The organism is Photobacterium kishitanii (assembly GCF_003026355.1).
Lineage (GTDB): Bacteria > Pseudomonadota > Gammaproteobacteria > Enterobacterales > Vibrionaceae > Photobacterium > Photobacterium kishitanii.
Window position 1 is genome coordinate 1 of sequence record NZ_PYON01000012.1, and the last position, 57671, is coordinate 57671.

Genomic DNA, 57671 nt, shown 5'->3' on the forward strand with positions numbered 1-57671 from the left:
AATATATATAATATTAATTATTTGTTCTAAACTAGATGAATATTTGTAAATTAAATGAGCCATTAAATATAACTATTGTATTTAATTTATAAAATTGAAATATTAAATTCCGAATAAAAATAATAAAATAAGCAAATATTAGATGCTCTTTCCATTATTAATGGAATTGTATTACAAAATAAAAATCAAGATATATCATATTCCTGTAATAATTTTATTATGATCAGGTTATTTATGTATAAGAAAATCAAGTTTGTACCTATGGCTGTTGCTTTATCGCTATTACCTTTACCCACTTTGGTTCAAGCGACACCATTAAAAAATAACGAAAACACTCTTAATAATGTGCAGTCAAATATTATTAATATGTATTTAAAAGACAGTATAACTACCAATAATTTATACGACCAGATTAATAATGCAATAACAACATTAAATAAAGAAAGTGATAATACGAAACTTATTCTTCATTTACCTGGTGGCACTTATTACCTAGATAAGAATTCTCATGGAAGTAAACAGGGGATTATACAGATAGGTAGCGCTATTAATGGTACACGTATTTTAGAAATACAAGGAAGTACCAATAAACGTAACCCAACTAAATTATACGCAAATGAGAGTGCTTATTGGCAATCATTTATATTTGGCAGTTACCCAAAAAACATTACATTTAGTTACCTTTCATTTTATAGAACCGAAAAAACCATGTCAGAAGGCATAATTACTAATGTTGCCAAAGGTTATATTGATATCAAATTATTAGATGGTTTCCCTGAGATTGGTCGAATATACAATCAAGGGATGACAAGTGGACGTTATCTACGGTTAATTTCAAACGATATAAATAATCCGACTATTTTAAGCGTTGATAAGGGGCAAGAGCCTTGGGGAATAGATAAACAAGATAACCCTCTTCCACCAGAAGCTTTGGATGCACCGCAGAATAGAAACTGGCGTATATACACAAAGAATACTCAAGCAGATTTAAGCAGAGTCGGTTATAAAATAGGACTATGGGTAGCTGTGAAATCAAAATCTTATAATTATGCTTATAATTTCCAAGGTTTTTCATCAAATATAACCTTCAACAATATTGGCTTTTTTGATAGCACTATGGGCCAAATGCATGGTGGCGCAAAAAATATAACATTAAATCACGTTAAATTTGGTCGTGGCGATCGAGTAAACGGTGTTGTTCCTGCTTTTGCATCAAGTGCTGGAGGGCCACAGTTTATGGGTTACACTGATAGCAGCCCATATACTAATATTCTGCTTGATTATGTTTGGCTTGAATATACTGGCGATGATAATTTTTCAGCTCAACATGCATCACAGGGAAGCAGCTTTAAATTAGATCACGTTACATCGAAAGGTGCTTTTGCTCGTTTATTACTTGCAACTTATGATGCATATGGCGTCTGCCTAACTGATAATGTTATTCTTGATAACCAGCCAGCTGTAGTACATGGTGCAATAAATCAGGATATTGAACACTTTGAATTTAAAAAACAATTTTCTGTCTGCCAATATTAGAACATTATTCATCATGAGTTAATCATATCTAATATAAAGGCTGAGTTGGTCATTTTCAGCCTTTATTCATTTCATCATTCATATATAAATAATTACAGATGATTATCGTTTCCGATTGTAATACGCCTTGTATTTCATACTAATACAATGCTAAGTCTATAATTTATCTATTAGATAATTAAGCATGGCTTTACCTATAAACTCAATATCTTTCTTAGTGCGTTTATCTCTAGCTATTTCCTCATTAATTACTTGGTCGAATGACGTCTGTCTGGCATTATGCGCCAAAGAACGCCGTAGTCAGTAAACGGTACAAAAAGAGTGAAGGTCACCAGTGGTAGAAAACAGCCAGCAATTAAGTAACAGTTATAACGAACATGGTTACTTTGTTATCAGAAATTATTTCGATGAAGCTCAAATTTCCTTACTTAGAAAAGTGGTATTAAAATTCCATGAATTGTGGAAAGCAGACAATGAAGAATTCTATCAAGAAGAAGCATTTAACTCGTCTTTAATTACAGGAAGCGAATATTTACCTATCACCGATAGAACAATCCTGTTTAACTTCATTAGCTCAAAAAAAATCATGGAAGTGGTCGATGCAGTGATACCGAACAATCCTGCATTTATGAATACGCAACTGTTCTTCAACCCTGTGAACCCACAACAAAAAGACTTCTGGCATCGTGACTGTCAATATGACTACGACATTGAAGACCAAATGAAAGTCATACTAGAAACGCAAGTATTACACCTTCGCGTGCCCTTATTTGATGAGCCAGGCATGGAGATCATACCTGGGACGCACAAGCGATGGGACAATGAAGAAGAATACAATGTTCGCCAAGAAGTGAATGGTAAAGTAAGCAACGATAGCATCTCCGGCGGCAAACAGATTGCGTTAGCTGCAGGCGACTTGTTGGTTTTTTCAGCCGATATGATTCACCGAGGTCTATACGGATTAGATCGTTTAGCACTGGATATTTTAATTTTTGATTCAGCGGCTGATTATGTCGACTATGTCGATGACGATTGTTTACCCACTCAATCAATACTGAATAATATTGCCGACCCAAGATTATTCATGAACACACTGCACTTAAAGTCGATGGTATGTTCTTAATAACTGATTGAATGCACTAGCATACAGATGCGGTATTCATAGAACAGCAAGTTGGATAATGGGAGAAATATGAGTTAGCAGAATAGCTAACTCATTCGTAACAAAAACACCTTAGGCAATTTACGCCCAAAATTAGACAACGTTAATTTAAAAATTGATTAATTGCTGCGTTAACTTCTACTGGGTGAGTTAAGTTAACCGCATGGCATGCACCTTCAACAATGACCATTGTTGAGTTAGATAAAGCGTCATGGAGCATTTGAGCCGCTTGCAAAGGAATACCAACATCATCTTTACCATGAATAACTAAGCAAGGCTGTTCTATTTGACTAACATCAATCGCATTTCTTGTCGTCATCGCTGTCATTGGGTGGTAAATGTTTTCTTGCTGATAAGAAAGCCAAACTTTTTTCCAATTACTTTGCTCATATTCATCATCACCAATAATCACAGGTAATAACGTATTAACGATTTGCTCTCGAGCAATGACATTATTCCAATTATCTCTAAGTTGATGATACGACGATATTGTATCAGGATTATCACTCGCAGCTTGAGTCGCAATTAAAATTAAAGCATCGACTAAATTAGGCTTTATTAGTGCAATTCGTTGTGCAACATATCCCCCCATTGACATCCCAACCAATATAATTTTAGTAATACCTAGATGTGCTAATGTATTTATTACATCACAGACTAAATCATCTAATGTAAATGCTTTATTATCCCACTCAGTTTGCCCAAAACCTCTAAAATCGAAGCAAATTACTCTATATTGAGATTGGAAATGTTCAACTTGATGTTTAAACATTCGAGAGTCCATGAAGAAACCATGTAAAAAAACAATCGTCTTTTTATCGTTATCATCTGGTGCACTATCAGTATGGTAGATACCATTAAAATTACACATGCATCATTCCTATTTAACCTTAATTCATTCCATGTACGCATTTTTATACATAATATATATTAACTTAACAAGCAGTTAAATAATGAATATAAGTGTAATCACTAACAAATCCATGTTACTTGTATATCAACAAGAGTCACTGAGAAATTAATAGCGCGAAGTTAGTCTTAAAAATAAGAGTGTTCATGTCATTGACGTTGAACACTCAATTATTGAAAATAAATTAATATTTTATTGCCAGTTTGGGTTTTGGCTTAATGCTTGGGTAAATACACTTTTCACCTGCTGATCAGGCTGACCTATATATTGATAAGAGGCATAAATACTCGGTGTGTTAAGTGCATCTGGTACATCTTTAACATGCACAATCATGGAATATTTATGATTATCGTCTGATGTTAATGTAATCATAAAATCGCTAGCACAATCATGTGGCTTACAAAAAGAAACTGCATCATAAGTATGCCCACCCATAACAATCGCTTCTAATGGTGACGTTACTGTATCGTCTTTTATCCAATCAGGAAGTTGCTTTTCAACACTAGCTATCGATTGAACCGCATTCGAAGCGGCAGCATTGGCATTGCTACTCGTCTGAGATAACGCTGTATGGGAACTATTACATCCAACCAACATGACGCTGATCGCAGCCACTAACAACAATTTTTTCATTCTGATTCTTATACCCAAAAGTTAGGTTTATAATTAAAATATAAGTAATCAACATCATATAACCAAACAACATATAACAACTATTACTTTATACCTTAAAACATAAGCAAGATGCTATTGGTACATGTTTCATTCAGCTACAACACAAAATAGCGAATGTTTTCATCAAAAATAATCAAATAGCATACCTTATTAAGGTAATTTAGGTTATGGTGTTGATAATTCAATAAAAGAAGTGATGATATGCAACTAATTACAGAAAAACTGATTACTTTAAAAAACGCGTGGATGGCTAGCCATGTTACCGATGCTGAATTTCCAACCCCATTAAGTGAAAAAGGTTTATATCTGTATCAACTTGCACACTCAGAACTCTCTGCAAAAATTATTGACTCTATTACCTCTCCGACTGAATCATCGCTCACGTTTTACCCTGTAGATTGCCACCCTCTTACTATTCGCTATGCGTTAGTGTATTCAAGCTATTGGCAACAAGAAAAAGAACAACAGGCTATTGTAGAATACCTAACTCAAATTATGTTTGAAGTGGATGCAAATGCACAACTCTATGTGGGTTTTTACAACAGTAAACCTGCGGCAACGGGGATGATTTATACTGATATAAATGATGACAAAAAAGTGTCCTTAGTCAGTGATATACATGCACTCCCTCTGCCAAATCAAACTCAACTAATGCAGGATATGGAACAATATTTATTAAATGTTGCTCAACAAATATCCACAACAGTAATACTGCAAAAATAAGATTGATTATCGAGGTGTAATATTATTGCATCTCGACATTTTCAGTCCCTATATTTCAAAAACACAACCTCACTGCTGCTCCTTTTTGACGCCTTAATAAACTCTGCCATAATTACTAATATAATTTCATTTATAGCGGCACTCAATTGCAGTATAAATAAATTAATAGGATAAGGGTTGATATGAAAGGAATCATTTTTACCGAGTTTATTACAATTGTAGAATCGAAGTTCGGTTTAGACGTTAGTCAGCAAATGCTCGATGATGCTAACGATAGTGGTATTTACACTGCTGTTGGCAGCTATGATCACCGACAGCTTATTAAACTGATTATGGGCTTAAGCCGTATCACTAATATTCCTACGTCACAGCTTCAACAAACCTACGGACGTTTAGCCTTTCCTGCATTATTAAACTCACTGCCAATTTTAGACATTAAGACTGATAATACTTTTAGTTTTATAGAAAAAGTCGAACAACATATTCACCTTGAAGTTAAAAAACTCTACCCTGATGCAACGCCTCCTAAATTTATATTTAGTAATAAAACACAATCAACAATGACGATGGATTATCATTCGGCCCGCTGTATGGGCTATGTGTGTATGGGGCTATTGGAGGGCTGTGCTGATTATTTTAATCAATCACTAACAATCACAATGCAGCCAATGAATACAGCCCAGAGCCATGTCAGATTTTCATTAACACTTACTGGTGACTAACATGGATGCTAAGCGCCATATTATGTTATTAGAACATAAATTAGAGCGAGAACATGCTTCTCGTATTATGGCTGAGAAATTATTAGAAATTAAAAGTCGCGAACTTTTTACCACTAATAGCATATTAGAAACATCATTAAAAAAACTGCAATTACAGGCAGAATTAAATTCAGAACAGCTCACGTACCAAACCAAAATTGAAAATTTACTCTTAACATATGCGAGGCTATTTTTAAAACAGCCCCCTTCTCGCAGTAATATTCAACAGTTAATCGATAGTTTAGTTGATGGTGTCTATATTAGCGCATGCTATATCTCCATCATGCCAATTGAAAACATTACTATTAGTGGTGAGTATTGCAGCGGAAGACAACAAACATGGCAACCACCAGCAGATCTTCCAAATAAACTATCATTATGGGATTCCAGCACTAACCTTTATTGGATAGCACTCATCAATAGTCGTGGTATTGTTGGCTATTTTGCGGCAAAAATATCAAGTCCTAAAAAAAGTATTAATGTTATTCAGCAGCGTTTAGCTTTATTTTGTGAGTTATTTAGATCGGCAATTGGACGTCAAATTACGCTCAGCCAAGCAATTCACGCTCGCCAGCGCGCAGAAGATTCAGAACAATCAACCCGCGATTTTTTAGCCATGATTAACCATGAATTACGTACACCTCTCAACGGGTTATTAGGCTCCGCAGAGCTTTTACAAGATACGCCATTAAACCCTAATCAAACTAAATTACTCACGACCTTAAATCATTCAGGAGAACTACTTCGGGCAATAATAAATGACTTACTGGATTACAGTAAAATAAATGCTGGAATGTTAGAGTTAATAGAAAAACCATTTGATAGCCATTTATTAGTGATAAAACTAAGAGATATATTTTCTCACTGTGCGCTAGAAAAGCGATTGGATTTTAATATTGAATATAGTGCTGATATTCCACGTTCCATTCGTGCTGATGAAGATCGCCTCAAACAAATTTACGTCAATCTCATCGCTAATGCGATAAAATTCACTCAGCAAGGGTTTGTGCATGCTAAATTCAGTTGGGAAAACAATTGCCTTCTTTTTACTATAAAAGACAGTGGTTGCGGTATAGAGCAACAACAACAACATAAATTATTTAAACCATTTAGTCAGATCGATATATCCAGTAAACGCAGCCATGAAGGAACGGGGTTAGGTCTCGCGATTTGTAAACAGCTCTGCGAGCAAATGAACGGTAAGATTACCTTAGTGAGTGAACAAAATATTGGCACTACTTTTTCAGTATCGCTCCCATTAACGATTAGTACGATTGATGAAACGCTTTCAACCCATACCCCTGCTAGTCATGAGGCATTACAAAAGTTAAAGATTTTGGTTGTTGAAGATTTAAAAACCAATCAAATGATCATTCAATTAATGCTTCAAAAACATAAAATCGATGTCACTATCGTTGATAATGGCCAAGCAGCGTTAGATATCATCGCCGAGCAGCCATTTGATATTGTCTTTATGGATTGTCGCATGCCAATCATGGACGGCTATTGTGCTACTAAAGCGTTACGTAAACAAAAATTCACTAAGCCCATTATTGCCTTAACCGCAGGTACTACTAGCGCCGAACGTGAAGCTTGTATCAATGCTGGTATGGACGATATTTTATGTAAGCCCTACATGGCATCCGAATTACTTGCGATGCTCAATTCATGGTGTAATGCATCATAAACAAGCCGTGAGCCAAACATCGGCATCACGGCAATAATATCTCTAGTCTAATCCGCTTTCGCAGGTGCAGGTGTGCCGGTAGTAGTCGCCACTGGGGACATCTTAGTTAAATCAGCAAGTGATGGCGACGGTTGTTGTACTAACTCATCAGCTTGAGGGCGTAATGTCGGCTTCAGCAATACATACTCCATAATATCACGTGCAAATGGTGCTGCATGCCAACCCCAACCGCCATGTTCGAGTACCACAGTCACTAAAATACTTGGATCATCCGCAGGCGCAAAACCTGTAAATAATGCATGATCTTTAAAGTGTTCTGTAACTTCATTAGCATTGTAATGCTCAGTATCTGTCAATGAATACACCTGACTCGTTCCCGTTTTACCCGCGACTTGAAACTTCATATGTTGGAATATTTTACTGGCAGTTCCTTTTTCAACAACTAATTCCATGCCCTTTTTAATGATCGCCCAATCTTTTTGAGGAACCGATGATAACGGCTTAAAATTAGCAAACGTGACGGGTTGTTGCGTTTTCCCATCAATAATATCTTTCAATAAATGAGGTCGATGCTCAATACCGCCTTCTGCAACCACAGAGGTTGCTTTCGCTATCTGTATTGGTGTTGCGGTCCAATAGCCCTGACCAATGCCTAACGGTATGGTATCACCCTGCATCCATGGCCGATGAAAACGTGCCATTTTCCATGCTCGAGTCGGCATATTTCCTGTTGAATCTTCGTTTATATCAATTCCAGAGTGTTGACCATAACCAAATTTTGTCATCCACATTGACAGTCGATCAATACCTAAGCCATATGCTACTTGGTAAAAATAGGTATTCACGGAGTCTTCAATCGCTTTATAGATATCGACATTAGCAAAGCCCTGTACTCTATCATCTCGAAATTTTCGACTTTTACTATTAGGAATTCGCCACCAGCCATGATCATTACGTATAGTATTCACCGTAATCACCCCAGTTGTTAATCCTGCAGCCGCAAGTTCAGGTTTGACGGTTGAACCTGGTGGATATAAACCTAATGTGGCACGATTAATTAATGGATGTGCGGGATCATTTAATAACGCAGCATAAGCTTTAGATGAAATACCATTAACAAATAAATTGGGATTATAACTAGGGCTTGAAACCATCGCTAAAATCGCCCCATTCTTAGGATTCATAGCAACAATAGCACCACGACGCACTTTAGTTACCATTAAACCCGTAGTGGGATCTTTCTGCTGTAATGTCAGCAGTTTTTGCGCATAAAGTTGTAGATTAATATCTATGGTTAGTTTTAAATCTTTACCAGCTACTGGCGGAACATAAGATAACGTCCGTACAACGCGGCCATGACTATTTACTTCAACTGTTTCATAGCCCGTTTTACCGTGCAGCAGATCTTCATAATAATGCTCAATGCCCAACTTACCGATAGTACGGGTCGCTTTATAATTCTCGTATTTACCACTCTTTTTTAGAGCTGCAATATCACGATCATTAATTTTACCTACATAACCTAGCAAGTGAGTTAACGATGCACCGTAAGGATAATAACGCTCAAGATATGCATCAATATTAACTCCTGGATATTCAAATTCATTAACTGAAAATACTGCAACCTGTTTATTATTCATCTGCGAAATTAACGTTACAGGCTTAAACGCTTGTGTTTGTAATTTAGCTTTATTAAACGCAGCAATATCTTGATCAGATATACCCAATAGCTTCTGAAGTTTAATTAACACCTGTGGTAAATTTTGTACTTTATCTGGGATTATTTCTAACGAACAAACAGGAATATTGTCCGCTAATATCACCCCATTACGATCATAAATACGGCCACGATTAGGCGCAACTGGGAGCAGTTTAATACTATTGCGATTAGAGCGTTCTTTATATTCACCATAATCTTGTACTTGTAAATGATAAAGGTTAGCAATTAACACACAGGTTAAAATAATAATACCAATAAATGCTTGAATGGCTCGACGACCAAACAAAGCATTTTCTTGCTCATGATCGCGAATCTGACGCTGGCGGTGTTTTTTCATAGAACGGTAAATAGGCTCGTAATCAAAGGAGAGAGTTCGCTAATGGATAAATAATAACACTGTATTGATTCTTTATGGGAATATAATCTGTTGTAGAGATTTAAAACATAATAAATCTGCATGTATTTGATGCTAATTTCATCATTAAAAGTCAAATAAAATTGATTGTCTTCGATTTACAACTGAATGGATAACGCTACAATACTGCTCTTCTTAAAGCTAAAGATTTAAAAATGATTAATTCTCGTTCTGCAAATAGCGTTATTGTGCTCGACTTTGAAACCACAGGCCTTTCACCAGCACAAGGTGATCGCGCGATAGAAATTGGTGCGGTAAAACTTGAAGATGGTCATGTTGTAGCACATTTCCAACAACTGATGAACCCAGGCTTTCGTATCAGTAGTTTTATCGAAAACTATACTGGCATCAATAATAATATGCTTCGCACAGCCCCTTGTTGTGAAGACGTTATGGCCGAATTTGCTGATTTTATTGGTGATGCTAATCTTGTCGCTCACAATGCATCTTTTGATCAGCGTTTTCTTGATGCTGAACTTAAATTGATAGGCCGAAAATATAGCGATCAGTTTGCATGTTCAATGCTTATTGCTCGACGTTTATATCAACATGCTCCTAACCATAAACTTGGCACTTTAGTGGAATACAAACATATTCACCATGACGGCATATTTCACCGAGCATTAGCGGACTCCGAAATGACAGCACGTTTATGGCTAGCAATGATTGATGATATGAAGCAGCAATATGGCATTAGCGATGTACCATTTTCATTAATGCAAAAATTTGCTAAAACACCTAAAGCGAATATCAATAAATTATTTAGTTAGTTTGGTTACAATAAAGCATCACTGTTATTAATGAGCCACTCTGGTATGCTGCATATCAATAATTTAGCGTAATCATAAAGCCCAAGTTATACACTTCGGCTATATTTACTGAGAGTGTAGTGTGCCAAACATTAATCAGCCTTCTTATGAAGTGCCATTGCCTACCGTTAAAATTGCCAGTTTTAACTTATTAAATTATCTTGAGCCGCCCATGGCTTATTATGATTTTCAGAATATTTACACTATTGAGCAATGGCATAAGAAACAAGCATGGATCACGCGCTTTCTCACTAAAAATCAACCTGATATTATTGGTTTTCAAGAAGTATTTAGTAGCGAAAGCCTACAAACATTACTTGAAAGTGCGGGGTATCCTTATTATGCCGTTGTTGACACGCCAACGATTATTGATGATTTCATCTATCGAAGTCCTGTCGTCGCTATAGCATCCAAATTTCCTATCGTTGAAATAGCATCAGTCTCTGCAGATCAACAAGCAGCCTCATTATTAGGTTTATCTGAATTTCATTTTAGCCGTCAACCATTACGCGCCACTATTGATATTCCACATATTGGTTTAACTGATTGCTATGTAACGCATTTTAAATCAAAACGTTCATTATTTGATGATCCACTTCCCGATACTATCGTTCCGTCAGAGACAGCATTATCTCGTTTTGCAGGCCAACGTTTAGGCAGTTGGGGATCGGCGATGCTACGTGGTACAGAAGCTAATTTATTATTATTGGCAATTCTAAAACAACGGGAATCAAGCACGCGCCCTATGTTACTAATGGGGGATTTCAATGATGAACTCTCAAGCTCATGCTTAGAACAACTGATAGCAGGAAATGTTTTTGGAATGTCAGACAGTGATATTAAGCGTTTAATTGGCTATTACCGTCTTTATGATAGTTGGGATTTATTTACCCAAAATACCGAACAAGTGTCATTGCTTCGCTCACCTACTCATTATTTTGGTAGTAAAACCTCTGTACTCGATTATATTTTATTATCACAAGAGTTTAATGCCCAATACCTAGGTTCATTGTTTGAAGTCAGTGATTATCATACCGAAGATAAGCATTTAGTTAACAGTAGTTTTGACGAAGATGGTTACAGTACCGATCATGCAATCCCATGTGTGACATTATCACTAAGAAACTAATCACAAAAATTTTAGTAAAAAAAACCAGCGCTAATGAACAATCATCATACGCTGGTTATTTATCAAACAGGTTTATTAAGTCTGCTTACATAAAGCTACAATCGCAACTTTAATTTACTGCTGCAGCAGCAGGCTTACGATTACGCTGAGGAGCACTACGACGGCCATCGGCCTTCGGCTTTTCATCATTGTAACGGCGAGACGGCTTACCGTCCGTTGCTTTAGGCTTTGCATCAGTAGGACGAGGCTTGCGTGCAGGCTTAGCACCTTCCGCGCGTGGAGCATCATCACTACGTGCTGTTGGTTTACGACGAGTCGTTGGCTTACCATTAGAACGTGGACGCTTTTCACCATTAGCTGTAAATGATTGCGGTTTCTTAGGCTTTTTAGCCACTAATGGACGCGTATCTAGCTTCGACGCTGGTAGCTTAATCGATGGTTCAAAACCTTCAACGATTTCACGCTCTAAGATTTGCTTAGTCATACGTTCAATCGCAATTAGATCACCAAATTCATCAGCACAAACTAATGAAATCGCTTCACCCACACATCCAGCACGACCGGTACGTCCGATACGGTGCACGTAATCTTCAGCAACATGCGGTAATTCAAAGTTAACCACTTGCGGTAATTGTTCAATATCTAAACCACGCGCTGCAATATCCGTTGCAACAAGTACACGAACTTCGCCTGATTTAAAATTAGCAAGCGCTTTTGTACGTGCGCCTTGGCTCTTATTACCGTGAATCGCAGCCGCTGAAATACCACGGCTTTCTAAGTGAGTCGCTAATCGGTTAGCACCATGTTTAGTTTTAGTAAACACTAACACTTGCTTCCAATTACGCTCATTTAACAGTTTTGTTAATAAATTTGCTTTTTTCTTTTGATCAACAGGGAAAATCCACTGTTTAACCGTCGGTGCAGTTTGGTTGCGTGGATTAACATCAATCTCTACAGGATTATTAACTAAGCCTTTAGCAAGCGCACGAATGTCATCAGAGAACGTCGCTGAAAATAGTAAATTTTGGCGCTGCTTTGGTAATAACGCTAAAATTTTACGAATATCACGAATAAAGCCCATATCTAACATACGGTCAGCTTCATCCAACACTAAAATTTCAACATCACGGAATTTAACCGCATTCTGGCTGTGTAAATCCATCAAACGACCAGGCGTGGCAACTAAAACATCAGCACCTTGACGTAAACGAACCATTTGTGGATTGGCTTTCACACCACCAAATACAACTGCTGAATTAATTGGCAAATTTTTGCTATATTTTGCAACATTCTCACCAACTTGAGCTGCAAGCTCACGCGTAGGAGTTAAGATAAGTGCACGAATATGATTTGAACGAGCAGGTCGGCCACCAGATAATTTTTCTAGTAGCGGCAATGTAAAACCTGCTGTTTTGCCTGTACCCGTTTGTGCCGCCGCCATGACATCCTTGCCTTCCAGAATAGCCGGAATTGCTTGCGCTTGAATTGGGGATGGTTTTTCGTAGCCTTGCTTAGCAACGGCTTCAAGAATTGGGGCGGATAGGCCTAAAGAGGCAAAACTCATAGCATCTCTCTTGTATAAATTAAACGCATAATAGCGTAGTAGATTGCTCATCTACTGATAAGCAGGCAATCGTCCTATAAATATTCATAGGCATGATGCGAAAAAACAGAAAAACGACCAAAATCATATTTCTGTTTAAGATATAAAGTGGATATTTTTTTTACTATTATTTAGCGTCAGACTCAGTCTCAACGTCGGTAATAGCATCAGATACAACATCTGTAGTCTCAGCAACCAGTGCGGCTTCTGCATCAAGCTTGGCACGTTCTGCTTTAGAAATATAACGAGGCTTAGTGCTTTTATTAAGCTTAGCATTCGCCTTCTTCATTCTCTTTTTTAGCGTTTCGTTAATTTTTTTCTTTCTATTCATAATCGTGTCAGTTGATATTTTGAGCCATTTTTAAACAGGGGGCTGATTGTAATCATTCGCAGCTGAATAACAAGCATTATCCTCATAATGCAATTATAAAAGCCCAATTATCATCTACAACACAATCAAACATAACTAATTCGACTATTACTAATAACATCAAATTCATTATTAAGGTATATACAATGGCCGAACGACAAACTGTAACTGTATTACTTTTTGAGCAATTTGAACTTCTTGATGCATTAGGCCCGCTAAATATGTTTGGTTTATTACCCGAACATTATCAATTACAAATTATCACGATAGACGGTCAACACGTTACAAGCACTCAAGGAATAAGTCTTCAACCCATGCTAAGTTTCAATGACACAATTTCGCCTGGTATTTTGATTGTTCCTGGTGGTGTTGGCGTTAGGTTTGCCACTCACAATGAAACAATTTTAACATGGTTAAAAAAAGTAGCACCGCAACAAAATATTATATGCTCTACTTCTACAGGTGCGGCTTTACTTGCCAACGCTGGCCTACTTAGCAATGGCAAAGCAACGACGATGCAAAAACATCTTGACTGGGTAAGCCAATTCGGTCGCGACATTCAATGGCAAACCTCTGCTCGCTGGGTGCATAGTAACAACATATTTACAGCATCAGGTTGCTCTGCAAGTATTGACATGTCGCTTGCCATTATTGGTCATCAACACGGTGATGCTATCGCTCGTCGTATTGCAGCTGACACTGAATACTTATGGTTAAATGATCCTAATGATGATCCTTTTGCACCATTGCATTTAATAAAATAATTGAGCCAATATAAAGAACCCTACTCCCACATCACATAACTTTTTGCTGCGATAGCCGACTTGAGCAAGTCAATCAAAGGCACTGCACGAACAGCAATACCAATTTCTGGTTCTTTTTCATCCTCATCATCAATAGCTTGTTGCTTGTCTTGATGAGAAATTTGCTGTTGTTGTGCTAATTCTATATTTTTTTCTAAATTCACAAGGGCACGAGCAACATCTTCAGCTCTTATTGCTCCAGGTACCTTGGTGGTAAACCCCATCATGGTAATTAATGACTGAGCCATATCACCAAACATAGTTATATTGCCATGATCTTTACTACTGAATGTTACTAACATCACTATCTCCAATCTTTTAATATTGACTTACCATTTACATATTTAACCACACAACCACTTTTCATTACATTAATATCGCATTACATCAATAATTATGCATAAACAGCAATATATATTAAGCACACCCTTGTATATGAAAATGATACTGGTACAATTAAATCATTGTCTAGGTAAATGTAACATTCTTATAATGAACATCTTGAGTAATTTTTCTCTTCTTTTATTATGTATAATTACAGGCTGTGATAAAGATAGTCATATTGATTACTCTTCATTTAACATTAAACCAGAAATTATTTCATCCCAAGAGCAACAAGGATTCATTATTACGGATACCTGCAGCCCTTTTAACATACCATTAGATTTCACAAATCTTAAAAATTCATCTAGAACATTAATTAACTCTGATTGGTTATCTAATCCACATTATCTTGAAGACATTAACAATCTAATTTATCTATTCAATCAGGCCCATATTAGTGATTCTGATGTTTTTATTAACTCACTGAATAATAGTGCCTTAATATATAAAAACAACATGATTGAAGTGAATAATTTGAAAAGAAAACTTCAAACAGATATCAACAATAAGCTAAATTATTACCAACAAGCAATAGCATCAATAACTACGCGCTTATCAATTATGAAAATGGATGAAAAACAACATATTGAAAATGTTGCGATGATAAAAAGTGCTATAAAAGAAAAGCAAAATTATTATACGAAACTGCGTCGAAATCTAACAGATGATCTAAGTAAACTTCAGTTAAATGATAGCCTTATCTTCGACCTAATTTCGGAGATCAAGTTTAAATATAAAGCACATAGTACCGTTAATTGTTCAAAATACTTAGGATCTTACCAACAGGTTACTTTTCCATCGACCCATGCTTGTATTTATTACAATAATGCAGAATTAATTGCCAAAGTACCAACAACAAGTGAACACCATTTTCGATAAACATGTTCCAAATTTATGGGATACAATGCTGCAACTCAATGGGTATTTTGCATCTAATTATAATAAGCAAGTTTTCGATAGTTATTTACAAAAAGATTTAGTCATAGCAACTAATAACTTGGCGATAAAACGCACTCTTAATGACGAAAAGCAACCTTGCAATACTATTGATACGCAACTAAAAACACTTGAAAGATTAAATGCTGCGATGACAAATGATATTAATAAATTATTACTTGATGATAATAATGAAATTAACATCTCATCACCTGAATTTTATACAAAACTAACGCCATTATTAATAAACGGAAAAGTAAAAGACCCTATTATTAATTTCTCATTACTTTATAACAATAGAGTTTTAATTAAAAACTTCACAAAAGAATACGCCACAAAAATACTTAACGAATATCCTAAGTCACTCACTTTTGTTGTCGCTGATAATGGTACATTCACCCTCCCTAAAATACGAGCAAAACACTATAAAGTAGTTATTGATATAAAAGAAAATTGCAGTATCGTTTATGATGGTCGTAATATTTTAGTTCCTCCAACCGCTTTTACTAAAAATACACCACATACAACATCAGTAAAATATAATCTTGACCAAATCATCAGCCAACAATTATTTAATCAATGGTTTAACACTTAATTCAACTATTAATTAAAAACCTAAACTTTGAGCTACTTTCATCCATTCTCTAGCTATATTGGCATCATTGTTTGTATTAGGCATCATTTCAGTAATATGTACGATAGTAGCTTGATTACCACGACAGCTCGAATCATAATTAGCTATAAAAGTATAAAAAAGCGGTTGCCTCGTATCAGAAAGAGCACACCAATTTTTGGTTAAAATTCCTCCCCTTTCTAAACACACATGATTAATAAAATGTTGATACTTGCTCATTATCGATAACTGATCATCATTGCACCAAATTTGCTGATAATCCATATAACCTAATGTGGGGTGATACACAATATTTTGCTCAGGCTGTAAAACTTTTGTTTGATGATCAATGTATGCTTGTGTTGATGTAATCACACTTGATGATGCTGAATTTATATCGTAAGCATAAGCAAAATTAAAACACACACTAGATAGAAAACTAAACACTAGCATGCTATGTACCATTAATTTCCATTTTAGGCTACGCATCACCTTCTCCTTAACCAACAATCAAAGACAATTAACACTGTCTTAAATAAACACAAAGTTACTCAACCAATTATTAACAAATTAATCAAAAAATAATAGCATCCTTAGTAAATAATAATAACGAATAGTGTCCTATTTACTATACATCTTTGATTATTTATTTCCATAGCTACGGCAATAGTAAGTACACTTATATAAGTAACTATTTCTTTTCATGATATTACTTATTGGGTATAAACCCATTGGAGTCATTATGAATAAAAAAACGCTCATTGCTGACACTCATGATATTTTTGAGGCTTTTATTATTAATGGATTACATCATAATTATTGTATCTATTGTCAATTCCCCTTTAATGACCATTTAGTCAATCAACATAACTATGGTGAACATTTTGATATCGAGTTTAATGATGGCTATAGATACCACCAATAAAAAAGCTCCTACTTATTATGGGTAGGAGCTTTCGTAATCTATTTACTTCATGACAATTTAAAGCATTAACCAACTATTTTTGACGACGGATTCTGACATCACTAGCAAGTTGACGTAATACTTTATCAGTATCATCCCAACCAATGCAGGCATCAGTAATACTTTGTCCATACACTGGTGTTTCACCATCAACAATATCTTGACGACCTTCAACTAAATGGCTTTCAATCATCACGCCAAAAATAGCATTATTACCATTAGCAATTTGTTGACCAACATCCGCAGATACCACTACCTGACGTTGATACTGCTTTGAACTATTAGCATGACTGAAATCAATCATTAATTTATTACGCAAACCAGCGTCAACAAGCTGCTGCATAATTTTATTAACGTCATCAGCGCCATAATTTGGTGCTTTACCGCCACGTAATATAATATGACAATCTTCATTACCCGCGGTTGCAACAATCGCTGAATGACCATATTTAGTGACAGATAAGAAATGATGGGGCGCGCTAGCTGAGCCAATAGCATCTGTTGCAATTTTAATATTACCATCAGTACCATTTTTAAAGCCAACCGGACAAGAAAGCCCTGATGCAAGTTCACGGTGCACTTGTGATTCTGTCGTTCGAGCCCCAATCGCCCCCCAACTGATAAGATCACCCATATATTGAGGCGTGATCATATCTAAAAATTCACCTGCTGTTGGCAAACCTAAATCAGTAAGATCCGCTAATAGTTTTCGTCCGATACGTAAGCCATCATTAAGTTGAAAACTATTGTCCATATACGGGTCATTAATAAGTCCTTTCCAGCCAACGGTTGTACGTGGCTTTTCAAAGTAAACCCGCATTACAATTTCAAGATCGTCTTTCAACTCATCTCGTAATTGTTTTAGTTTCTTACCATACTCTAATGCAGCCACAGGATCATGAATTGAACAAGGTCCAACAATTACCAATAAACGATCATCTTCATCATTTAAAATGCTATGAATAGATTGACGTGATTCATAAACAGTTTCGGCTGCTTTATTCGACGCAGGGAATTTCTCTAACACAGCAATCGGTGGTAAAAGTTCTTTGATCTCATTAATTCGAACATCATCCGTCTTATGCATACTCATATTCCCTATAATTCCTTTTAATACATGGTGATTAGTCTGCAAAGACAAGTAACCATATAATCTTTAATCTGATACATTTACTTAACTTATCGTTTAAAAACTTAGAGTGCAAACTGTTATTTCATCAAAATCTGAATGAATCCTGACATTCAGTTATAAACATTGCGTTATTCTGCGTATAGCTAACAATATATGAACAGGAAATATTAAAAACACGAAACAATCATTACACGAGAGAATAGAAAACCTGTAAAATATACTTATAAGAAATAATTACTCTAAAGGCTATAATGCTTTGAAAGGTATACGTATGGTCAATATATTGTTAAAAATAATGTTGATAATGACCAATATATTATTTCGATAGTTATGTATTCTTTAATCATAAAAAAACATAAATAAAGAAAATACAAAGATATGTCAATTACATTTAAGGGATACTACATTGTCTGAAAAAAATATAATCACATTTAATAACGTTGACAAATGGTATGGCCATTACCATGCATTAAAAAATATTAATCTTTCTATTGCAAAAGGTGAAAGGCTAGTCATTTGTGGGCCATCAGGATCAGGAAAATCAACACTCATCCGTTGTATAAATGGTTTGGAAAAATATAATCATGGTGAAATCACCGTTGCTGGACATTCATTAAACAATAAAGAACTTCATGCAATACGAGGTCAAGTTGGCATGGTGTTTCAGCATTTCAATTTATTTCCGCATATGACTGTTTTAGATAACCTTACATTAGCACCTCGTCGAGCATTAAAAATGTCAAAAGCTGATGCGGAACGTTTAGCTCGTAACTTTTTAGAACGGGTGCATATTGGTCATCAAGCCGATAAATTTCCAGGGCAACTTTCTGGAGGACAACAGCAACGAGTTGCAATCGCTCGTTCCTTATGTATGAAACCTAATATTTTGCTCTTTGATGAGCCAACATCAGCACTTGATCCTGAAATGATCCGCGAAGTCCTTGATGTAATGAAAGAACTTGCAGATGATGGCATAACAATGGTGTGTGTAACTCATGAAATGGGATTTGCACGACAAGTCGCTGATCGGGTTGTGTTTATGGATCAAGGTGAGATTGTTGAAATGGCAACCCCAGCGCAACTGTTTGATCACCCTCAGCACCAGCGTACACAACAGTTTCTCGAAAATATTCTTAGCTATTGAGATCAAAATAATGACCCAAGATACACGATCTCGAATCCCTAATTTTATTGCTATCACGTTACAAGTGATTTGCGTAGCTTCAATTATCATGTGGCTACTGAGTAGCGGCGCAAAAGCAATGCATTATCACTGGCAATGGTATCGTATTCCTGAACACCTGTGGTTTTACGAAGATGGCCAATGGTATCCAGGCGAATTAATTGAAGGCTTAATAGTTACTCTGAAAATATCAGGGATCAGTTTAGTCTGTACGGTTGTGATCGGTTTTATTACCGCGCTATTGCGCATGTCAGATTCTATCGTTGGTCGTAGTCTTGCTCGCGGATATATTGAAGTTATTCGTAGTACACCATTACTCGTGCAAATCTACTTATTATATTTCGTCTTTGGTCCAGTATTAGGCATTGACCGTACAACGACGGCAATCCTTGCTTTATCCTTATTTCAAGGTGCATATAGTGCCGAAATCTTCCGAGCAGGATTACAGGGAATCCCACGCGGCCAACTTGAGGCAGCAGAAAGCTTAGGATTATCTCAAATTGATAGTTATCGATTTGTTGTTATTCCACAGATGTTTAGAAAAATTATCCCACCACTCACAAATGAGGCGGTGTCTTTAGTAAAAAACTCTTCTATTGTCAGTATTATGGCTATATTTGATTTAACGACAGAAGGACGAAATATTGTTGCAGACACAGCGATGCCATTTGAAGTTTGGTTTACTGTGGCAGCAATCTATCTCTGCATAACCTTAACATTATCAGCATTAGCAATTTGGCTAGAACGCCGCTTAAATATTCCTAATCACTAAATTTATACGTACATCGATGGAGAAAGCTATGAAACGCTTTATTGCGGTATTACTTACCGTTTTTACTTGCCTATTAGGGGCTAACAACGCCTTTGCGGCAGACGATAATAATGCTCTACAGCAAATAAAGGAAAGCGGCACATTGCGAGTCGGTTTATCGACATTTGTTCCTTGGGCTATGCGCGATAAACAAGGTGATTTAATTGGTTTTGAAGTCGATGTGGCTAAACGCTTAGCCGCTGATGCTGGTTTAAAAATTGAATTTGTGCCAACCGCTTGGGATGGAATTATTCCTGCACTATTAGCAGAAAAATTTGATGTCATTATCGGCGGTTTAACCATTACACCTGAACGTAACATGAGTGTTCTTTTTACTCATCCATATTCCTATTCTGCCGTTCAGATGGTTGCTAACAAAAAACTCGCATCAAAAATGACCACGATTGCAGACTATAACAAACGCAGTGTAACAATAGCCGTTCGTAGTGGTGCTTACCCTGTTCAAACGGCTCGTAAACTGTTCCCGAAAGCAAAACTACGCCAGTTTGATGATGAGACTCAAGCTTTCCAAGAAGTCCTAAATGGTAATGCTCAAGCTGCACTGGCTTCGACACCAACGCCAGAACAAATGGTCCTTAAAAATCCAGACAGCTTATTTATGCCATTTAAAAAACCACTAACACGTTACGCGACTGGATTTGCTATTCGTCAGGGTGATTTTAACTTACTAAATTTCTTAAATAACTGGATTCAAGTACGTACTGAAGATGGTTGGTTAAATGAACGTTATCAGTACTGGTTTAAAACTATGAACTGGCAAGATCAGGTCAACGAGACTAAATAATAATGACTGTCGCTAAAACGTCATGTAACAATACACCACAGGCGGGTTCTCCCCCGTCTGTGGGACGTCGCTTTAATTTTAAGCTAAATAAACTTGATGTTACTTTACTCATCATTATTGGCTGCTTTATTGGCTGGTTAGCTTATCGTTCATCGATTGGTATTCACTATCACTGGCATTGGCATCAAGCACTTAAGCTCGTATTTACTTGCGGCCACGATGGAGGTCTACCTTATTTTATAAAAGGTATCATTAGTACTATTCGTGTCAGTATATGGGGAATGATTTTTGCTGCAATATTTGGTTTATTGCTTGCTCTAGCACATCGTTCCTCATTTAAAATAATCAAGCTGATTGCCAGTAGCTATATTCAACTAGTACGCAATATACCGCCACTAGTTTTTGTATTCATCTTTTACTTTTTCATTTCCAATCAATTAATTCCATTACTTGGATTAAGTGATTTATTCCGCCACTATGATGGCCAAGAAAATATCTTACAAATAGTCCTATTTGGACATAATAATTTGTGGGAAAATTTGTTCTCAGGTGTTCTGTGTGTCGGACTCATTGCTGCTGCCTATATTGCCGAAATTATTCGATCTGGAATTGATACAATTAGTAAAGGACAATGGGAAGCTGCGGATTCGTTAGGACTATCGACATATAGCCGTTTTCGATTCGTGATATTCCCACAAGCATTCGCTGCCATTGTACCAACACTAGCTGGACAATTTATTTCTATTGTAAAAGACTCATCAATTATCTCATTGATCTCCATACAAGAAATGACATTTACCGGTTCAGAAATCGCTAACTCATCCGGCTTTATTTTTGAAATTTGGCTCATCGTTGGCGCAGTATATTTTATATTATGCTTTAGCTTATCATTACTTTTTAGAAAGTTAGAAAAATATAGTTCTAGGTATTTACAGCAACGATAAAATAATCATATAAAACCCAAGAATAAATACTATTCTTGGGTTTTATTGTATTTCATATCTCATATTTTATGACTGCTTTATATTAATACAATTATCAAATATATAATCATCGTAATTAGTATCTAATGATGAATTCATTTATATATATTAAACATCTTTTTACTACTGACTATTTTTATATAGGCCATTAATAGTCTTTTAATTTTATTTTTCATGCCCCCCCCCCCTTTCAAACAATGTATATTCATTTAATTATAGCGAATATTTATATAACGGTATGAAAATAGCTACCGATTGTCTGTTTAAAAAACACGCATTGTACGTCGTAAGATATTTGGGTCTTAATACAAATCACTGATACACTCACAACAAAAATTTAACTGTGAGCACAAGCATGCAAGGTACACTGAGTAAAATGAAATCATCGCTTGGAGAAGTGGTAGATTACTACCTCCCAATTGGCGATCAACAACTCCACTTGAATCCATTGATTGGTAAACAATTAACTCTCACCCATACTGGCAATATCTTCTGTTGTTCATGTGGTAAAAAAACGAAAAAGAGTTATTCGCAAGGCCACTGCTTTCCCTGTATGAAAAAGCTCGCAAGTTGTGATATGTGTATCATGAAGCCAGAGACTTGCCATTATGCGAAAGGGACTTGTCGCGAACCGCAATGGGGAGAGGATAACTGCATGGTGCCTCACTATGTTTATCTTTCTAATACCTCAGCACTAAAAGTCGGTATTACTCGCTATACCCAGCTCCCTACTCGCTGGATTGATCAAGGTGCAACCCAAGCGCTAGCAGTATTAAAAGTAAAAACTCGCCAAATCTCAGGCTTAGTTGAAGTCGCGATAGCTGAAATGGTTGCTGATAAAACGAATTGGCGCACCATGCTAAAAGGTAATAATGTCGATATTGACTTACAACAACAAGCTCAATTGTTACTACCAGAAGTAAAGCAAAGACTTGCAGAGATAACAGCTGAATTTGGTGAAGATGCTATCGAGTATTTAGATAATGATATTGTCGATATTCATTATCCTGTTGATCACTTTCCAACAAAAATAGCATCACACAATTTTGATAAAGAGCCGGTCGTCAGCGGCATTCTTGAAGGTATCAAAGGCCAATATTTATTGTTCGATACTGGCGTAATTAACATTCGAAAATTTAGCAGCTATGAAATTATAGTGGCTGAATAAAGGTAATAATCTATAACGAAAAACGGCATTGATCTTTGATAAGATCAATGCCGTTTCTTATATCGCTCAGTTGGAGTAGACGTTATTTAGCTCTTGGCTGAATATATTTACGTTGGCTGTTTTGTACAGCAATATCACGCATAAAATTCTCACCTAACACAACACCATGACCACCATCAATCAGTTGATATTCGACTTCATCATTACGATCACCAAGTTTGGTTCGTAATAACACCATCGGTAAACGTGTTTTATCATCAGCTTTCGACCAAGCTTCTACAGGATATTCGTATTGTTTACCTTGGAAAATAAACTTTACCCAATTATCGCCATCACGCTCAAACTCAACTAAATCTTTAACACCAACTCGGGATGTTGATGACTCAGGATCAACATAGGCAGAAATATGTTTTGTGCCAGATAATACAAGTACCCACTCATGGTGTCCTAAAACTAACATCCCATCTTTAGTTTTCGTTAATTTATTATGAACACTTGTAAGCTTTTTAGATGCCGTTGAAGCAGTAATTTTATCGGTTGTCACATCAGTTTTAACTAAAGCCTGCTCTTTTATTTTATGTGCTTTTTTTTCAGCGGCAATAGTTTGAGCTTTTGAGGCTGCTTTCATTTCTGCGGCCGTCATCATAGGAGCAAACTCTAATGGTTTAACGACTGGACTCGCTACCGGAACGACCGATTGTGATTTATCATTTATTGATGGCTGTTGGGCACAACCAAAAAGAAACAAGGCCAATAAACCAACTGCTGTTTTCTTCATAAATTATATCTTCCCTTACGTTTCTACAAGCCATAACTAACCATAATACGAGGTTTAACGTTATGCCAAATAATTATATGACATCATAGGACATCGTTATTGTACTGCTGACTCATATAATGAAAATTTATTTGTTAGCCACTGCTCATTATACCAACCCATATTACGGCTATGTTTAGCATCATCCCATAAACTGAAAAAATGACGGCGTTCTTCAAAACCATCATCTAAGTGACTTTTTTCAAGATAACGCTCAGCAATATGTAAATCACTACGTACATCAAATAAATGAATGACATCAAGCTCTCGATGCTTGAAACCACTATCACAAGGCTCTAACAGGCCAGCAACCTTAAAAGTAGTAGGATCAAATAGCACATTAGCGATATGGCAATCATCATGAACAAAAGATGATGATTCATGCGCAATCGGGGCTAATATTTTAGCTCTATCTTCCCAAAGCACAGAAAATTTATCTTTAAGATCCGTACTAAATGGTGAACCAACACTCATTAAATAGTGATATACACTACCCATCCAATCATCAAATGCAGAGCCCAAATTTTGGCTAAATTCGCCGTTTGAAAGTTCAAACCCTTGTGGGTGCTGGTGCTCATGGAGCGCTAATAAAATATCAGTATAATCTTCTCTAAATGTCATCACAGCTTTAGAATCTTCAGGTAATTGGTGTGCAGATACACCTTCTAACCAATCTAAAACGATATAGTCATAGCCACCCTCTCTACCAAAAAAATAAATCTCAGGTACAGGACATGACACAATTTTACGCAACTGCTCTAAGCTTGCGACTTCTTTTCCTATACGGCCTACTTCACGCGAAAATTTAACGACAATTTTCGACTTCCCTGAGGCAAGAAAAACTACCCAACCATAAAAGGTTTCCTGAATATCACACACATCAGCTTTACGACGAAACATTGCAATAAACGCATTTTCGGCGATGGTTTTCAGCTGGGGCTTATTCATATTTACTACCTTGATAATCATTGTCACACCAAACAAACAGCTTATACCTATTTGGAATAAATCATTGGTTTTACATGACTTTTCGTTGTTTTATGTTTTAAGAATGCATCATAACAGCAAAGATAACCAGTATTGAGGGATAGAAAAGATGAAAATAGTTTACCTTTACTTACAATTTCATTTTTAGTGCTAATAATCACTTTTTTTCGGTGATAATTTAGAGTTCTAAACTGTTCAATTTATTTATATAAAAATAACTAATCTATAACATACAAAAACGAACCAAAAAACATATAGATATAAGGCATAACCATACCTAAAAGGTATGCATGGTATTAACCATCTATCACACACTTTATCGATAAGAAGAAAACACTTAGCTTTGTAATCATTCAATCGAATTGTGTTTTTTTTAGCCATATAAAATGACTTTACATTCACACCGTTATCAATGTTGTAAAGATGGCTGTTTTTTGGCTGTTTTTTGTGACCTAGCTAAAGTTTTCATGCCAAAAGCCAGTGTTTAGTGTAATATCCAGCGACCAGAGCCGACCTCATTAATGCGCTCTGTATTTAATAACGAACGATATCGGGGCGATATGCAATTACTCGAAGCCAAACTCCATAAAATTGACCGTCATAACTACCGTAGCTATTCAAGTATGCGCGGTGAATATCACTTTGTTGATTTCGACTTTTTTATCGATACCGTTCAGTCGGATCCCTTTGCGCCCGCTTCTCGCGTTCGTGCTCGTCGTGCTTGGTCATTAACCGACCTTGAATGGCTACGTGGAAAATCGACTGATTACCAACGTGCTGCTCGTGATTTTATTGCACGTTTCTTTGCTGATTTATCACAGCAAGACAATGCTGTCTTGATTGACATGCCAGGACAAACAATTCTAGATCGTACCTCTGTTGTATTTGATGACGAAGGTATTGAATTACGTTTCCGCATTAATATGCCATCTGATGGCCGTACTATTATTGCTAAAAAAACGCTAAATCTACTGACATTCTATTTACCAAAGATGATTCGTCGCGCAACTATCGCACGTGAATTACCAATGGATGAGTTACAACGTCACTGTGAAGCGGTTGAAGATCAAGTTGCGCTACGTAGCCAGCTAAAACAACATAAATTATTAGCCTTTGTTGCAGATGGCAGCTTATTACCTCGTATTGCAGGTAACAGTGATTTGCCACTACCAGATGCTATTCCATTTCTAAGCCCGGATAACTTAGCGGTAGAATTAGAAGCACCGCACAAAGGTAAGATCCGCGGCATGGGTATTCCAGAAGGTATTACACTGATTGTTGGTGGTGGCTTCCACGGAAAGTCAACGCTGCTTAGTGCCATTGAACGTTCTGTATATGATCATGTTCCTGGCGATGGTCGTGAGTACGTTGTAACAAATGATGCCGCAGCTAAAATTCGTGCTGAAGATGGTCGTTGTGTTCACAATGTTGACTTATCACCTTACATCAGCAATTTACCTATGGGTAAAGATACAACGGCGTTTAGTAGCCAGAATGCTTCGGGTTCAACCTCACAAGCATCATGGTTACAAGAATCAATTGAGGCTGGTGCAGAAGCTTTATTAATTGATGAAGATACATCAGCATCTAACTTCATGATCCGTGATGAGCGTATGCAAGCATTGATCTGTAAAGAAGATGAGCCAATTACCCCATTAGTTGACCGTATTGCATTATTACGCGATCAACACAATATCTCCGTTATGTTGGTAATGGGTGGCTCAGGTGACTACCTTGATGTAGCTGATACTGTTATTCAAATGCATAACTATGATGCTGTTGATGTAACAGAAAAAGCACGTGCCGTTGTTGCTTCTCATCCAACGCGTCGCAAGCAAGAAGGAACAGAAGTTATTGTTCATCCTCGTACGCGTCAAATAAACCGCAGTGCATTGCAAGCAATGTTGGAAGAAGGCAAGTTCCGTATTCAAGTTAAAGACAAAACATCACTACGTTTTGGTCGTGAATACATTGACTTGCAAGCATTAGAGCAAATTGCTCACTCAAGCCAACTATTAGCTATTGGTTACTTATGGTTCCAACTTGCGCAAACTAAAGGTTGGGAGAAAAACCCTAGCCGCGCATTTGCCAATATGTTGCACGAAAATTGGGCTGATATGATGCCTAAATACGGTGAAATGGCTAAACCTCGCGTAATAGAGGTAATGGCAGTATTAAACCGTATGCGTAAAGCTGAATTTAAATAAGGTTTACCGTAACCACTGTTATTCTCTAAACCCCGCATAATGCGGGGTTTATGTTAATTCAGGATACAGTAGCGCAATAAGCTACAATCAACTATAATATGCGGTCATTTTATTCGCAGATTACATTCATAAACTAACCACAATCATTAGTTTATGAATGTAATCGGCATAGGCCGACAGTTTAGGAACACAGCATGTCATTTTTATCCCAAGGTTTTTCTCCCGATCTCGTTAAAGCATTAACTGAAATTGGTTACGAGAAATTAACCCCTATTCAGCAAAAAGCCATTCCTCAAGCACGACGTGGCGCTGATATTTTAGCTTTAGCGCAAACAGGTACAGGCAAAACAGCAGCCTTCTCACTACCTATTATTCAAAAGCTACTTGAAAAACCAACACCAAAAAGTCGTTTTAATGTTCGTGCATTGATCCTTGCACCAACGCGTGAACTAGCAGAGCAAATCTCGGTTAATATTAACGACTACGCAAAATATACTAATATCAATTGTACGGCTGTTTTCGGTGGCAAAAAAATGTCATCTCAAGAAAAACGCCTAGAGCAAGGTGTTGATATTCTTGTCGCAACACCAGGCCGTTTAATTGAGCATATGGAACAAAATAACGTTTCATTAGCTAACCTAGAATTTTTAGTGTTTGATGAAGCTGACCGTATGCTTGATATGGGCTTTATCGGTGCTATCCGCGTTATCCTAGAAGATATCCGCACTAAACCACAAACTATGCTGTTCTCTGCTACCTCTTCGGCACAGATGAATGCATTAGCGGCTGATATTCTACGTAAACCACAGCGTATTACAGTTACACCTGAAAACAGCACCGCTTCGACGGTTGCTCACGTGGTATATCCTGTTGACGAAGACCGCAAACGTGAAATGCTATCTGAATTAATTGGTAAGAAAAACTGGCCACAAGTATTGGTTTTTGTTAATTACAAAGACACAGCTAATCAACTGGTTAAAGAATTAAAGCTCGATGGTATTAAAGCAGTTCTTTGCCATGGTGATAAAGCTCAGAGTGCGCGTCGCCGAGCATTAGAAGAGTTTAAAGAAGGTAAAGCACGTGTGATGGTTGCGACAGAAGTTGCAGCACGTGGTTTAGACATTCAAAACTTACCGTATGTTGTTAACTACGACATGCCATTCCTTGCTGAAGACTATGTTCACCGTATTGGTCGTACAGGTCGTGCAGGACAAAAAGGTAATGCAATCTCATTTGTTAGCCGCGAAGAAGAACTAACGTTAGTTCAAATCGAGCGTTTGATTAATCAACGTATTCACCGCGTACAATTGGAAGGTTACGAGCCAAAGAGCCGTGAAGCGTTAGTTGAGCGTATGAACACCAAAGCGGCTTACCGTGATCGTGCTGGGCGTCAAAATAACCCAACGCAAGACCAATCAGCTGCTGAACGTCGTGCACGTTTACGTAAAGCGATTAGCAGTAAAGCAACTAAAATCACCCGTTTGAAGAAGTAATGTAGACGGATGCTTTAAGCATTAAAAAAGCCGAGTTAAGATACTTATCTTACTCGGCTTTTTTATTACATATTAACCATAACGTGCATCACATTACGGCTAACAATAACTACAACGCACGACGCTCAGCTTTGGTCGGAAAAATCTGGCACCAATCTTTTTTCATATCAACCACTTGCCATTGGTGCTGTTTTGCAGCTTGCATCAATGCAGGGGTAAATTTACCTTCAAAAGAATCAGCACCATATTGCCATTCGCGTTCAGCATCGGTGTGATGAATCAACATCCCTAAACTTGCGCCTTTTTGAGAAGTTGTCCATGACAGCATCGCTTTATCGCCAGTAGAGTTACCAACGGCAAGAATAGGACGCTTACCAATGATTGTCGCAATATTGATCGCTTTTTGTGGGCCGTCATCAATGTACACCAACTTATTGTTTTTAATCAGTGTACCGTCCTTATAAGTATAACCAAACGCAGTACCAATCACATTTTCAGCTGGAATATGATAAATAGCCTCACTCCATGGCTTGATAAATGCGCCACCAGCACCCGTTACGATAAACACCTTAAATTTATGTGCATGTAGGTAATCAATTAACTCAATCATCGGTTGATAAACTAAGTCTGTGTATGGGCGTTTAAAACGTGGTGACTGCGCCGTTGAAAGCCAATTTAATACGTCTTTATTATATTGCTCGGGTGTAAGTCCTGCTTGCGACGTGGCTAAAATAGGCAATAATGCCCCCCAGCCTTTCGCAAAGATTGCTTTCGTATTGTTATCTAATACCCACTTATACGGTGTTTCTGTTTTCCACTCAGGATGCTGCGCACTTTCATGCTTAATCTGACTAAAAGCAAACAAAAACTGCGTATAAGTTGGTTTTTCAGGCCATAAAGTACCATCGTTATCTAATACAGCAATACGTGCACTAGGTTTAACATAGTCGGAATTGCCTACAGTCGTCACTTCATTAACAAACTGGGTTATAGCACTGCGGCTAGCACTATTATTCCATAATGGTAAAACATCTCCACTATTAGCGCATGTTGCACTATAAGCCGATGTTGAAGCTGCGAGTAAACTGGCTACACCAACCCATATTGCCACCATTTTTTTTCTAGTCACAAACCTATAATCCTTGATCTTAGTCATAATAAAAAGCAGGTCAATATAACCTGCTGTTCTTATTCTAGTTGTATTCTGCGTAAGGGTTAACACTATTAAGCATAATCGCGTGTTCAAATTCAGATAACTTAATCGCATCTGTCGTTATGGTAACTGAATTCTCATCCATAACCGCCTCACCAAACTGATAGCGAATGGTTTCTTGCCCTTGACACGCATTAGTATCATTTTGCGCTGTAACCGCTTTAATCGCTTGATTACGTGCGCTGTAAGCAGACATAGCCTCAATACCGTATTTCGCCGTTAGCATTGATACTGTTTGTTGAGGAGATAACACCAAACCCGATGCATTATTACCCCCAAAACCTTTTGCATTAAGAATAACCGCTTTGTAATCTTGACCGCATTCACCCGCATAGGTGTGCTGCGTTAGAATATTAAGATTTGAGTTATGAACATCATCAGCAATATGATCAATGGTATTAATCGCAGGCAACCAGCCATACTGCCACACACCTAAAGACGCGATTAATTGATCACCTGCTGCCGCACTCATTGAATGACCCACATAAGATTTGATCGCGGCGACAGGCCAGCTATCAATACCAAACGTTTTCGCAACTTCATTAAGAATATGGCTTTCTGTCACTCGGTTTTGTGGTGTACCCGTTCCATGCGCTTGCACAAATGTCTGCTTCACACCTTCTTCGCCAAGAATTGCTTTAGCTAATGCGGCTGCTTTAGCTACCGTGACATAATTGCCAACACCTGGCGCTGAAATCGACTTTTTATTGGCATCGGCATTAATAAACACGTCAGCCACTGAACCATAAATATTAGCGCCGAGTTTAAGTGCTAATTCATCATCCATTAACACCACAAACTGCGCCGATTCAGCCATCGTGAATCCAGCATTTGATGAGAACGGGCGACAAGCTCGACGATTATCGACAGTATCAATACCATCAAGCGCTTTAAGTTGCTCATCTTCTGCTAATGCGCCCATCACTCGAAAGCCTTCCATTATTTCAGGCTCTACTGGTGCTTCTGCATTACCGACAATCACAACTTTCGCTTTACCGTGCTGAATATCATGCATACCTTGACGTAGGTTATATAGGAAAGTGGCACACGCCCCCATATTAGTCCCTGTTGCGCCAATACTATTGATGACATAGCCATTAATAAAATCTGCCGGCATTTCTGCAAAAGATAATGCCATCATCTTTGAACTAACACGTCCACCAGTAAGGTGTGCTGAAATCATGCCACCCAACGAGTTATCATCAATTTGAGCTAAACCACTTCCTGCGTACACTGATACTTCATCGGGCTGAATATGACGTAATACTTCATCCCACTCAAAACCTAATGAATTGAGTGCATCTGAAGCACCATATACTGTTAGTGACAAACCACGAGGATGAAAACGAGAATTATACAATTTACTTGGATCAAAACCTGTTGGAATATTGCCGCCACTAGAAACAGGAAAAGCAACACGACCTTCAACTAGCGCATCAAGATTACCATTTACAGTAATTACCGCTTTTGCACCTTGAATATCAACTTGCCAGTTAGCCGGAATATGATTGGGTAGTTTAGATTTACGTAAAGTAAACGTGATCTGATCATCGGCTGAATTAAGATTCGCTTTATATTGATATAACAAATTGTCAGGATCAAAAGAATCAATACGGCGCACACAAGTGCCCGCTTTAATTGCAGTAATAATATCTTCGGTAATCGCACCATCATCACTCAGCCCCATGCGGCGAGCGAGATCTTGCCATGTTGATTGCATTGCGTCTTCAGATAGCACATCAGCAATCATAAGTTTGTAGCTATGAAAGCCAGAACTACGACCAGCTGCATTAATGCCACCTAAACCAACAATTAGCGGTAACTTTGCCATTTTAATATCCTGAAATCGATTTAATACACCGTTGAAATGAGAATATCAGTATTAACTTGTGATTCATTCTATGTTTATGCCAAAATCACTTACATTCCAGCCAATCTTACAAAAACATTACACTAGCGAGTGTTTTTTGAACAAAAATTAGCGAGAGAAAATAATGAAGGTAGGTTTTATTCTTTTTCACAGAGCGCTCGTGACTGGGATCTCATTAAGTGCGGAGATGTTGACCAGTGCTGCTAGTTTGCGTGATCGTAAAACTCAGCAACAATCTCCATTTGAAATTAAGCTCATCGCTTCAAGCCTTGAATCACAGACCCTGACCGCTGGTATTCGTATTCAGCCCGATATTACCTTTGAGGACCCTACTAATTTCGACATTATTATTGTGCCACCAATGTGGGGAAATCCTATTTCATCATTATCAAAACACCCACAAATTCCTAACTGGCTAATTAAGCAATATCATAATGGCGCACAGATAATTGCTACAGGAACAGGTGTCACTTGGCTTGCTGAAACAGGTTTATTAAATCATCAAACAGCGACTACTCATTGGTATTTTTATGACAAATTCTCGCAACGCTACCCACAAATAAAACTTAACCGCCAAGCATCTATTACCTCAGCCAATGGACTTTACTGCACGGAAAGTATTAACTCACAAACAGAAATGGTGTTGTATTTAATTTCAAAATATTATGGCCAGAAAATCGCTAATACCATAGAAACTCATTATGGCCATGAAATCAGTAAATCTGGTCCTCAACCTTTTTATGAAATTGGTGGTCAAGTACAGTTTGATGAGTCTATTGCCCAAGCACAAGACTGGATGCAACGCTACATGTCGCAGCCATTAACGACCAAACAAATAGCTCAACATTGTGGTTTACCTTTACGTAGCTTTAATCGTAAATTTAAAGATCAGGTCGGCCAAGCACCACACCAATATTTACAAAAAATAAGAATGGAAACAGCTAAAGAATTATTACGCGATTTTGGGATGTCATTATCAGATGTATCAGAACAGGTTGGATATAAAGATGCGTATCATTTTTCAACACGGTTTCAAAAAGAATTTGATATTACGCCTTCTCAATACCGTCATATGGTTAAAGCAAAAGCCTACAACGTTCAATAATTGTCATGTAACTAGAATACAAACAAAAACGCCTAGCGGTCATTGCTAGGCGTTTTTATTATTATGAATGCTATGACATCGATTAAAATTTTCGACTTGTCACATCTTCGCATTCACCATCAATTACGTTTGCTGTACTTTGACGTTGCTGGCGGAACACACTGTTCATGGTCTCATCTTGGCCAGCAAAGCCTTCAGTAAAATTCTTCTCTTCGTATTGCACGCCTTCAGCTGCAAGTTTACGCTTAATAAAAGGCTTCGCAATCATCGCTGCAATACCAAGAAGCAATGCCATAATTGCAGCAAAAGAAACTGCAAATAAACCGATTACAATAGCAAAAAAACCAGTAAGTAAATTTCTCATGGGCACGCCCCTCTAAAATCATATCAATCAGGCCGTTAGGTTATCCTAACGTTTATCATGTACCTGATAAGTCTGCTTACACAAATATCAATTCAATACTTTTATTATCTGTCTCGATAATAGCGGCGTATAAATGAACAGACTATGAACATAAGCATAAATTTGTCACGTAAAGTACGTTTTATTATACTTTACAGTCAAAGAAAAGATAAATTTTATTTATAGATAAAACGTTACTATTAGTTTGCTGTAATAATCATCTAAATAGTTACAGTATCAGCAGTGTGAGTTTCACATTGAATACGACTAATCTTATCATTCGCTAACAAAAAATAGGCATCTTGCGGCAAATCTTGAGAGAAGACCTCATTATAAGTCATCCCTAAATATACCCCACGAAATACTGCGCCAGTTAAACCATGAGAGATAACAATCACATTATCAGGGACTGATATATCAGCTAAAAAATCTTCAATTCGGTCTTTAACGGCATAATATGATTCTGAATTGGGTGCCATTAAATACCAATCTCGCTGTTCAAAAAGACGCGGCTGTATTATTTTAAGATCTGGAATATAAGCCTTTTCCCAGTCACCAAGACAAAACTCCTGCAAACGCGCATCTTGCACTATTTCACTTGGATCAATTCCGATTTGTTGTGCAACAATTTCAGCGGTTTGTATCGCTCGACCTAAAGGACTTGAATAAATAGTCCACTGACGTTTATTTGCTAATTTATTTTTTAATGACAAACCAATAACTGATGCTTGCTGGTGCCCTAAATCCGTTAGATCTGAATTACAATGTCCTTGTAAACGCTGCTGTGCATTAAAAACTGTTTGACCATGTCGTAATAGAAATATGTTTTTTGACATTGTTCCCCCTTGCTTGAGCTGTAGATTATACTATACGGACATTTCCAACAATATCTAACCTAAAAACAAACCATAATAAATACGTTTTATTCCTATTACAGGCCCGTTATATCACAACTAAAATCAACGTTAAAATATAGTGACGCAAACGCTTACCTTTTTTAAATCATTGATTTTTAATTGAAAAAATAAAAAGTTACCACTAAAAAGCCCTCTTTATACCTGACAGGTATCATGCTATTATGCCGCTCCTATTTGTATTACGAATATATAACAGACACTTTAATACGTCGAACCTCTGCTTTACAAGCAATTCGTATCTTTGGCTTATACGGATATAGCCTTTTAGGTAATTCATAAAATAATTAAAAATCACTGAGACACACAATGATATCAATACTGCTTTGCTCTCAGTAGATAAAAAGAATAAGAGACTATTAATGGTAAATATCATTATTGACGGCAACACATTCAAGGTAAATAAAAGTCTAACCTTGCTCAAAGCCGCAGAAGCATGTGGCATCACCATTCCATCGCTATGTGGTATCGATGGCTTTCAGCATAACTGTGACTTATGTGACGTTGAAATTGAACACCGTGGTACAATCAAAGCTTGTCGTGTACACCCTTCTGAAGGCATGGTGGTAACAACAACATCTTCTGCTTTAATCCAACGTCGTAAACACGCCCTAGAAAACCTGTTATCTGCACCTAATATAAGTTGTAGTGTTCCCCCTTGCCAAGTTGCTTGCCCAGCAGATGTAGATATTCAATCTTATCTCCATTTTATTGCGACTAATCAACCTCAAAAAGCAATTGAAGTAATAAAGAAAACCTTACCGATGCCACTGTCTATTGGTCGAGTGTGCCCTGCTTTTTGTGAAGCTAAGTGCCAACGTAAATTGGTTGATGGTTCGATTGCGATTCGACAAATAAAGCGCTATGCCGCAGATATTGATTTAGCATCATTACAGAGTTACACCCCGACGAAAAAGCCAACCAAACCCCAGCGTATTGCCATAGTAGGCGCAGGTCCTGGAGGCTTAAGTTGTGGCTACTTCTTGAGTAATGAAGGTTACAACGTCACGGTTTTTGAATCGATGCCTCAAGCCGGCGGTTGGTTACGTTATGGCATTCCTGAATACCGCTTGCCTAAAGATATCTTAGATCAAGAAATTGAGATCATGTGTCGTAATGGTATGGCGATTGAGACCAATAAAAAACTGGGTATTGATTTTAGCTTATCAGCACTGCAACAAGACTATGATGCGGTATGCTTAGCCGTTGGCGCTTCACTCGCGAGTGAAATGCGTTATCAAGGTACAAACCTTAATGGTCATTATCTTGGGGTTGATTTCTTAAAAGATCAAATACTCGATAAGCAATACGTGATTGGTAAAAAAGTCGCTGTTATTGGTGGCGGTAATACTGCTATCGACTGTGCACGAACGGCTTTACGTTTAGGTGCAGATACCACGCTTATCTATCGTCGTACTCGCGATGAAATGCCAGCTGAATTGTATGAAATTGAAGAAGCTGAACACGAAGGGGTTAAGTTCTTATTCTTAACTAATCCTGTTGAAAATATTGCGGATGAAAATGGCCGTGTTTGCCAAGTGAAATTAGAGACGATGGCACTAGGTGAACCCGATGCTTCTGGACGTTGTTCACCAAAAGCAACGGGTGAATATATCTATGCTGAGTTTGATACCGTCATTGCTGCAGTATCGCAAAAAACAGACACTCGCTTTTTAAACAACGATACCATTGAGCTACCGATGAGCCGCTGGAATACACTCGATACTGATGAGCAAACTATGTATTCTGGGGTCGATAATATTTTTGGTATTGGTGATTTCCGTAGAGGCCCTGCAACAGCTATAGAAGCGATTGCTGATGGCCGTAAAGCGGCACAAGCCATTGATGCAAACTTTGGTGGCAACATGGAAAAACTGTATACCGAATCATTTCGTGAGCGCAACGTAACACGAGGACACTTAATTCGTCCAAACCATGTTGATAAGCTTAAAAATGTTATGCGCTCATTACTTTCAGCGAATAATACCGCTGATATTGAGACTGAGCTTGAACATGCACTGAAACAAGTAATGCGCAATAAAATGGCAGAACTTAACGTCCATGAACGCCACTTAAGTTTCAATGAAGTAGAAAAAGGTTATACCAATCAAGCCGCTATTGATGAAGCTAAACGTTGTCTCAGCTGTGGTTGCCATGAGGGTAATAACTGTAAATTACGTCATTATGCGACCGATTATCATGTCGATAAGCAATTGATTATCAGTGGATTACGACCAGTTACCGCGTAATTAAACCTAAAGCATAAATAAAAAGTACGTATACCTTAAAACTAGATTAAAAAATTGGACACACCTGTCATACCAATGAATGGAAGCCAATTATCTAACTTTTTAAGGGGGATCTGATTTTAAAAGAAATCAGGCCTGACGTTATAACTTAAACTATCTCGAAATTAGATCTGGATGTAGCCATTCAGATCTAATCACTCAAATAAAAGCCCCTTTCTAGACAATCTTTAAATCAGAATGGTAATTAGCTTTTTCAATTACAATCACTTCTAAAGAAGATGCATAAAAATAGAATTACCCGTAATACAATAAGTACTGATCGACTCCAAACACATTTTTGGACAGAAACTGTTTAGATTATTTGCTCCATTTGGACAGATAGATATTAGTAAAAATAAGGGTAATGCCAAATTAAGGTGAACAACGCTAACCACCTAACCTAACCATTGTGCCATAAACCACTAAACTGACTTGAAGTGAAGGCGCCAAGCGTTGTGAATCACTCTTAAATTTCTTGTTATGCATGCTGCTCAAGACAAAGAAGATAACCATTAAGCAAAGCCTTCGCTTCGGCAAGAGAAAGCCTTCCGTACCTTTCCATTACAAATTTAGTAGCCGAGGAAAAATGGGAATTGCCAATTAAACCTGAGACAGATTTGTAGTTACCGACTTTTGCATAAATCGTGTTAAATGAAAGATTCGTCCTGCTTTCTAAATCACGACATAACTCACTTTGTAAACCTCGCGGTACAAGGTTATGAGACTCAAGAGTTTTAAAGATAACAAAACATCTAAGCTCATTTTCCAAACTCCATTTTGAATTATCGTTGAACGTCATAGCTTCAATTTCCCTTTTATAACGACGCATAGTGAAAATGTCACGCGTTACGAATCACTCCTAAACAGATTTTTAGCTATATTTTTGTATAAAATCCAACTCAAACCTAGACTGACTTGTGGTGACGTCAGTAAAACAAACTTCTTGAAGTAACTCATTTCGCTCGATATTACGCATTATTACTTTTTTATCCACTTCGGACATACGACAACCAAAAAACACTCTTTTTATTGAGCTTGCAGGTAATTTATAGAGAAATATACTTGATGGGTCTTTTGATAAAGTTGAAAGGATTTCGCCTAAAAACGCCAGCTTAAATGATTGAAAAAACTCTTCATCCGTTACCAATGAATCCGACGCGTAATAGTATTTTTTTGATTCAGCACGCAGTGCACTATCAAAAGAAACCTGAACCATACCATTTCCAAAATCATTAACAACATAGTTGTAATCTAGCTCTAAGACAGCATCTATTACTTCCAGATAGGATTTTCGAATAATGATACATTCAGCGGTAATTAGAGGGACAATAACTCTGTGCTCTTTTTCATACATCCACTCATCACTTTTAACTAAGAAATGTTCAAGAATGTTTTCATACTTTTGCTCATTTGGTCGATTGTGGTTGTACAGAACCCTTTGAACTTGTCCCTCTTTTAGCTCTTTAATTATCGGATTTTCACTAGCAAACATTTCGTCATCTTCATTGTTATCAAAAACTGGATAGCTTTGATAGCGATTGAAGTTGAGCTTTGGTAGATCAAACTCAATAACAATTCCTTTGTGCTCATTTGCGTAATGAGCCCACATGAGTAAGTTATTATAAGTCTCGGTGAACGATATAATGCCGTAGTCATCATAAGATGGCTTATAACTAGAGCCAATACTGATTTCAACATTTGATAAAGACTTCAAAACATCGCCATTTGATGGACGCAACTCAAATGGGTCATTCAACGAATATCTTTGGCTTGCTCTTATCAGCAGATTATCGAAAATCTGTGGATGTGGTGAAGCATATTTATATAAATTTTTTAACAAAAACTTTCTCCGAACTACTGAATATGGCTAACCCCTAATTAAGGTGTGAACCACGCTACCACGCCACTTAACTTGAAACGTCGTAAACACTAAACTAAACCCAAACCAAAAATGCCAAGCGTGGGGAATCACTCTTAAATTGTTTGTTAGCTATCTTTTTCACAATGTAGTGGGAAATGCTGCGACACTCCCATTGCAGAACCACGTGATAATCTAAGGTGTGTATCACGATAGTGGTTATAGCAATTATCAACTAAGTTGATTGTAGCTTTTAGTGCCACCTGCACTTCTTGAACAACTAGATCACAAATTTTGTCACGGGAGTTTTCATAAATACCGACCAAATCATACTCAGTATTGTCGATAACTTTGCCCTCCATCCACGACATGTTTTTGAACATCTGATCATCGCCAGTATAGAGTTCACTGAAACCTTTATGGGCTCGGTCATTACGATCAGTCCGCAATTCTTCACCCGTTTTATCTAGAGTTATTAAGTCCTCAAGAATTTCAGGGGACTCTGTTTTTAGGTTTTTTTTAAGTTGCTTAATATTTAACTGAAAATCAGAAAGTCCAAGATCCAAAACTTCATTCACAAAGTGAAAAGCTATATCTCTCAGGCTGGAGAAACGAAATAACGTCAAATCAACGATAGCTTTAAGCCAGTCGTACCTATTTATGTCTCGGACGCTAGACTTAACGGGAACAGTCTCAACTCCAAGCATTTGAGGGATTACCCGCAAATCAATGAACTGTTGCTCAAGCATGTTAAATCGAACATAAGTTAAATGTGCGTAAGCCATATGCGGGTCAGCTTCAGAAAACTCTTCCCAATTTTGATAAGACAAGTCATGAAGGAAATAACAATTTATCGAATCGTATAAAACACCTTTGAAGCTAGAATCTTCCAGATCCCACCAATGATATTCATTATTCATAGACACTCACAATTCCTGATTGATAGCTAAGTGTATTAATAAGCATTCTTACTTCTACACCGCTTAGTGACTAAATATCTAGGCAATTATACTTTTGCTATACATGTGGTGTCATTATCGCAGTAACGCTTTGTTACTTTTTAAGACAGTAGGCTAAGAGTAAAATAAAAGGTATAACCAAAACTAATCCAAAATCACGTTAATACGATATGAATGAGTAAAAGGTCTAACACATAAAGGGGCAATATATGTCAGCAGAATAGCGACAAATATAGCAACGTCACTTAATTCAATATTCGATTCCTATACTTCGGATTACTTCATACTAAAAGCTAGAGTCCAGACTTTTTAATGTCTTCTAAAAATGAAATGAATTTGTCATCTTCGACATTGAACAAGTCGTAACCTGTCATCGGCATATTGATACCATCATCCGATTCCACCCTACCAATGCCACCATTTATGTCTATATATTTGGAGTGTAACAAATAGATAAGCTGATTGAAGCGCACATCTTGGTGGTCTTTCCAAATATCACCGAGTAACTCCAAAAGATAGTCAATACGTTCTATGTCTCTCATTCGTTAACTCCAATCCATAGCAATACCAATTATCACAGACATGCTGAATGTCTAAGTTATTTAGTAGTAGTGATCTAATTATATCACCTCACATAAATCTAACTTTAGGTTGTGGTGTAAATCTAATCATGTCAATAAAAAAGACGAACAAATGCTAATCTAATTATTTCTGCTTTATGCTAAGTTGAATGTAAAAAAGCCACTATCAGTCTTTGTATTCACTGAGAGTGGCTTTTATATATACCATAACGATTATGTTAGGTTATATCATCCAACTAAGTTCATTGGACGTAATGTGACAGATTCAAATAATTTGTATTCTTCAGCTGCTATTAAAAAGTTCAGAAAATGTGCGCTTTCTAAATGAGCATCAAGATGTGCCTGTGAATGCCACACTTCTTGCATGACAAATAGACCTGCTACATTTTGATCTGCAAACAACTTATAACTTTCACAACCCTCTTCTAGATGCGTAGGTGCAATAAGAGACTCTAATAATGCTTGTGCTTTCTCTGTACAATTAGGATTTGCTTTAATTTCTGCTAATAAATAGATCATGACTTAACACTCCGTAAAAATTTTCTCATCATGCCAACGTGATTTCGGCACATCAGCATTAAAATCATCGGCACTATGATAACCGATAGGCACGACCACTAAACTCGTAAAGCCTTGCGCGTTAAGGTCAAACTCTTCATCTAAAATGTCACGATCAAAACCTTCAATAGGCACAGCATCAATACCCATCGCAGCTGCGCCTAATAACAATGAACCAATGTTAAGATATACCTGCTTTTGCATCCAATGATCAGCATCACCTAATGTTTTCCGATGTAAATCAACAAAAAAGTTACGTCCATCAACCATGCGTTGCTTTGATTGCTCATTTGAAAAACGACCATCTTGCTGTTCACAAGCTAATAAATCACTTAGATAATCATCATCAATGGTTGTTTTTGAACAAAAGACTAATACATGCGATGCATTCAATATTTTGGGTTTATTAAATACATAAGGCCCTTCCGCAGCTTTTGCTATACGCTGCTTTGCATCATCTGTGGCTGCAACAATAACATGCCAAGGCTGTGAATTTACACTAGAAGCACTTAACCGAATCAAAGCTTTAATTTGTTGTAATTGATCATTAGTAAGCTTACGTGACGGGTCAAATACTTTGGTTGAGTAGCGTTTTTTCGCAGCATCAATAATGCTCATATAACTTTCCTAATCCTGTATATTCTTTAGATGCATACCATACTCTTTCACAACAAAAAGGAAAACCCATACAACAACATCGATTTTCCAAACTCATTTTTAATGATCATCGGTATTGATTATCTAAAGACTATTTCACATTATCATTAATAATTGCTGCAAACCCAGCTTGGCGTCCAAGTTCGTAGCCAGCATTCAATTTATTGACATCACGCGTTAACCGTTTAATTAAAAAATCTTTATTCGGAACAATTGCTGTAATACGACAATCGGCAGGTGGATTGCGAATGAAATACAGCGCTTTATTATAACGGGATTCTTTCGTTAGAAATTCTTGACCGAACACCGGCGTTGTTTTGAATATTTTGCGTGTTAGCCATGGTACTTGATGACTATGAACAAAATTTGCTTGCGCATGAGATAAAACAACGGTTATATCGCGAGCACCACGGCGATAAGCTTCAATAACAGGAATAGGATCAGCGATACCGCCATCACTCATAGCAATACCGTCAACTTTTGGAAAATTACGATAAACAATCGGTAATGCACATGTTGCTGTCATTAGACTTTGTAAATTTTCACGCTTAACTTCAATGTAATCAGCATCACCAGTGGCAATATTTGTTGTTGTTGCAAATAAAGGGATCCCTTGGCTTTCATATTTATCAACTTCTAATGGCAAATTATTAATACTTTCAGACCATAGCCAGTCAATATCAATAAGATTGCCACCTTTTGCAAACCGAAAATAATTAATAAATGACTTACTACGTGCATATTCGGTAATGACATGATAATTACGTTTGTGGTTTTTACACAAGTAACCCATTAATACCATCGAGCCTGCAGAAACACCAATCGTAAAATCGAATGGGTTATAATCTTTTTCAAGAAAAGCATCAAGAACACCTGTGGCAAAAATACCACGCATGGCCCCACCTTCAACAACCAAAGCCCGCTTAGGTGTATCATTCATAAACATTTATCCTTATAAGTTATGAACTTACTGAAATCTAATTACGAATATAATTAGCACATCAATATAAGACGAATATTACTGCACACAACCGTAGAAAAAGCATACTTTTATTGCATATTTAACTTTTTATAACAGCCATACAGTTATTAGAGTTCTACTTACTAATAAATATATAAGCTTTTTTCTAACTTACAAAAATAAAACTAACCTAATATTTATTTATAAACATTTTATGACTCATCAGTAATAGTTATCGCACTAATAAAACAAGCATCAATACATTTTAAACATCGCGTACATTTTTCAATGTTAATAATTGGTTTTTTATCTGCATACCAGATCATTGCCTGTTCAGGACAAGAATCAATACAGCTTTCACAATAACCATAAAGATTATCGCAAATATTACTGATCATCATCTGCGGTTGTTTCACTGGCGGCCGCGCAAATTGAGTGAATAATTGGCGGCGACTATATTGCTTTGATTCACGCATTAAAATAGATCTTATGAGGAGCAGCAATTGCATTAAATTGTTGCGCTACTGCAGTAATAAATGACTGACCCAAATCAGCTAATTCACGATACGCTCCAACAGGTGCAGCTTGTTGAAATAACGCTAAATAATGAGGAGCCCAAGGTAATAAATGTACGGATAATAACTCAGCCACCGCATCAAATTTTTTCTCCTCAATCAAACTCGCAATCACCATCAACATTAAGCCAAATTGATCTTCAGGTTCATTGTGTTTAGCCTCAAATTCAATACCACATTGTAGTAAAAATTGTCGATAATGGAGCGTTGAATCACCAAAGACAACCGCTTCCTTATCTAAATAGACCGAGCCCCAAGGTGGCGCTTTCATTTCACCAATCCCTGTAAATAACTCATCGTGCCATACTGACAGAGTATGCGGATCAGTCGCAGATATTGCAGCAGTGGTCTTATCAAATTGAGAAAAACCAGTATTATCGAGTCGTAATACCGCATTAATTCCCACAGTTTCATATTGACTCGGGTGGTAATAAAACAAGCCACCAATAATTCTACTCAATACTTTTACATTTTCCATATCACTACAAATGAACATTGTTTCTCACAATCTATTAATTTATATCGTTAACACAATAATGCTTTGAAACTATTTTACATATATTGACACAAAACAATAAATGATAATTTGATAAGGGCATAATTGCGCCATCACCAAACAAAAAGTAATGTCGTAAGGATATATCGTGACGAATTTAAAAAAGCCACTTAGCATCACTCGTCGTAGCGTGCTAAAAAGTGGATCTTTATTAGCAGCTGCTGCTGGAGGAATGTCCCTACCATTCACCAGTGTTAAAGCACTTGCCAAAGAAACACCGACTAAACCCAATGAACAAATCGTGTGGTCATCATGTACAGTCAACTGTGGTTCGCGCTGTCCTTTGCGAATGCATGTCGTTGACGGTGAGATTAAATATGTTGAAACCGATAATACTGGTGATGATGTTTTCAACCATTCTCATCAAGTACGTGCCTGCTTACGTGGTCGCTCAATGCGCCGTCGTGTCTACAACCCCGATCGTCTTAAATACCCATTAAAACGAATTGGTAAACGTGGTGAAGGAAAGTTTCAACGTATTAGTTGGGATGAAGCATTTGATATTATTGGAGATAGTCTAAAAAAAACCATCAAAGAACATGGTAATGATGCAATTTATTTAAACTATGGCACAGGTACTCTTGGCGGTACTGTGACTAAAAGTTGGGATCCATCAAGCACGCTGATTGCTCGAATGATGAATCTTTGTGGTGGTTACTTAAATCACTATGGTGATTACTCAGCGGCAAACATTGAACGTATGAGTGACTTTTTCTACGGCTCATTTATTGATAACAACAGTATTGATGATGTTCAAAATGCAGACCTGTGTATTATGTTTGGTAATAACCCAGCAGAAACACGTATGTCGGGCGGGGGTCAAGTTCACAGTTTCGTTGATGGTCAAAAAATCCATCATACTCGTACAATTTGTATTGACCCACGTTATACCGATACAGCCGGTGGTCGTGAAGACCAGTGGATCCCGATTAAGCATGGTACAGATGCGGCATTGTGCGCAGCGATTGCCCATGTATTAATTAGTGAAAACAAGGTTGATCAAGCTTTCCTCGATAAATATTGTGTCGGTTATGATGCAAAAACACTGCCAGCATCAGCCCCTAAAAATGGCAGCTATAAAGATTATATTTTGGGTAATGGTGATGATAAAACACCAAAGACGCCACAATGGGCAGCGCCGATTACTGGTATTCCCGCAGATATTATCATTAAACTAGCCCGTGAAATTGGTAATTCAAACCGCACCTATATTACCCAAGGCTGGGGATTGCAACGTTCAGCTAATGGCGAACAAGCTTGTAAAGCTATCATGATGCTATCACTACTTCGTGGTCAAGTTGGTCTTCAAGGTGGCGGCACTGGCGCACGAGAAGGCAATCATAGCTACCCATTTGTTCGTTTTCCTAAAATAGAGAACCCAATCAAAACGGCTATTCCAATGTTCTTATGGACGGATGCTATTTTCCGTTCTAAGTCAATGACAGATAAAACTGATGGTATTTTAGGTGCAGAAAAGCTCAATAATCCTATTAAATTTATCTGGAACTATGCGGGTAACTGTTTAATAAACCAACACTCAGATATCAACCGCACCATGACATTTTGCAAGATGAAACAGCATGCGAAATGATCGTTGTGATTGATAACCATATGACATCATCAGCAAAATATGCAGATATTGTATTACCAGACTGCACTACATCAGAACAATCTGATTTCTGTATGGACGGTGCAGCAGCATCTATGCCCTATTTCATTTTTGCAAGTCAGGTAATTAAGCCCCGCTTTGAATGTAAACCTATCTACGACATCATGTCTGGTGTAGCCAAGCGCATGGGGGTTGAGCAAGCCTTTACTGAAGGCCGTACTCAGGAAGAATGGTTACGATGGATGTATGCAGAAACAATTAAGCAAAATAATGACCCAGATTTACCTGATTACGACACTATGCGTAAACAAGGGATCTATAAAAAACAATTTGATCGCCCACATGTACCTTATGAGGATTTCCGTGCCGATCCGATTGCTAACCCACTTCCTACGCCATCAGGAAAAATTGAAATTTACTCAGAGCAACTGGCTGTTATCGCTAAGGAATGGACATTAGGTAAAGATGAAAAAATCACACCTATCGCTGAATACCATTCAACGTTTAATGGCTGGGATTCAAAAGATCGTGAACAATTCCCGTTACAACTAACAGGCTTCCACTATAAAGCTCGTGCTCATTCAACATACGGTAATGTTGATATTTTAAAAGCCGCGGCTCCCCAAGAGCTATGGATGAACCCTGTCGATGCAGCACCTCGTGGGATTAAAAATGGTGATCTAGTCAGTGTCCGTAGCAAACAAGGCGAAGTTAACGTTCGTGTCAAAGTAACACCTCGAATCATGCCCCATGTAACAGCATTAGGCGAAGGTGCTTGGTATTCACCGAATAGTAAAGGTGTCGATCAAGCTGGTTCAATCAATGTATTAACGACTAGTCGTCCAAGCCCGTTAGCGAAATCTAACCCGTCTCACACTAATCTGGTTGAAGTTAAACTTGTGAAAAGCATGGGAGTTGCATAATGACACCGAAAAAACAATATGGCTTTTACATCGATTCAAGTAAATGTACTGGCTGTAAAACTTGCCAACTGTCATGCAAAGACAATAAAGATCTTGGTATTGATCGTAACTTCCGTCGAATCTATGAATACGTCGGTGGTAATTGGAGTGAAAATAACGGCGTATTCCGCCAGGATGTTTTCTCTTATTATCTCTCTATTTCATGTAATCACTGTGATGATCCCGCTTGTACTAAAGTATGTCCATCTGGCGCGATGCATAAACGTGAACAAGATGGTTTAGTGGTAGTGAATGAAGATGTTTGTATCGGCTGCAAATATTGCCACATGGCATGTCCTTATGGTGCGCCGCAATATAGTGAAGAAAAAGGTCATATGACCAAATGCGACGGTTGTTTTGAACGTGTCGCTGAAGGGTTAATGCCTATTTGTGTCGATAGCTGCCCGCTACGTGCTATCGAGTTTGGTGATATTGCTGAATTACGAAAAAAATACGGTACTAATGCTAATTGCGCACCATTACCTGATTCAAATATTACTCATCCGAACCTAATCATTAAGCTAAATCCAAATGGTAAACCGGTTGGTGATACCAGTGGCTTTCTGCAAAATCCTCGAGAGGTGAAATAATGCTTTATCCTGAATTACCTCTAGTGGTATTTACCGTACTTGCACAAACTGCAGTTGGTGGCTATCTCATTATGGCTGGGCGGTTATCTCAACTCACCTCAACAGCGAAACAACATCGACCGCTAGTACTTAGCATGTTTGTTTTATGGGCATTTATGGCGGTAGGTTTTGCTGCATCAACCATGCACTTAGGCAGTCCTCTGCGAGCATTTAATGCACTTAACCGTGTTGGTCATTCTGGATTATCTAACGAAATCCTAACGGGTAGTTTGTTTTTTGCCCTTGGCGGACTTTATTGGTTAGCGGATCTATTTAAGATTTTCCATGAAGGGGTATTAAAACTCGCTCGAATCATTGTGGCAATTGCTGGCATCATTTTTATGGCAGCGATGATTAAAGTGTACTTGATTAACACCGTACCTGTTTGGGATAGCAGTTTTACTTACGTTGAATTTATTGGCACCGTATTAATGTCAGGTGTGCTATTAGGTTATGTATTACTCAATCTAACAGGTGCGGCTACGGCAAAATTAAATGCCAAGTTAGCAATTTTCGGCGTCATTATTATTGCACTACATCTTATTATTACTACTTGGCAACTTGTTACCATTGCCGAAATAACCACCTCGATTCAAACTGGTGCTGATCATTTAGCTGTTTATTCAGGATCGATCATTACCCGTTTAATCTTGCTCGTTATTGCCGGTGGCTTATGGTTATTATCAGCATTTAAATCAAATCAAGCTGTAACAGTAAAAACGCTTGGCTGTCTTGCTTTTATAGCGATGTTTATTGCAGAGATCATCGGTCGCGGCGTTTTTTACGGCTTACACTTTACTGTTGGACTCTTATAAAAAATAATCGATGATATAAGATCTAACGTACACAACAAATAAAAACGCCACACTCATATTTATATAAATAAAAGAGATGGCGTTTTTTTTATTTAATTATCAGTACTACTTTTGACGACCAAAAACTTTCACACCAGCACGAGTGCCGTCAGAATTGCCGTACACTTCTAGCTTCTTTACACAACGTTTATATGAAAATTTACGCCAGCTTGTTTCTTGATTCTTTTTAAGATCTCGATAGAACGGTATATTACGTGTTTCACCATTTCTAAATGTCACTTTTATGCGTTCAAGGTGTAAATTACGTTCTGCTTTTACTTTAATAGCATCGGTATTACGACACACCACTAATGGAATTTTTGCGCCGTGGTTACCAATTTCAAGTAAAATAGTGCGACCGAGTGTAATTTGGTCATAAGCATGAGCCGTAGACACACTACCGAAAAAACTTAGAGCAACAAACAGGTAAGGAAGTGCTTTTTTTATATTCATGATCTCATTAAATAAATGGGCTATAAATTGCCGCTATCGTAACCTAATCCAGCAATAAAACGAGCAAAAATAACCTCTTAAGTAAGATGATGATCACAATATAACGCTATTGGCATTCAAAAATACGTCATTATTAACGACAAAGAATAACAGTTATTATTACCCTATTGCTTTGTTACTCAAATAAGACTTAACTGCTCGAAAACCAGCGACAAAAGTTAGCCCAGCAGTAATAACAGGAAACACAAACATCAACGGCTTTAATGTCGTCATTATTGCCATTGCAGGTTCAGTTGTCGGTTGATAAAGAGGAAGATGATAAATAATGCCATAACTTAGGCATAACGTTATCACAAGGAAAACGGCTGCCACAAGTACACCAAAAAGCCATGATTCATCCGTTAATTGCGCAAACATTCTTCCATAACGTTCAGCGCCTGATTTACTTATACCCGCCAATAGATTCCCCCTTTACAACTATTGATAATAATAGAAAATCACCTCAAACATGATATCTAATAACGGTCTGAGGTGATTTATTGTTTTAATTAGCTACGGTATAACGTCACTATATTTTGAGGCGTAAAATCAACCATATCACCATGAACAAGAGTTTCGAGCGTGATATCAGAACCCACTTCGATCACCTCTCCCTTCATAAACTCAGACTGGCAATCAACAATTTTTACTTTAATTTCAAATCTATTTGAACGTAGTTTCGCTGTTTCTCCTATCTCAATAGGCTTGTAAATATCTACAGGTGCTTTACCAAAGAAAGATCTTGGACCGTTTACATCATCCCACTGCATCGTCATTTCCTTATGATTAATACTTACTCAGCTCAAGTTCAATTTGAGTCTGATATACCTACTGAATTCTCTCTTATCACCATATCTGTAGTGATAATAAAGACGCAACATAACAGCCACATTTTATCGCCAATTGAATTCGTTATTCAATAAAAAAAACATCAAAAAAGGTGATGAAAACCACGAACATGACGTATTTTATGCTGTTTAAAAACGTAATTATCATATTACTCTAGTCATTATTTTGTTTAATACGGAAAAGTTAATATTTATATCTACTATTGACGCTAAACTATTAAGCAGTATTTATTACTGAAAGATAAATTTAGATCATAATGCGTCATGATCCAATTGTCTCTTCTCTGTACTGATAATGTTAACTATCTGTTGCCATTTATTTGATTGGTATGTCAACATTAAATATCCTTTACCGCTTGATAATCCCTTTAGCTCAACCAACGCACTGCTTCCATCTTCAGCTTGCCAAAACGATACCCAATTACCACATTCATCGGATTTTAAACATTTATAAAATTCATCATGATCTTTAGATGTTTTCTTTGCTAAATATTCATCCGTATGAGGGCTATTATATTTTTGGGTTAGGCTCTGTTTGACCTTACTATATAAAGCCTTTCCTTCTTCCCCTGAAATATCACCACTAATATTTTGACTAACTAATATAACTTTTTGAAGCCCATGTTTATTATCTATCACGACTATATATCGATCACTAAAAGAGACTTTTTGGATCGGTTCAGTCGTTTCACATAACATTAAAGTGTTTTTAGTCGCGCAATCAGTGAGTGGCACTTTTTTATTTATCTCATGATAAGACTGCCCCCATTCAAACCCAAAAGGAGCTCCAATATCATTCGCCATCACACCAAATGAGCTTGTCATAACAAATAAGTAAAGTAACATCTTCATAACAAATCCTTTTGTTCTGTCACATCTCATATAAAACTAAATCAATCAATATAATATCAGCTAAACACCACAATATAAACTTAGTGGCATATTATGGTAGTAAATTTATTGTAAGAAGATTAAACAAAAGCGTAACTGTGATTAAGCCCACAAAATCATGGGCTTATTGATAATTATCATTTTATTTCAAAACACTAAAATCACAGACGTAAGAAAGAGAGTACTAACGGAGAATAACTATAATGGTGTTATATTCAATGGATGCTTACCAAATCAAATCAACGATTCTTTCGTCTGCAATATAATAAACAATATCACCAGCCATAAGTATAGTTGATAAACTAGGATTAATTTCACAGACTTTATCACGCTGATGTACTGCGATGATAATTGCTTCATGATGTTTCTTAAAATCGTAGTAAATTGACTCTAAAGTAAGATCATTAATATTTTCTGGTACTTCAATAGAGTATTGAGTTTGTCCTTTATGCGCACTGACTAACTCTGAATGAATAAAGCTAGAACCTTTATCTATTACCGATTTAGCAACTAGCTCGGTTGATAATGAAGATATACATTCTGAATTCGGACAATATTTATGTAACAAATCACGCTTAATCGAATCATCAAAATGCGCGACCAAATGAGCATCACTGTTTTGTTCTGCAATAAATAAACTTACGGTTAATGTTGCATCATCTAAATCAGTGTCAACAATCACAGCGCTAGCAGTAGAAAGGCTTGCACGCTCCATTTCTATAGCGTCAGTAAATGAATTCACTCGTACAAAATGTACATCGCTATCAAACGGAGATTCTTCATATTCACACGATACTACCACTACCTCACGTCGACCTTGCTCTTCTCTTTTAAGCATTTCAAGTAAATGAGGCGTACGGCTACTATGGATACCAATAACGATAATGTGATTTTCTAAATTCAAATTTTGCTTCCCTCTTCGATTTGCACGCCAAAAGTCAGTAAAAAAAACCGCTATTTTACCAATCGATAATGCAAATAAGCCCACACCACAAGGAATAATAAATAAAGCGGCTAATAATTGTCCATGTGCTGTTATGGGGCTTAAATCACCATAGCCGACAGTACTGCTTGTGGTTACTATATAATAAATAAAACTTGCGAAGTTATCCGTTAAATGGGGTTCATTAGCAAAGACTAAACCAACCCAACTAGATACCACATAACCACTTACAAGCAATATCAACGTGTATCTATTAATCGCCATAAAATGCTTATTAATCACTTTTTTTATAACATTTAATAGCGTATGCATACCCTTTCCTTTTGATCTACATAATATTAACAGTATAGCTAATCACCATCAGTTAATGCTCTTAACCAAAACAATAATCCTGCTATACACGAACACAACATAATAGGTATAACTAAAGCGTAACTTAATGATAATACCATCAAGTTACTCCCCACAACTGCGCCAATAAAAATAGAAAACCACAGGCTAATTTGTTTAATAAATACTTTTCTATCACCTTTACCGAGTAATAACATCGCCAATTCTCGCCCAGTATTGGCTAAAAAAGCAGTCGCAAATGTTAATGGCATTGCCTTATTAATGGTGATCCTTAGCGCAATATTTTGTAATCCCATCGCAAACGCCAATACAAAGTTGGTTGCGATGGGAACAGTAATTTTTTCAATAAAAATAGCACTAAATAGCAATATCGATACGGTACTCATCACCAACCAACGATAATTCTGCGGCTGTAATACAGCGATCATCTCACCCACTGTAATGCCAGCGACAAACAAAAAAATCACCCCGATATAATAAAATGATTGACCATATTGATGGCTAGAAAGCAACATCGCCACATGCGTTGTATTGCCACTCATAAACGATACAAACAAACCATTTTTAAGATGAATAAAGCCAATCGCATCAACAATTCCAGCGATAAATAACAACATAAATGGCATTGCTGCAAGAATAGCAGGCTTAATTACAGATAGACTCAATGGGTTATAACATAAGTAATGATAACAATACGTTAAGTATTACATTAAATTTAGATATTTGACACACTATGAAGTAACAATAATTAACGCAAACTTTTAAGTTCCAGCATCTTGATTAAATAAATACGAATCATGATTTTTAACGCATTTTTTGCGACCACAGTCATACAATAATGAATAATTAGCATTCATCTAATTCACTTTCTGCCATCAAGATATCGTTTTTAATACATCAGTGAAATTATATTTCCTGTAAAATAAAAATATGGAGTATAACTTCAGCAATGATAAGGATAAGTAACTAATCATTCCTGTTATGAAGTCCTCATCAAATTAAATATTTATCTATTCATATTTGATATTTAAGGATCGTAACATGACATTTAAGAAAACATACCTATTAACCCTTATTGCATCATTGTTATCTTGCTCTGTAAGTGCACAAGTCATGGAGTTTATTCCATCAGCCAACCCTATTCATGATGAACCCATAGAGCAAGGTTGGGTAAATTATTTAAGTGGTCATGGTTACGGACAAAGCATTGCCAATGAGGATTTGATAGAGTGGTATGTCAATGGAAATAATGGTCGCGCTAATTGGAAAATCACCCCCGATACAACGCTAAATAATCAAGCACAAATTTACGGCTGGCAACTTACAACCCAAATGCGTGTCGCTAGTGGTGGTTACATAACTAACTATTACTCTAATGGCAGCAAACGCTTTTTACCTATTATATCCATCAACCAAAATAATGAATTAACCGTGACATTTGATGGTGAAACAGCAGAAACAGTGCTTGCAGCAGACAGCACGGTTAACGACTATCATCGTTATGATATTGTTTTCCATCCCGGTGATACTCAAACGGCAAGTTTTTACTTTGATGGTCGTTTAATTCGCGATCAATGGGTAGGAACAGCGAGTAACCAGAATATGATTGCTTGGGGTAATGGATCATCTTCAATAGCAGGAGAAGCATATTATAAATCTATCGCCTTTCAAGTAAATGGAGATGCTGTTTTTTCCTCCCCAGATAGAATCCCATCACTTGTAGTGAGTGACAAAACACCAGGAACAGTCGTTATTTTCGCCGAAAAGAGAGTCGGTGGTGGAGATCCTGGAGCAATCTCAAATACCAATGATATTATTACTCGAACATCTCAAGATTACGGCCGAACATGGAGCAATGAACTTAATTTAACTGAAGAGATTAATATTAGTGATGACTTTGACTTTTCAGATCCACGCCCTATTTACCTTGCTGATGAAAATAAAGTATTAGTCTCTTACGTACGTTGGCCAACTAATGCCGCTCAAAATGGTGATCGCATTAAACCTTGGATGCCTAGTGGGGTTTTTTATAATGTCTATGACGTAGCAAATAACACATGGGAACAACCCGTTAATGTTACTTCTGATGTTAAAGAACGCACATTGCAGATTATTGGTTGGGGCGGCCATGAATATTACACACGCAGCAGTCAAATAACCGCCACTGATAGTTGGGATTTTTCTACTCAATTAAGCATTTATAGCGGAACCAAAAACGAATTATTTATTTCAAATGGATCACATGAATTCAGAGTTAATTACACCCATGATAATCAAGGTCGATTAATTGCACATCTTAATGGTCAAGAAAATCCGATCATTATTAAAAATAAAGGTGATCATGTAGGTGGTATCTTTACTTCCTCAATCCAATATTCACCCGCAGATCAAAGTGCGCGCTTGTTAATTAATGATGTTCAATTAGCGCAATGGACGGGAATGCCTTCAGCGGACAATATTATAGGATTTGGCCAAACTGATGCTGCACAAGAAGGAAGATTGCATATAAAATCGCTTTCTCTTGCTAAAAACACGGCGGAAATAATTAATTATGATGCTAGTGCATTAGCCATGTTAAATCCTTCAGAATCGCCAAATAGTCCTGAATCACAAGGATGGCAAAAATCACATTCAGGTAAAGCCTATAACTTCTATGGTGTCGCGAGTATCAATCCAGGGCCTGGTCATGGCATTGAACTGACAAAACAAACACAGATTCAAGGTAATCATAATCAACGGTTAATTTACCCTGCGATTACACTGGATAAATATTTCCTCAATGTAGTTTCCGCATTCTCAGATGATAAAGGTCAGACATGGACAACAGGCTCAGCACTTCCGATCCCCTATAGATGGAATAATAACTTAGAAACTCTAGAACCAAGTGAAGCAGATATTGTTGAATTAAATAATGGTGACTTATTACTTACTGCGCGCCTAGATTTTAATAAAGTCGTCAACGGTATTAATTATGGTCCTCGACATCAATTCATCAGCTCTGATGGTGGTGAAACATGGACGATGCCAGAAGGTAATGATAGTTCTCTATTTAATAACATCAGCACAAGTACTGTAGATGCTTCCATTACTCGTTTCACACCAGCAACTGGTGAAAGCTATTTATTATTTACTAACCCTATGGGTAGCCCTGCTGGCTCAAGTGGCCGTTCAGATCTTGGATTATGGTTTAGTTTTGATGAGGGAACAAGTTGGCAAGGACCAATTCAATTAGTCAATGGTGGTTCTGCTTATTCTGATATTTATCAACTCGACGATAACAATGCAATGGTCATTGTTGAAGATAATGGCCCTAAAATTAGGGTTCTAACAATACCAGTAACATTGATAAAACAAACACTCTAAGACTTTTTATAACTATCGCCTCCAAATAATATTATCAATTTGGAGGCCTTTTTAAAGCAATCATAGCAATAATGCCAGCTTCGGGTGTACATATTTGGAGCCAGATTATCTATATAACAAGCATATAATTAATTATTTTCCAACTCCTTAATGCCTTAAAAATACCTAAGAAGCTATTACGTTAATATAAAACTCATGTTATAAGCATCATCTAAAACCTATTTATAACCCTGCCAAATTAAGCCATAAAATCTATTAATATCACGTAGTAAATAACACTTCACCAAGATATTCACCATCATTTATTACGCCAGGCAACACAAAATAATAACCGCCACCAAATGGTTTTATATAACGCTCTAGTGGTTCACCATTAAGCCTTTTTTGCGTATTAATAAAACCAGTTTTAAGATTTTTCTGATAAGAAATAAAAATGAGCCCCATATCCAACATTCCCGACTCATTTATCCCTAACGAATAACTATAACTGCGTCGACGTAATTTAGCAGTGTATCGCTCTGGATTACGCGGCTCAGCTCTACGCATGTGTGAATTAAATAATATACGATCTCCATGCGGATCTTTCTCATATTCAGGAGAATCGTGCTCATGTTTCATTCCTAGTGGAGCACCGGTTACTTTATGACGACCAAAGTCATTTTCTTGATCTTCTAAGGGCGTTCGATCCCAAAACTCAAGATTAAAGCGAATTAAGCGAACTGCTTGATATGATCCCCCTCGACACCAAGTCGGTTCTTTATCGCTATCTGTAACCCAAACTAACTCATTCATTAGATCTGTATTATCGGCAGGAGCATTACCTGTACCATCTTTAAAACCAAACAAATTCACAGGCGTTGATTTATGATCAATATCGCGCGATGGTAAGAACCCATCTATTTTCCAGTGTGGCGCTAAATATAAACTCGTGTGTTGTAAAATATCACGTAAAGCATAAACCACACTCTCAGGACTATTTGCACATATCTGTAACGCGATATCTCCACCACACCAATCAGAGTCAAGTCTGTCATTTGGAAAACTCGTCATAGCAACTAAATGCCTTGGCTTTAAATGTTTAAGACCAAAACGAGAATCAAATAAACTCGAGCCTAATGAAACAGTTACCGTTAACGAATCAGGATCTAAATGCTCGCCAAGCATTCCTGACTCAAAGGGTGGCATTTTATCATTACTATTAACCGGCAATTTTTGGGGCTGAGTTAAATAAGCAATCCGATTTGTGATAATTTTGAAGAGATCTTTTAATTCATCTAAACTATTTGCTGTCACATTAAAGGTTACAAAAGAAACATTTTTTTGCTCTTTAGTAATCACACCTGCTTGATGATGTCCTTTATAATCAATCTTATGATTATACTTACGTTCAGAATACGTTTCTTTTGCTACTATAGTTGGAATAGTAAATAGTGCACTACCTGCAACAAGCGTTTTTAATGCATTACGTCTAGAAATTTTAAAAATTGAAGATGATTTCATGCTATTTATTTCCATATATTCTTTAATATTTGTAATACACATCAAGGTTCAATTTTGTCCTTAGTGTTGCGAGTAAATATGCTTGCTGCGTCAGTACAGAATATAATTTTGTTTTATCCTTTGAACTTAAACTATTATACAATTTATATTCGTTATCATTCAGTTTATAGCCATCGAGAATAACCATGATTTCGCTATAATTATGTAATATTGGCGTTAATGAGTCTTTAGGGATAAAAGGTTTAACTTCATCGACTATATATAAAGACCCTTTTACGTTAGCAGCGATATCCGCTAAGTCAGATAAACTGTATCTATTTTCTTTACCTGAAATTTTAGTCTCCAATACCATCTCAATAAAATCAGCAGATGACTGAATCAATTTAGCAATATCAATATCTTCAGCTTTTACTCTTCGTGCTAAATCATTTGAATTCATCAATAACTCATCAACAGCAGCCAATGCAACTTGAGTATTTTTTTGATTAAAAAGCAAATATTCAACTAGATGAAAACCTTTGAAACGGTAATCCTTAACGCCATCGAGAAAATCATCACTACGTGAATTAATAACTCGATCAGTATGACCAAATAACCGTACAATAGGCCGCACCATTTCATAATATTGATGAGCTCTAACATAAGCAACTTGTGCACTTGCTATATTGTTAACCTTTAAACTGCTTTTTACGTTATTTAACTGACATATCATATTTTCAATATTTTCAGACACATAATCCATATATGTTGCAGTTACTTGTTTGTACTTTTCTGGAGTAGGAATATCACCTTTCGCTATGATAATTTCACTACCCGTTTGCACAGGTGACCGCAATGCTTTAGCTGCTACTCCTTGTGTAAACAACAACGAAGCAAAGACGCAAAGGATCAAAAGACCAACGTTGTTACGCATACTTTCTTCTCCGTAAAAATATAACGGCAATAACCATCCAGTAAAAAACAAACGTAATAACACTTAACCAAATAGGCTGCGATCGATAGCCAAAGAATGAGTTCAATAAATTGCCAAAAAATCCTGAATCATCAAGCAATGCAGTTGTATTCCAAGCTGGATAATACAGAAAATCGGGAACAGAATAATCGTACTCAATAAGTAAATTGATACAACCTTCAACACCTTTCAGTAATAATGAAACAGCTAAAAATAATAAAATAATTCCTGTTGTATTAAAGAAAATACGCCAAGGAACATAATGATTAATTAAGGTAAACAGATAAAGTGTTAATGCCGCAATAGCGATACCGCCACCCACTTCTGCAAAAAAATCGGCTGCATTTGCAGAGTTAAGAGACATAATAACACCCGATAAAAATACTACGATTTCACTACCTTCTCGAGCAATCGCAATGGCAACAATGAAGGTAACTCCCCACCAATGTTGATTTTCAGTTCTCGTCTCTAACCCTGATACTATTTCGGATTTCATTGAACCGCTATGACAATTCATCCAATAGACCATTTGAACAATTAATATGCAGGCAACAAATTCCATTATAATCATAAATAATGATTGGCCAGTATCACTCAAGACATTGAATACACCATAGATTAACAATGCGAGTAAAATAGAGGTACTGATCCCTATTGCTACACCACCCCATAAGTAACGTAATCCGTTGCGGCTATCTACATGCTGTTTAATCCAAGCGTAAATAATGCCAATGAGCAGTAAAGCTTCAATACTTTCACGCCAAATTACAAATAATACTTGTCCCTTCATTGGCTTGACTCTTTAGCTATAATTTTTCCTTTTGGATGATCTAAATGGAAGTCGTCAAAAAATGTATAAGTACCTTGCCTTAGTGGTGCAATGACAACAACCGAGCTAGCCCCCGGAGCTAATACTTTTTCTTTTCGTAATTGAGTGCTTTCAAATTCAGCGGGTTGATTACCTATATTTGAAATTTTAATCCGAATTATTTT

At 37.0% G+C, this 57671-nt stretch carries 56 protein-coding genes and 1 pseudogene (1 of these 57 running past the window's edge); 24 read left to right on the forward strand and 33 right to left on the reverse strand.

All coding sequences use genetic code 11. The annotated features are described in order from the left end of the window. The first annotated feature begins 234 nt into the window (after positions 1-234). Together C0W29_RS14070 and C0W29_RS14075 are read left to right on the forward strand one after the other, a co-directional pair. Positions 235-1536: a hypothetical protein gene (locus C0W29_RS14070; RefSeq protein ID WP_045044758.1), complete on the forward strand. Its 1302-nt coding sequence runs from the start codon at positions 235-237 to the stop codon at positions 1534-1536. Between the two features lie 334 nt (positions 1537-1870). Continuing rightward, positions 1871-2659, forward strand: coding sequence for a phytanoyl-CoA dioxygenase family protein (locus C0W29_RS14075; RefSeq protein ID WP_045041313.1), 789 nt, complete (start codon positions 1871-1873; stop codon positions 2657-2659). A 142-nt stretch (positions 2660-2801) separates the two neighbouring features. On the opposite strand, the gene C0W29_RS14080 is transcribed toward C0W29_RS14075, so the two are convergent. After that, positions 2802-3569, reverse strand: coding sequence for an alpha/beta fold hydrolase (locus tag C0W29_RS14080; protein ID WP_045044759.1), 768 nt, complete (start codon positions 3567-3569; stop codon positions 2802-2804). Between the two features lie 231 nt (positions 3570-3800). Further along, positions 3801-4241, reverse strand: a complete 441-nt coding sequence (locus C0W29_RS14085; RefSeq protein ID WP_045044760.1) for an Ivy family c-type lysozyme inhibitor — start codon at positions 4239-4241, stop codon at positions 3801-3803. Positions 4242-4484: 243 nt separating this feature from the next. Between C0W29_RS14085 and C0W29_RS14090 the strand changes: the two genes are divergently transcribed. The 3 genes from C0W29_RS14090 to C0W29_RS14100 all read left to right on the forward strand — a co-directional run bounded on the left by C0W29_RS14090 (position 4485) and on the right by C0W29_RS14100 (position 7454). Continuing rightward, positions 4485-5006 carry a hypothetical protein gene (locus C0W29_RS14090; protein WP_045044761.1) on the forward strand — a complete coding sequence of 174 codons (522 nt, stop codon included), beginning with the start codon at positions 4485-4487 and terminating at the stop codon, positions 5004-5006. 182 nt (positions 5007-5188) lie between these two features. Continuing rightward, a complete protein-coding gene (locus C0W29_RS14095) occupies positions 5189-5728 on the forward strand; it encodes a heme NO-binding domain-containing protein (RefSeq protein ID WP_045044762.1) in 540 nt (179 codons plus the stop codon). Between the two features lies 1 nt (position 5729). After that, positions 5730-7454, forward strand: a complete 1725-nt coding sequence (locus C0W29_RS14100; RefSeq protein WP_045044763.1) for an ATP-binding protein — start codon at positions 5730-5732, stop codon at positions 7452-7454. Between the two features lie 47 nt (positions 7455-7501). Here the strand turns inward: C0W29_RS14100 and mrdA are convergent, their stop codons facing one another. Then, on the reverse strand, positions 7502-9511 hold the full coding sequence (mrdA, locus tag C0W29_RS14105) for a penicillin-binding protein 2 (RefSeq protein WP_045044764.1): 2010 nt from the start codon (positions 9509-9511) through the stop codon (positions 7502-7504). A 233-nt stretch (positions 9512-9744) separates the two neighbouring features. Between mrdA and C0W29_RS14110 the strand changes: the two genes are divergently transcribed. Together C0W29_RS14110 and C0W29_RS14115 are read left to right on the forward strand one after the other, a co-directional pair. Continuing rightward, positions 9745-10359, forward strand: a complete 615-nt coding sequence (locus C0W29_RS14110) for a 3'-5' exonuclease (RefSeq protein WP_045044765.1) — start codon at positions 9745-9747, stop codon at positions 10357-10359. 121 nt (positions 10360-10480) lie between these two features. After that, positions 10481-11527, forward strand: a complete 1047-nt coding sequence (locus C0W29_RS14115; protein WP_235869028.1) for an endonuclease/exonuclease/phosphatase family protein — start codon at positions 10481-10483, stop codon at positions 11525-11527. 109 nt (positions 11528-11636) lie between these two features. On the opposite strand, the gene C0W29_RS14120 is transcribed toward C0W29_RS14115, so the two are convergent. Together C0W29_RS14120 and C0W29_RS14125 are read right to left on the reverse strand one after the other, a co-directional pair. Further along, entirely contained in the window at positions 11637-13091 is a 1455-nt protein-coding gene (locus tag C0W29_RS14120; RefSeq protein WP_045044766.1) for a DEAD/DEAH box helicase, read from the reverse strand. A 166-nt stretch (positions 13092-13257) separates the two neighbouring features. Further along, positions 13258-13461 carry a DUF2986 domain-containing protein gene (locus C0W29_RS14125; protein WP_045044767.1) on the reverse strand — a complete coding sequence of 68 codons (204 nt, stop codon included), beginning with the start codon at positions 13459-13461 and terminating at the stop codon, positions 13258-13260. 185 nt (positions 13462-13646) lie between these two features. On the opposite strand from C0W29_RS14125, the gene C0W29_RS14130 reads away from it, so the two are divergent. Further along, positions 13647-14264 (forward strand): DJ-1/PfpI family protein, encoded by a 618-nt coding sequence (locus tag C0W29_RS14130; RefSeq protein ID WP_045044768.1) that lies wholly within the window; start codon positions 13647-13649, stop codon positions 14262-14264. 20 nt (positions 14265-14284) lie between these two features. Here C0W29_RS14130 and C0W29_RS14135 read toward each other — a convergent pair whose 3' ends face one another. Further along, positions 14285-14605 carry a DUF1840 domain-containing protein gene (locus C0W29_RS14135; protein ID WP_045041322.1) on the reverse strand — a complete coding sequence of 107 codons (321 nt, stop codon included), beginning with the start codon at positions 14603-14605 and terminating at the stop codon, positions 14285-14287. A 199-nt stretch (positions 14606-14804) separates the two neighbouring features. On the opposite strand from C0W29_RS14135, the gene C0W29_RS14140 reads away from it, so the two are divergent. Together C0W29_RS14140 and C0W29_RS14145 are read left to right on the forward strand one after the other, a co-directional pair. After that, the gene (locus C0W29_RS14140) at positions 14805-15566 is read left to right on the forward strand and encodes a hypothetical protein (RefSeq protein WP_146146373.1); all 762 of its coding nucleotides are present in this window, start codon (positions 14805-14807) and stop codon (positions 15564-15566) included. After that, complete coding sequence (locus C0W29_RS14145) at positions 15547-16218, forward strand: hypothetical protein (protein WP_045044770.1); 672 nt, start codon at positions 15547-15549, stop codon at positions 16216-16218. The genes C0W29_RS14140 and C0W29_RS14145 overlap by 20 nt, the downstream gene beginning before the upstream one ends. 12 nt (positions 16219-16230) lie before the next feature. Here C0W29_RS14145 and C0W29_RS14150 read toward each other — a convergent pair whose 3' ends face one another. Continuing rightward, on the reverse strand, positions 16231-16725 hold the full coding sequence (locus C0W29_RS14150) for a hypothetical protein (protein WP_045044771.1): 495 nt from the start codon (positions 16723-16725) through the stop codon (positions 16231-16233). Between the two features lie 253 nt (positions 16726-16978). Here C0W29_RS14150 and C0W29_RS14155 point away from each other — a divergent pair, with 253 nt between their 5' ends. Beyond that, positions 16979-17161: a hypothetical protein gene (locus C0W29_RS14155; RefSeq protein WP_045041325.1), complete on the forward strand. Its 183-nt coding sequence runs from the start codon at positions 16979-16981 to the stop codon at positions 17159-17161. 73 nt (positions 17162-17234) lie between these two features. On the opposite strand, the gene aroG is transcribed toward C0W29_RS14155, so the two are convergent. Continuing rightward, on the reverse strand, positions 17235-18287 hold the full coding sequence (gene aroG / locus C0W29_RS14160; RefSeq protein WP_045041474.1) for a 3-deoxy-7-phosphoheptulonate synthase AroG: 1053 nt from the start codon (positions 18285-18287) through the stop codon (positions 17235-17237). A 451-nt stretch (positions 18288-18738) separates the two neighbouring features. On the opposite strand from aroG, the gene C0W29_RS14165 reads away from it, so the two are divergent. The 5 genes from C0W29_RS14165 (at position 18739) to C0W29_RS14185 (ending at position 23282) form a co-directional block, all read left to right on the forward strand. Next, on the forward strand, positions 18739-19476 hold the full coding sequence (locus tag C0W29_RS14165) for an amino acid ABC transporter ATP-binding protein (protein WP_045041326.1): 738 nt from the start codon (positions 18739-18741) through the stop codon (positions 19474-19476). Positions 19477-19486: 10 nt separating this feature from the next. Beyond that, a complete protein-coding gene (locus C0W29_RS14170; RefSeq protein WP_036790478.1) occupies positions 19487-20287 on the forward strand; it encodes an amino acid ABC transporter permease in 801 nt (266 codons plus the stop codon). A gap of 28 nt (positions 20288-20315) precedes the next feature. Next, entirely contained in the window at positions 20316-21131 is an 816-nt protein-coding gene (locus tag C0W29_RS14175; RefSeq protein WP_045041328.1) for a transporter substrate-binding domain-containing protein, read from the forward strand. Between the two features lie 2 nt (positions 21132-21133). Beyond that, positions 21134-22075, forward strand: coding sequence for an amino acid ABC transporter permease (locus tag C0W29_RS14180; protein ID WP_045044772.1), 942 nt, complete (start codon positions 21134-21136; stop codon positions 22073-22075). Positions 22076-22457: 382 nt separating this feature from the next. Then, positions 22458-23282 (forward strand): DUF2797 domain-containing protein, encoded by an 825-nt coding sequence (locus tag C0W29_RS14185; RefSeq protein ID WP_201257794.1) that lies wholly within the window; start codon positions 22458-22460, stop codon positions 23280-23282. Between the two features lie 82 nt (positions 23283-23364). On the opposite strand, the gene C0W29_RS14190 is transcribed toward C0W29_RS14185, so the two are convergent. Both C0W29_RS14190 and C0W29_RS14195 read right to left on the reverse strand, forming a co-directional pair. Next, complete coding sequence (locus C0W29_RS14190; RefSeq protein ID WP_052671602.1) at positions 23365-24060, reverse strand: putative ATP-dependent zinc protease; 696 nt, start codon at positions 24058-24060, stop codon at positions 23365-23367. Positions 24061-24156: 96 nt separating this feature from the next. Further along, positions 24157-25047: a phosphotransferase gene (locus C0W29_RS14195; RefSeq protein WP_045044773.1), complete on the reverse strand. Its 891-nt coding sequence runs from the start codon at positions 25045-25047 to the stop codon at positions 24157-24159. Positions 25048-25646: 599 nt separating this feature from the next. Here C0W29_RS14195 and C0W29_RS14200 point away from each other — a divergent pair. Then, complete coding sequence (locus C0W29_RS14200) at positions 25647-27293, forward strand: ABC-ATPase domain-containing protein (RefSeq protein ID WP_045044853.1); 1647 nt, start codon at positions 25647-25649, stop codon at positions 27291-27293. A gap of 194 nt (positions 27294-27487) precedes the next feature. After that, complete coding sequence (locus C0W29_RS14205) at positions 27488-28786, forward strand: DEAD/DEAH box helicase (protein ID WP_036790487.1); 1299 nt, start codon at positions 27488-27490, stop codon at positions 28784-28786. 109 nt (positions 28787-28895) lie between these two features. Here C0W29_RS14205 and C0W29_RS14210 read toward each other — a convergent pair whose 3' ends face one another. Together C0W29_RS14210 and C0W29_RS14215 are read right to left on the reverse strand one after the other, a co-directional pair. Beyond that, positions 28896-29915 (reverse strand): HAD family hydrolase, encoded by a 1020-nt coding sequence (locus C0W29_RS14210; RefSeq protein ID WP_230850357.1) that lies wholly within the window; start codon positions 29913-29915, stop codon positions 28896-28898. Positions 29916-29979: 64 nt separating this feature from the next. After that, positions 29980-31830 (reverse strand): beta-ketoacyl synthase, encoded by a 1851-nt coding sequence (locus tag C0W29_RS14215; protein WP_045044774.1) that lies wholly within the window; start codon positions 31828-31830, stop codon positions 29980-29982. A gap of 163 nt (positions 31831-31993) precedes the next feature. On the opposite strand from C0W29_RS14215, the gene C0W29_RS14220 reads away from it, so the two are divergent. Next, positions 31994-32974, forward strand: a complete 981-nt coding sequence (locus C0W29_RS14220) for a GlxA family transcriptional regulator (protein WP_045044775.1) — start codon at positions 31994-31996, stop codon at positions 32972-32974. 82 nt (positions 32975-33056) lie between these two features. On the opposite strand, the gene C0W29_RS14225 is transcribed toward C0W29_RS14220, so the two are convergent. Both C0W29_RS14225 and C0W29_RS14230 read right to left on the reverse strand, forming a co-directional pair. Beyond that, a complete protein-coding gene (locus C0W29_RS14225; RefSeq protein ID WP_036790495.1) occupies positions 33057-33338 on the reverse strand; it encodes a hypothetical protein in 282 nt (93 codons plus the stop codon). 260 nt (positions 33339-33598) lie between these two features. Then, entirely contained in the window at positions 33599-34213 is a 615-nt protein-coding gene (locus C0W29_RS14230) for a histidine phosphatase family protein (protein WP_045041335.1), read from the reverse strand. Between the two features lie 440 nt (positions 34214-34653). Between C0W29_RS14230 and C0W29_RS14235 the strand changes: the two genes are divergently transcribed. Then, positions 34654-36540, forward strand: coding sequence for an FAD-dependent oxidoreductase (locus C0W29_RS14235; RefSeq protein WP_045044776.1), 1887 nt, complete (start codon positions 34654-34656; stop codon positions 36538-36540). A 517-nt stretch (positions 36541-37057) separates the two neighbouring features. Here C0W29_RS14235 and C0W29_RS14240 read toward each other — a convergent pair. The 9 genes from C0W29_RS14240 to C0W29_RS14280 all read right to left on the reverse strand — a co-directional run bounded on the left by C0W29_RS14240 (position 37058) and on the right by C0W29_RS14280 (position 43224). Beyond that, complete coding sequence (locus C0W29_RS14240; RefSeq protein WP_045044777.1) at positions 37058-37408, reverse strand: hypothetical protein; 351 nt, start codon at positions 37406-37408, stop codon at positions 37058-37060. A gap of 42 nt (positions 37409-37450) precedes the next feature. Next, the gene (locus C0W29_RS14245; protein WP_045044778.1) at positions 37451-38419 is read right to left on the reverse strand and encodes a DUF2971 domain-containing protein; all 969 of its coding nucleotides are present in this window, start codon (positions 38417-38419) and stop codon (positions 37451-37453) included. A gap of 146 nt (positions 38420-38565) precedes the next feature. Further along, the gene (locus tag C0W29_RS14250) at positions 38566-39357 is read right to left on the reverse strand and encodes a Cthe_2314 family HEPN domain-containing protein (RefSeq protein ID WP_045044779.1); all 792 of its coding nucleotides are present in this window, start codon (positions 39355-39357) and stop codon (positions 38566-38568) included. Positions 39358-39689: 332 nt separating this feature from the next. Next, the gene (locus C0W29_RS14255) at positions 39690-39938 is read right to left on the reverse strand and encodes a hypothetical protein (RefSeq protein WP_045041343.1); all 249 of its coding nucleotides are present in this window, start codon (positions 39936-39938) and stop codon (positions 39690-39692) included. A gap of 267 nt (positions 39939-40205) precedes the next feature. Next, complete coding sequence (locus C0W29_RS14260) at positions 40206-40496, reverse strand: putative quinol monooxygenase (RefSeq protein WP_045044780.1); 291 nt, start codon at positions 40494-40496, stop codon at positions 40206-40208. Positions 40497-40499: 3 nt separating this feature from the next. Further along, positions 40500-41153: an oxygen-insensitive NAD(P)H nitroreductase gene (gene nfsB, locus C0W29_RS14265; RefSeq protein WP_045044781.1), complete on the reverse strand. Its 654-nt coding sequence runs from the start codon at positions 41151-41153 to the stop codon at positions 40500-40502. Positions 41154-41283: 130 nt separating this feature from the next. Beyond that, positions 41284-42132: a patatin-like phospholipase family protein gene (locus C0W29_RS14270; protein ID WP_036790522.1), complete on the reverse strand. Its 849-nt coding sequence runs from the start codon at positions 42130-42132 to the stop codon at positions 41284-41286. Positions 42133-42365: 233 nt separating this feature from the next. Further along, positions 42366-42629, reverse strand: coding sequence for a 4Fe-4S binding protein (locus C0W29_RS14275; protein WP_045044782.1), 264 nt, complete (start codon positions 42627-42629; stop codon positions 42366-42368). Then, positions 42622-43224 carry a molecular chaperone TorD family protein gene (locus tag C0W29_RS14280; protein WP_052671603.1) on the reverse strand — a complete coding sequence of 201 codons (603 nt, stop codon included), beginning with the start codon at positions 43222-43224 and terminating at the stop codon, positions 42622-42624. Before C0W29_RS14280 ends, C0W29_RS14275 begins: the two co-directional genes overlap by 8 nt. Before the next feature lie 148 nt (positions 43225-43372). Between C0W29_RS14280 and C0W29_RS21920 the strand changes: the two are divergent. The 3 genes and pseudogenes from C0W29_RS21920 to C0W29_RS14295 all read left to right on the forward strand — a co-directional run bounded on the left by C0W29_RS21920 (position 43373) and on the right by C0W29_RS14295 (position 47299). After that, positions 43373-45816, forward strand: a pseudogene (locus C0W29_RS21920) (DmsA/YnfE/YnfF family dimethyl sulfoxide reductase). Further along, on the forward strand, positions 45816-46445 hold the full coding sequence (locus tag C0W29_RS14290; RefSeq protein WP_036790527.1) for a DMSO/selenate family reductase complex B subunit: 630 nt from the start codon (positions 45816-45818) through the stop codon (positions 46443-46445). Before C0W29_RS21920 ends, C0W29_RS14290 begins: the two are co-directional and overlap by 1 nt. Then, complete coding sequence (locus tag C0W29_RS14295; RefSeq protein WP_045044783.1) at positions 46445-47299, forward strand: dimethyl sulfoxide reductase anchor subunit family protein; 855 nt, start codon at positions 46445-46447, stop codon at positions 47297-47299. The genes C0W29_RS14290 and C0W29_RS14295 overlap by 1 nt, the downstream gene beginning before the upstream one ends. Before the next feature lie 105 nt (positions 47300-47404). Here C0W29_RS14295 and C0W29_RS14300 read toward each other — a convergent pair whose 3' ends face one another. From C0W29_RS14300 to C0W29_RS14325, 6 genes are all read right to left on the reverse strand, one after another. Then, a complete protein-coding gene (locus C0W29_RS14300) occupies positions 47405-47791 on the reverse strand; it encodes a DUF2541 family protein (protein WP_045041348.1) in 387 nt (128 codons plus the stop codon). A 159-nt stretch (positions 47792-47950) separates the two neighbouring features. After that, complete coding sequence (locus C0W29_RS14305; RefSeq protein ID WP_036790533.1) at positions 47951-48250, reverse strand: hypothetical protein; 300 nt, start codon at positions 48248-48250, stop codon at positions 47951-47953. Positions 48251-48339: 89 nt separating this feature from the next. Further along, positions 48340-48600: a hypothetical protein gene (locus tag C0W29_RS14310; protein WP_036790535.1), complete on the reverse strand. Its 261-nt coding sequence runs from the start codon at positions 48598-48600 to the stop codon at positions 48340-48342. Positions 48601-48930: 330 nt separating this feature from the next. Continuing rightward, positions 48931-49530, reverse strand: coding sequence for a hypothetical protein (locus C0W29_RS14315; RefSeq protein ID WP_045041350.1), 600 nt, complete (start codon positions 49528-49530; stop codon positions 48931-48933). A 265-nt stretch (positions 49531-49795) separates the two neighbouring features. Beyond that, positions 49796-50824 carry an ion channel gene (locus C0W29_RS14320; RefSeq protein ID WP_107174061.1) on the reverse strand — a complete coding sequence of 343 codons (1029 nt, stop codon included), beginning with the start codon at positions 50822-50824 and terminating at the stop codon, positions 49796-49798. A 38-nt stretch (positions 50825-50862) separates the two neighbouring features. Then, a complete protein-coding gene (locus tag C0W29_RS14325) occupies positions 50863-51528 on the reverse strand; it encodes a YoaK family protein (RefSeq protein ID WP_235869029.1) in 666 nt (221 codons plus the stop codon). Between the two features lie 376 nt (positions 51529-51904). Here C0W29_RS14325 and C0W29_RS14330 point away from each other — a divergent pair, with 376 nt between their 5' ends. Then, positions 51905-54226 (forward strand): exo-alpha-sialidase, encoded by a 2322-nt coding sequence (locus C0W29_RS14330; RefSeq protein WP_045041351.1) that lies wholly within the window; start codon positions 51905-51907, stop codon positions 54224-54226. 261 nt (positions 54227-54487) lie between these two features. Here C0W29_RS14330 and efeB read toward each other — a convergent pair whose 3' ends face one another. The 4 genes in view from efeB to C0W29_RS14350 are tightly spaced (at most 22 nt apart) and all read right to left on the reverse strand, a layout consistent with a single transcriptional unit that may run on beyond the window. After that, positions 54488-55726: an iron uptake transporter deferrochelatase/peroxidase subunit gene (gene efeB, locus C0W29_RS14335; protein ID WP_235862018.1), complete on the reverse strand. Its 1239-nt coding sequence runs from the start codon at positions 55724-55726 to the stop codon at positions 54488-54490. Between the two features lie 22 nt (positions 55727-55748). Continuing rightward, complete coding sequence (locus C0W29_RS14340) at positions 55749-56639, reverse strand: EfeM/EfeO family lipoprotein (RefSeq protein ID WP_045044785.1); 891 nt, start codon at positions 56637-56639, stop codon at positions 55749-55751. After that, positions 56632-57468, reverse strand: a complete 837-nt coding sequence (locus C0W29_RS14345) for an FTR1 family iron permease (RefSeq protein WP_045044786.1) — start codon at positions 57466-57468, stop codon at positions 56632-56634. Before C0W29_RS14345 ends, C0W29_RS14340 begins: the two co-directional genes overlap by 8 nt. After that, positions 57465-57671, reverse strand: the 3' portion of a protein-coding gene (locus C0W29_RS14350) for a cupredoxin domain-containing protein (RefSeq protein WP_036790572.1). It continues 141 nt past the right edge of the window; only the last 207 of its 348 coding nucleotides appear in the window; the start codon falls outside the window, past its right edge; it ends in the stop codon at positions 57465-57467. The genes C0W29_RS14345 and C0W29_RS14350 overlap by 4 nt, the downstream gene beginning before the upstream one ends.

Bases quoted from the DNA above. Each gene is read 5' to 3' on its own strand.
- C0W29_RS14240 (WP_045044777.1), bottom strand. From the start codon at position 37,408: ATGCGTCGTTATAAAAGGGAAATTGAAGCTATGACGTTCAACGATAAT.
- C0W29_RS14180 (WP_045044772.1), top strand. From the start codon at position 21,134: ATGACTGTCGCTAAAACGTCATGTAACAATACACCACAGGCGGGTTCT.
- C0W29_RS14255 (WP_045041343.1), bottom strand. From the start codon at position 39,938: ATGAGAGACATAGAACGTATTGACTATCTTTTGGAGTTACTCGGTGAT.
- C0W29_RS14270 (WP_036790522.1), bottom strand. From the start codon at position 42,132: ATGAATGATACACCTAAGCGGGCTTTGGTTGTTGAAGGTGGGGCCATG.
- C0W29_RS14080 (WP_045044759.1), bottom strand. From the start codon at position 3,569: ATGTGTAATTTTAATGGTATCTACCATACTGATAGTGCACCAGATGAT.
- C0W29_RS14195 (WP_045044773.1), bottom strand. From the start codon at position 25,047: ATGAATAAGCCCCAGCTGAAAACCATCGCCGAAAATGCGTTTATTGCA.
- C0W29_RS14225 (WP_036790495.1), bottom strand. From the start codon at position 33,338: ATGAGAAATTTACTTACTGGTTTTTTTGCTATTGTAATCGGTTTATTT.
- mrdA (WP_045044764.1), bottom strand. From the start codon at position 9,511: ATGAAAAAACACCGCCAGCGTCAGATTCGCGATCATGAGCAAGAAAAT.
- C0W29_RS14340 (WP_045044785.1), bottom strand. From the start codon at position 56,639: ATGCGTAACAACGTTGGTCTTTTGATCCTTTGCGTCTTTGCTTCGTTG.
- C0W29_RS14125 (WP_045044767.1), bottom strand. From the start codon at position 13,461: ATGAATAGAAAGAAAAAAATTAACGAAACGCTAAAAAAGAGAATGAAG.
- C0W29_RS14215 (WP_045044774.1), bottom strand. From the start codon at position 31,830: ATGGCAAAGTTACCGCTAATTGTTGGTTTAGGTGGCATTAATGCAGCT.
- C0W29_RS14120 (WP_045044766.1), bottom strand. From the start codon at position 13,091: ATGAGTTTTGCCTCTTTAGGCCTATCCGCCCCAATTCTTGAAGCCGTT.
- C0W29_RS14135 (WP_045041322.1), bottom strand. From the start codon at position 14,605: ATGTTAGTAACATTCAGTAGTAAAGATCATGGCAATATAACTATGTTT.
- C0W29_RS14275 (WP_045044782.1), bottom strand. From the start codon at position 42,629: ATGCGTGAATCAAAGCAATATAGTCGCCGCCAATTATTCACTCAATTT.
- C0W29_RS14260 (WP_045044780.1), bottom strand. From the start codon at position 40,496: ATGATCTATTTATTAGCAGAAATTAAAGCAAATCCTAATTGTACAGAG.
- C0W29_RS14315 (WP_045041350.1), bottom strand. From the start codon at position 49,530: ATGAAGATGTTACTTTACTTATTTGTTATGACAAGCTCATTTGGTGTG.
- C0W29_RS14190 (WP_052671602.1), bottom strand. From the start codon at position 24,060: ATGAAGAAAACAGCAGTTGGTTTATTGGCCTTGTTTCTTTTTGGTTGT.
- C0W29_RS14235 (WP_045044776.1), top strand. From the start codon at position 34,654: ATGGTAAATATCATTATTGACGGCAACACATTCAAGGTAAATAAAAGT.
- C0W29_RS14100 (WP_045044763.1), top strand. From the start codon at position 5,730: ATGGATGCTAAGCGCCATATTATGTTATTAGAACATAAATTAGAGCGA.
- efeB (WP_235862018.1), bottom strand. From the start codon at position 55,726: ATGAAATCATCTTCAATTTTTAAAATTTCTAGACGTAATGCATTAAAA.
- C0W29_RS14070 (WP_045044758.1), top strand. From the start codon at position 235: ATGTATAAGAAAATCAAGTTTGTACCTATGGCTGTTGCTTTATCGCTA.
- C0W29_RS14330 (WP_045041351.1), top strand. From the start codon at position 51,905: ATGACATTTAAGAAAACATACCTATTAACCCTTATTGCATCATTGTTA.
- C0W29_RS14320 (WP_107174061.1), bottom strand. From the start codon at position 50,824: ATGCATACGCTATTAAATGTTATAAAAAAAGTGATTAATAAGCATTTT.
- C0W29_RS14280 (WP_052671603.1), bottom strand. From the start codon at position 43,224: ATGTTCATTTGTAGTGATATGGAAAATGTAAAAGTATTGAGTAGAATT.
- C0W29_RS14085 (WP_045044760.1), bottom strand. From the start codon at position 4,241: ATGAAAAAATTGTTGTTAGTGGCTGCGATCAGCGTCATGTTGGTTGGA.
- C0W29_RS14295 (WP_045044783.1), top strand. From the start codon at position 46,445: ATGCTTTATCCTGAATTACCTCTAGTGGTATTTACCGTACTTGCACAA.
- C0W29_RS14310 (WP_036790535.1), bottom strand. From the start codon at position 48,600: ATGCAGTGGGATGATGTAAACGGTCCAAGATCTTTCTTTGGTAAAGCA.
- C0W29_RS14095 (WP_045044762.1), top strand. From the start codon at position 5,189: ATGAAAGGAATCATTTTTACCGAGTTTATTACAATTGTAGAATCGAAG.
- C0W29_RS14130 (WP_045044768.1), top strand. From the start codon at position 13,647: ATGGCCGAACGACAAACTGTAACTGTATTACTTTTTGAGCAATTTGAA.
- C0W29_RS14290 (WP_036790527.1), top strand. From the start codon at position 45,816: ATGACACCGAAAAAACAATATGGCTTTTACATCGATTCAAGTAAATGT.
- nfsB (WP_045044781.1), bottom strand. From the start codon at position 41,153: ATGAGCATTATTGATGCTGCGAAAAAACGCTACTCAACCAAAGTATTT.
- C0W29_RS14300 (WP_045041348.1), bottom strand. From the start codon at position 47,791: ATGAATATAAAAAAAGCACTTCCTTACCTGTTTGTTGCTCTAAGTTTT.
- C0W29_RS14345 (WP_045044786.1), bottom strand. From the start codon at position 57,468: ATGAAGGGACAAGTATTATTTGTAATTTGGCGTGAAAGTATTGAAGCT.
- C0W29_RS14150 (WP_045044771.1), bottom strand. From the start codon at position 16,725: ATGCGTAGCCTAAAATGGAAATTAATGGTACATAGCATGCTAGTGTTT.
- C0W29_RS14175 (WP_045041328.1), top strand. From the start codon at position 20,316: ATGAAACGCTTTATTGCGGTATTACTTACCGTTTTTACTTGCCTATTA.
- C0W29_RS14220 (WP_045044775.1), top strand. From the start codon at position 31,994: ATGAAGGTAGGTTTTATTCTTTTTCACAGAGCGCTCGTGACTGGGATC.
- aroG (WP_045041474.1), bottom strand. From the start codon at position 18,287: ATGCATAAGACGGATGATGTTCGAATTAATGAGATCAAAGAACTTTTA.
- C0W29_RS14200 (WP_045044853.1), top strand. From the start codon at position 25,647: ATGCAATTACTCGAAGCCAAACTCCATAAAATTGACCGTCATAACTAC.
- C0W29_RS14155 (WP_045041325.1), top strand. From the start codon at position 16,979: ATGAATAAAAAAACGCTCATTGCTGACACTCATGATATTTTTGAGGCT.
- C0W29_RS14250 (WP_045044779.1), bottom strand. From the start codon at position 39,357: ATGAATAATGAATATCATTGGTGGGATCTGGAAGATTCTAGCTTCAAA.
- C0W29_RS14230 (WP_045041335.1), bottom strand. From the start codon at position 34,213: ATGTCAAAAAACATATTTCTATTACGACATGGTCAAACAGTTTTTAAT.
- C0W29_RS14090 (WP_045044761.1), top strand. From the start codon at position 4,485: ATGCAACTAATTACAGAAAAACTGATTACTTTAAAAAACGCGTGGATG.
- C0W29_RS14170 (WP_036790478.1), top strand. From the start codon at position 19,487: ATGACCCAAGATACACGATCTCGAATCCCTAATTTTATTGCTATCACG.
- C0W29_RS14110 (WP_045044765.1), top strand. From the start codon at position 9,745: ATGATTAATTCTCGTTCTGCAAATAGCGTTATTGTGCTCGACTTTGAA.
- C0W29_RS14205 (WP_036790487.1), top strand. From the start codon at position 27,488: ATGTCATTTTTATCCCAAGGTTTTTCTCCCGATCTCGTTAAAGCATTA.